General features: G+C 57.6%; 55 protein-coding genes and 1 pseudogene (1 of these 56 only partly in view). 29 read left to right on the top strand and 27 right to left on the bottom strand.

Annotation, left to right across the window (positions count from 1 at the left end):
• Positions 1 to 1,110, top strand: partial view of a Gfo/Idh/MocA family protein gene (locus IM265_RS17405; RefSeq protein WP_193032135.1) — the 3' portion only. The gene continues 33 nt to the left of window position 1, outside the view; the window shows 1,110 of its 1,143 coding nt (coding positions 34-1,143); its start codon lies off the left edge, out of view; it ends in the stop codon at positions 1,108 to 1,110.
• A gap of 75 nt (positions 1,111 to 1,185) precedes the next feature.
• Positions 1,186 to 2,157 (top strand): LacI family DNA-binding transcriptional regulator, encoded by a 972-nt coding sequence (locus IM265_RS17400; protein ID WP_047362669.1) that lies wholly within the window; start codon positions 1,186 to 1,188, stop codon positions 2,155 to 2,157.
• On the opposite strand, the gene IM265_RS17395 is transcribed toward IM265_RS17400, so the two are convergent.
• Entirely contained in the window at positions 2,158 to 3,402 is a 1,245-nt protein-coding gene (locus tag IM265_RS17395; protein WP_193032134.1) for a mechanosensitive ion channel family protein, read from the bottom strand.
• 65 nt (positions 3,403 to 3,467) lie between these two features.
• Positions 3,468 to 4,904, bottom strand: a complete 1,437-nt coding sequence (locus IM265_RS17390) for an MFS transporter (RefSeq protein ID WP_193032132.1) — start codon at positions 4,902 to 4,904, stop codon at positions 3,468 to 3,470.
• A gap of 107 nt (positions 4,905 to 5,011) precedes the next feature.
• Between IM265_RS17390 and IM265_RS17385 the strand changes: the two genes are divergently transcribed.
• The 4 genes from IM265_RS17385 (at position 5,012) to IM265_RS17370 (ending at position 7,299) form a co-directional block, all read left to right on the top strand.
• Positions 5,012 to 5,881, top strand: a complete 870-nt coding sequence (locus IM265_RS17385; RefSeq protein WP_069733226.1) for a helix-turn-helix transcriptional regulator — start codon at positions 5,012 to 5,014, stop codon at positions 5,879 to 5,881.
• 139 nt (positions 5,882 to 6,020) lie between these two features.
• Positions 6,021 to 6,350, top strand: coding sequence for a type II toxin-antitoxin system RelE/ParE family toxin (locus IM265_RS17380; protein WP_088205198.1), 330 nt, complete (start codon positions 6,021 to 6,023; stop codon positions 6,348 to 6,350).
• Positions 6,331 to 6,618, top strand: coding sequence for a helix-turn-helix domain-containing protein (locus tag IM265_RS17375; protein WP_028012247.1), 288 nt, complete (start codon positions 6,331 to 6,333; stop codon positions 6,616 to 6,618). Before IM265_RS17380 ends, IM265_RS17375 begins: the two co-directional genes overlap by 20 nt.
• Before the next feature lie 78 nt (positions 6,619 to 6,696).
• Positions 6,697 to 7,299 carry a hypothetical protein gene (locus tag IM265_RS17370; protein WP_193032130.1) on the top strand — a complete coding sequence of 201 codons (603 nt, stop codon included), beginning with the start codon at positions 6,697 to 6,699 and terminating at the stop codon, positions 7,297 to 7,299.
• 27 nt (positions 7,300 to 7,326) lie between these two features.
• Here IM265_RS17370 and nfsB read toward each other — a convergent pair whose 3' ends face one another.
• The 3 genes from nfsB to IM265_RS17355 form a co-directional block, all read right to left on the bottom strand.
• Complete coding sequence (gene nfsB, locus IM265_RS17365; protein ID WP_047367650.1) at positions 7,327 to 7,980, bottom strand: oxygen-insensitive NAD(P)H nitroreductase; 654 nt, start codon at positions 7,978 to 7,980, stop codon at positions 7,327 to 7,329.
• Between the two features lie 120 nt (positions 7,981 to 8,100).
• Positions 8,101 to 8,469, bottom strand: coding sequence for an MmcQ/YjbR family DNA-binding protein (locus tag IM265_RS17360; RefSeq protein WP_028012250.1), 369 nt, complete (start codon positions 8,467 to 8,469; stop codon positions 8,101 to 8,103).
• The gene (locus IM265_RS17355; RefSeq protein WP_028012251.1) at positions 8,459 to 9,049 is read right to left on the bottom strand and encodes a TetR/AcrR family transcriptional regulator; all 591 of its coding nucleotides are present in this window, start codon (positions 9,047 to 9,049) and stop codon (positions 8,459 to 8,461) included. The genes IM265_RS17360 and IM265_RS17355 overlap by 11 nt, the downstream gene beginning before the upstream one ends.
• 190 nt (positions 9,050 to 9,239) lie before the next feature.
• Between IM265_RS17355 and IM265_RS17350 the strand changes: the two genes are divergently transcribed.
• Entirely contained in the window at positions 9,240 to 10,343 is a 1,104-nt protein-coding gene (locus IM265_RS17350; protein ID WP_047362673.1) for a RomA family MBL fold metallo-hydrolase, read from the top strand.
• A 32-nt stretch (positions 10,344 to 10,375) separates the two neighbouring features.
• On the top strand, positions 10,376 to 10,717 hold the full coding sequence (locus IM265_RS17345) for a RamA family antibiotic efflux transcriptional regulator (RefSeq protein WP_028012253.1): 342 nt from the start codon (positions 10,376 to 10,378) through the stop codon (positions 10,715 to 10,717).
• Positions 10,718 to 10,773: 56 nt separating this feature from the next.
• Here the strand turns inward: IM265_RS17345 and IM265_RS17340 are convergent, their stop codons facing one another.
• A complete protein-coding gene (locus IM265_RS17340) occupies positions 10,774 to 11,022 on the bottom strand; it encodes a DUF1158 domain-containing protein (RefSeq protein ID WP_041910998.1) in 249 nt (82 codons plus the stop codon).
• A gap of 488 nt (positions 11,023 to 11,510) precedes the next feature.
• Between IM265_RS17340 and IM265_RS17335 the strand changes: the two genes are divergently transcribed.
• From IM265_RS17335 to IM265_RS17325, 3 genes are all read left to right on the top strand, one after another.
• Positions 11,511 to 14,219, top strand: coding sequence for a cation-transporting P-type ATPase (locus tag IM265_RS17335; RefSeq protein ID WP_193032145.1), 2,709 nt, complete (start codon positions 11,511 to 11,513; stop codon positions 14,217 to 14,219).
• An 83-nt stretch (positions 14,220 to 14,302) separates the two neighbouring features.
• Positions 14,303 to 15,367, top strand: a complete 1,065-nt coding sequence (locus tag IM265_RS17330; RefSeq protein ID WP_193032128.1) for an efflux RND transporter periplasmic adaptor subunit — start codon at positions 14,303 to 14,305, stop codon at positions 15,365 to 15,367.
• A 9-nt stretch (positions 15,368 to 15,376) separates the two neighbouring features.
• Positions 15,377 to 18,511, top strand: a complete 3,135-nt coding sequence (locus IM265_RS17325; protein ID WP_193032126.1) for an efflux RND transporter permease subunit — start codon at positions 15,377 to 15,379, stop codon at positions 18,509 to 18,511.
• Here the strand turns inward: IM265_RS17325 and IM265_RS17320 are convergent.
• Positions 18,462 to 19,583 carry a YbdK family carboxylate-amine ligase gene (locus IM265_RS17320; protein WP_192971444.1) on the bottom strand — a complete coding sequence of 374 codons (1,122 nt, stop codon included), beginning with the start codon at positions 19,581 to 19,583 and terminating at the stop codon, positions 18,462 to 18,464. The two genes, IM265_RS17325 and IM265_RS17320, sit on opposite strands and share 50 nt — an antisense overlap.
• A gap of 105 nt (positions 19,584 to 19,688) precedes the next feature.
• On the opposite strand from IM265_RS17320, the gene IM265_RS17315 reads away from it, so the two are divergent.
• Positions 19,689 to 20,579 carry an oxidoreductase gene (locus tag IM265_RS17315; RefSeq protein ID WP_193032124.1) on the top strand — a complete coding sequence of 297 codons (891 nt, stop codon included), beginning with the start codon at positions 19,689 to 19,691 and terminating at the stop codon, positions 20,577 to 20,579.
• Positions 20,580 to 20,632: 53 nt separating this feature from the next.
• Here IM265_RS17315 and IM265_RS17310 read toward each other — a convergent pair whose 3' ends face one another.
• The 3 genes from IM265_RS17310 to IM265_RS17300 are packed head-to-tail and all read right to left on the bottom strand — an operon-like array spanning position 20,633 to position 21,922.
• Positions 20,633 to 21,067 (bottom strand): hypothetical protein, encoded by a 435-nt coding sequence (locus IM265_RS17310; RefSeq protein ID WP_193032122.1) that lies wholly within the window; start codon positions 21,065 to 21,067, stop codon positions 20,633 to 20,635.
• Positions 21,064 to 21,420 carry a tlde1 domain-containing protein gene (locus IM265_RS17305; protein WP_063154757.1) on the bottom strand — a complete coding sequence of 119 codons (357 nt, stop codon included), beginning with the start codon at positions 21,418 to 21,420 and terminating at the stop codon, positions 21,064 to 21,066. Before IM265_RS17305 ends, IM265_RS17310 begins: the two co-directional genes overlap by 4 nt.
• Before the next feature lie 10 nt (positions 21,421 to 21,430).
• Positions 21,431 to 21,922, bottom strand: a complete 492-nt coding sequence (locus tag IM265_RS17300) for an Hcp family type VI secretion system effector (RefSeq protein WP_063154756.1) — start codon at positions 21,920 to 21,922, stop codon at positions 21,431 to 21,433.
• Positions 21,923 to 22,370: 448 nt separating this feature from the next.
• Between IM265_RS17300 and IM265_RS17295 the strand changes: the two are divergent.
• Positions 22,371 to 22,523: pseudogene (locus tag IM265_RS17295) on the top strand (ketopantoate reductase C-terminal domain-containing protein); the annotation flags it as partial.
• Positions 22,524 to 22,730: 207 nt separating this feature from the next.
• Here the strand turns inward: IM265_RS17295 and IM265_RS17290 are convergent.
• A complete protein-coding gene (locus IM265_RS17290) occupies positions 22,731 to 23,615 on the bottom strand; it encodes a LysR family transcriptional regulator (protein ID WP_126818348.1) in 885 nt (294 codons plus the stop codon).
• 173 nt (positions 23,616 to 23,788) lie between these two features.
• Between IM265_RS17290 and IM265_RS17285 the strand changes: the two genes are divergently transcribed.
• The 4 genes from IM265_RS17285 to IM265_RS17270 all read left to right on the top strand — a co-directional run bounded on the left by IM265_RS17285 (position 23,789) and on the right by IM265_RS17270 (position 28,416).
• A complete protein-coding gene (locus IM265_RS17285) occupies positions 23,789 to 24,925 on the top strand; it encodes an alpha/beta hydrolase (protein ID WP_193032120.1) in 1,137 nt (378 codons plus the stop codon).
• A 177-nt stretch (positions 24,926 to 25,102) separates the two neighbouring features.
• Complete coding sequence (locus IM265_RS17280) at positions 25,103 to 26,296, top strand: MFS transporter (RefSeq protein WP_193032118.1); 1,194 nt, start codon at positions 25,103 to 25,105, stop codon at positions 26,294 to 26,296.
• 203 nt (positions 26,297 to 26,499) lie between these two features.
• Complete coding sequence (locus IM265_RS17275; protein ID WP_193032116.1) at positions 26,500 to 27,204, top strand: hypothetical protein; 705 nt, start codon at positions 26,500 to 26,502, stop codon at positions 27,202 to 27,204.
• 309 nt (positions 27,205 to 27,513) lie between these two features.
• On the top strand, positions 27,514 to 28,416 hold the full coding sequence (locus IM265_RS17270) for an ImmA/IrrE family metallo-endopeptidase (RefSeq protein ID WP_193032114.1): 903 nt from the start codon (positions 27,514 to 27,516) through the stop codon (positions 28,414 to 28,416).
• Positions 28,417 to 28,790: 374 nt separating this feature from the next.
• On the opposite strand, the gene IM265_RS17265 is transcribed toward IM265_RS17270, so the two are convergent.
• Both IM265_RS17265 and IM265_RS17260 read right to left on the bottom strand, forming a co-directional pair.
• Positions 28,791 to 29,246, bottom strand: coding sequence for a hypothetical protein (locus tag IM265_RS17265; RefSeq protein WP_193032112.1), 456 nt, complete (start codon positions 29,244 to 29,246; stop codon positions 28,791 to 28,793).
• 192 nt (positions 29,247 to 29,438) lie between these two features.
• Positions 29,439 to 30,320 (bottom strand): LysR family transcriptional regulator, encoded by an 882-nt coding sequence (locus IM265_RS17260; protein WP_048998942.1) that lies wholly within the window; start codon positions 30,318 to 30,320, stop codon positions 29,439 to 29,441.
• Between the two features lie 105 nt (positions 30,321 to 30,425).
• Between IM265_RS17260 and budA the strand changes: the two genes are divergently transcribed.
• The 4 genes from budA (at position 30,426) to IM265_RS17240 (ending at position 34,294) form a co-directional block, all read left to right on the top strand.
• Entirely contained in the window at positions 30,426 to 31,205 is a 780-nt protein-coding gene (gene budA / locus IM265_RS17255) for an acetolactate decarboxylase (RefSeq protein WP_028012263.1), read from the top strand.
• Between the two features lie 13 nt (positions 31,206 to 31,218).
• A complete protein-coding gene (gene alsS / locus IM265_RS17250) occupies positions 31,219 to 32,898 on the top strand; it encodes an acetolactate synthase AlsS (RefSeq protein WP_028012264.1) in 1,680 nt (559 codons plus the stop codon).
• Positions 32,899 to 32,918: 20 nt separating this feature from the next.
• The gene (locus IM265_RS17245; protein WP_045631532.1) at positions 32,919 to 33,689 is read left to right on the top strand and encodes a (S)-acetoin forming diacetyl reductase; all 771 of its coding nucleotides are present in this window, start codon (positions 32,919 to 32,921) and stop codon (positions 33,687 to 33,689) included.
• A 131-nt stretch (positions 33,690 to 33,820) separates the two neighbouring features.
• A complete protein-coding gene (locus IM265_RS17240; RefSeq protein ID WP_193032110.1) occupies positions 33,821 to 34,294 on the top strand; it encodes a cold-shock protein in 474 nt (157 codons plus the stop codon).
• A 43-nt stretch (positions 34,295 to 34,337) separates the two neighbouring features.
• On the opposite strand, the gene IM265_RS17235 is transcribed toward IM265_RS17240, so the two are convergent.
• The 5 genes from IM265_RS17235 to IM265_RS17215 form a co-directional block, all read right to left on the bottom strand.
• The gene (locus IM265_RS17235) at positions 34,338 to 35,042 is read right to left on the bottom strand and encodes an ABC transporter ATP-binding protein (protein ID WP_193032108.1); all 705 of its coding nucleotides are present in this window, start codon (positions 35,040 to 35,042) and stop codon (positions 34,338 to 34,340) included.
• Positions 35,029 to 35,865 carry an ABC transporter ATP-binding protein gene (locus IM265_RS17230; protein WP_049138757.1) on the bottom strand — a complete coding sequence of 279 codons (837 nt, stop codon included), beginning with the start codon at positions 35,863 to 35,865 and terminating at the stop codon, positions 35,029 to 35,031. The genes IM265_RS17235 and IM265_RS17230 overlap by 14 nt, the downstream gene beginning before the upstream one ends.
• A complete protein-coding gene (locus tag IM265_RS17225; protein ID WP_193032106.1) occupies positions 35,858 to 36,691 on the bottom strand; it encodes an ABC transporter permease in 834 nt (277 codons plus the stop codon). The genes IM265_RS17230 and IM265_RS17225 overlap by 8 nt, the downstream gene beginning before the upstream one ends.
• Complete coding sequence (locus IM265_RS17220) at positions 36,691 to 37,704, bottom strand: ABC transporter permease (protein ID WP_048961395.1); 1,014 nt, start codon at positions 37,702 to 37,704, stop codon at positions 36,691 to 36,693. Before IM265_RS17220 ends, IM265_RS17225 begins: the two co-directional genes overlap by 1 nt.
• A 69-nt stretch (positions 37,705 to 37,773) precedes the next feature.
• Positions 37,774 to 39,342: an ABC transporter substrate-binding protein gene (locus IM265_RS17215; protein WP_193032105.1), complete on the bottom strand. Its 1,569-nt coding sequence runs from the start codon at positions 39,340 to 39,342 to the stop codon at positions 37,774 to 37,776.
• Positions 39,343 to 39,542: 200 nt separating this feature from the next.
• On the opposite strand from IM265_RS17215, the gene IM265_RS17210 reads away from it, so the two are divergent.
• Positions 39,543 to 40,241: a GNAT family N-acetyltransferase gene (locus tag IM265_RS17210; RefSeq protein ID WP_048998934.1), complete on the top strand. Its 699-nt coding sequence runs from the start codon at positions 39,543 to 39,545 to the stop codon at positions 40,239 to 40,241.
• A gap of 32 nt (positions 40,242 to 40,273) precedes the next feature.
• Here IM265_RS17210 and IM265_RS17205 read toward each other — a convergent pair whose 3' ends face one another.
• From IM265_RS17205 to betI, 8 genes are all read right to left on the bottom strand, one after another.
• Positions 40,274 to 41,968 carry a thiamine pyrophosphate-binding protein gene (locus tag IM265_RS17205; RefSeq protein WP_193032103.1) on the bottom strand — a complete coding sequence of 565 codons (1,695 nt, stop codon included), beginning with the start codon at positions 41,966 to 41,968 and terminating at the stop codon, positions 40,274 to 40,276.
• Between the two features lie 33 nt (positions 41,969 to 42,001).
• Positions 42,002 to 42,742, bottom strand: a complete 741-nt coding sequence (locus IM265_RS17200) for an SDR family oxidoreductase (protein WP_047367684.1) — start codon at positions 42,740 to 42,742, stop codon at positions 42,002 to 42,004.
• A gap of 271 nt (positions 42,743 to 43,013) precedes the next feature.
• Positions 43,014 to 43,661 carry an anti-sigma factor domain-containing protein gene (locus IM265_RS17195; protein ID WP_028012274.1) on the bottom strand — a complete coding sequence of 216 codons (648 nt, stop codon included), beginning with the start codon at positions 43,659 to 43,661 and terminating at the stop codon, positions 43,014 to 43,016.
• Positions 43,658 to 44,212 (bottom strand): RNA polymerase sigma factor, encoded by a 555-nt coding sequence (locus IM265_RS17190; RefSeq protein ID WP_059357470.1) that lies wholly within the window; start codon positions 44,210 to 44,212, stop codon positions 43,658 to 43,660. Before IM265_RS17190 ends, IM265_RS17195 begins: the two co-directional genes overlap by 4 nt.
• Positions 44,213 to 44,255: 43 nt before the next feature.
• Positions 44,256 to 44,819 carry a fasciclin domain-containing protein gene (locus IM265_RS17185; RefSeq protein WP_028012276.1) on the bottom strand — a complete coding sequence of 188 codons (564 nt, stop codon included), beginning with the start codon at positions 44,817 to 44,819 and terminating at the stop codon, positions 44,256 to 44,258.
• Between the two features lie 148 nt (positions 44,820 to 44,967).
• Entirely contained in the window at positions 44,968 to 46,632 is a 1,665-nt protein-coding gene (betA, locus tag IM265_RS17180) for a choline dehydrogenase (RefSeq protein ID WP_193032101.1), read from the bottom strand.
• 13 nt (positions 46,633 to 46,645) lie between these two features.
• Positions 46,646 to 48,118: a betaine-aldehyde dehydrogenase gene (betB, locus tag IM265_RS17175; protein ID WP_193032099.1), complete on the bottom strand. Its 1,473-nt coding sequence runs from the start codon at positions 48,116 to 48,118 to the stop codon at positions 46,646 to 46,648.
• Positions 48,119 to 48,131: 13 nt separating this feature from the next.
• Entirely contained in the window at positions 48,132 to 48,719 is a 588-nt protein-coding gene (betI, locus tag IM265_RS17170; protein WP_193032143.1) for a transcriptional regulator BetI, read from the bottom strand.
• 128 nt (positions 48,720 to 48,847) lie between these two features.
• Here betI and betT point away from each other — a divergent pair, with 128 nt between their 5' ends.
• From betT to sitD, 7 genes are all read left to right on the top strand, one after another.
• Positions 48,848 to 50,881 carry a choline BCCT transporter BetT gene (gene betT, locus IM265_RS17165; protein ID WP_063154743.1) on the top strand — a complete coding sequence of 678 codons (2,034 nt, stop codon included), beginning with the start codon at positions 48,848 to 48,850 and terminating at the stop codon, positions 50,879 to 50,881.
• Positions 50,882 to 51,019: 138 nt separating this feature from the next.
• On the top strand, positions 51,020 to 51,406 hold the full coding sequence (locus IM265_RS17160) for a type II toxin-antitoxin system RelE/ParE family toxin (protein WP_041912044.1): 387 nt from the start codon (positions 51,020 to 51,022) through the stop codon (positions 51,404 to 51,406).
• 2 nt (positions 51,407 to 51,408) lie between these two features.
• The gene (nadS, locus tag IM265_RS17155; protein WP_041910964.1) at positions 51,409 to 51,693 is read left to right on the top strand and encodes a NadS family protein; all 285 of its coding nucleotides are present in this window, start codon (positions 51,409 to 51,411) and stop codon (positions 51,691 to 51,693) included.
• A gap of 203 nt (positions 51,694 to 51,896) precedes the next feature.
• Positions 51,897 to 52,808: a metal ABC transporter substrate-binding protein gene (locus IM265_RS17150; protein WP_047362700.1), complete on the top strand. Its 912-nt coding sequence runs from the start codon at positions 51,897 to 51,899 to the stop codon at positions 52,806 to 52,808.
• Positions 52,809 to 52,810: 2 nt separating this feature from the next.
• Positions 52,811 to 53,617, top strand: coding sequence for a manganese/iron ABC transporter ATP-binding protein (locus IM265_RS17145; protein ID WP_028012282.1), 807 nt, complete (start codon positions 52,811 to 52,813; stop codon positions 53,615 to 53,617).
• Positions 53,614 to 54,462, top strand: a complete 849-nt coding sequence (sitC, locus tag IM265_RS17140; protein WP_048998924.1) for an iron/manganese ABC transporter permease subunit SitC — start codon at positions 53,614 to 53,616, stop codon at positions 54,460 to 54,462. Before IM265_RS17145 ends, sitC begins: the two co-directional genes overlap by 4 nt.
• A complete protein-coding gene (gene sitD / locus IM265_RS17135) occupies positions 54,459 to 55,298 on the top strand; it encodes an iron/manganese ABC transporter permease subunit SitD (RefSeq protein ID WP_193032097.1) in 840 nt (279 codons plus the stop codon). Before sitC ends, sitD begins: the two co-directional genes overlap by 4 nt.
• On the opposite strand, the gene entD is transcribed toward sitD, so the two are convergent.
• On the bottom strand, positions 55,234 to 55,923 hold the full coding sequence (gene entD / locus IM265_RS17130) for an enterobactin synthase subunit EntD (RefSeq protein ID WP_193032095.1): 690 nt from the start codon (positions 55,921 to 55,923) through the stop codon (positions 55,234 to 55,236). The two genes, sitD and entD, sit on opposite strands and share 65 nt — an antisense overlap.
• Positions 55,924 to 55,986 lie beyond the last annotated feature (63 nt).

The following is a 55,986-nucleotide window of genomic DNA, read 5'->3' as shown; positions in this document are numbered from 1 at the left end:
ATTGGCCCGGCACATATCGAGGCGCTCAGGCGCCTCGGGTTTGTTCAGATGGTCGCGCTGTGCGACGGCTCGCTCGTTAAGGCGCAGGAAAAGGCGCGCCTGCTAAACGTACCGCACGCGTACGGCAGCGTTGAGGAGCTGCTCGCGCACCCTAATTTGCACGTGGTGCACAACTGCACGCCGAACCACCTGCACGCACAGATTAACCGCCAGATCCTGCGCGCGGGCAAGCACGTGTTTTCCGAAAAGCCGTTGTGCATGACGTCTGAGGAGGCGCGCGAGCTGGTGGCGCTGGCGGAGCAGGCGGGCGTGGTGCATGGCGTGAGCTTCGTCTATCGCCAGTTTGCGATGGTGCGTCAGGCGGCGAGCATGCTGCGCGCAAGCAGCCTCGGGCGGATTTTTGCCTCACACGGCAGCTACCTACAGGACTGGATGCTGCTGGAAACCGACTACAACTGGCGGGTGGATGCCGCGCTCGGCGGCGCATCGCGCGCGGTGGCGGATATCGGCTCCCACTGGTGCGACACGGTGCAGTTCGTCACCGGGCGGCGCATTACCGAGGTGATGGCGGATCTCTCCATCGTCTGGCCGACGCGCAGGGCCAGCAAGGGCGGGAATCAAACCTTCTCCCATGACGAACAGGCGGAGTATGAAGACAAACCGGTCACGACCGAAGACTTCGGCTCGGTGCTGTTCCGCTTTGACGACGGCAGCAAGGGCTGCTTTAGCGTCTCGCAGGTGAGCGCCGGGCGTAAAAACCGCCTGACGTTTGAGATAAACGGCAGCGAGCGCTCGCTGGCGTGGGACCAGGAGGTGCCGCAGCAGCTGTGGATCGGCCATCGTGCGCAGGCCAACCAGACACTCACCGACGATCCAGGCCTGATGAACCCTGACGTAGCCGACAGCGCCCACTTCCCTGGCGGGCATATTGAAGGCTGGCCGGATGCCTTCAAAAATATGATGGCGCAGTTCTACCGCGCCGTGCAGGCGGGCGCAATGCCGGAGACGCCGCAGTTTGCGACGTTTCACGATGGCGCAAACGTGATGTATATCATTGATGCCATTGTGAAAAGCCATCAGCAGCAGCGCTGGGTGCGCGTGGAATGCTGACGCATTGCCCGGTTCGCCGGGCAACAAATTTATGGTAGCCTGCACAAAACGCTAACCGCAGGATGTATCGTCGCTATGTCAATTCAGAAAATCGCTCAGCTGGCCGGGGTTTCCGTGGCAACGGTCTCTCGCGTGCTGAATAACAGCGACACCGTGAAGGCGAAAAACCGCGAGCGCGTTCTGCAGGCGATTCAGGAGAGCAACTACCAGCCAAACCTGCTCGCCCGTCAGCTGCGCACCGCCCGCAGCTATATGATCCTGGTGATGGTGTCCAACATCGCCAACCCGTTCTGCGCCGAAGTGGTGAAGGGCATCGAAGCCGAGGCGGAGAAAAACGGCTACCGCATTCTGCTGTGCAACTCCGGCTCGGACATCGAGCGCTCCCGCTCGGGCTTGAGCCTGCTCTCCGGCAAAATCGTCGACGGCATTATCACCATGGACGCCTTCTCGAAGCTGCCGGAACTTGCCGCGCTGATTGGTTCTGCACCGTGGGTGCAGTGCGCCGAATACGCCGATGCAGGCGCGGTCTCCTGCGTCGGCATCAATGATGTGGACGCTTCACAGCATGCCGTCAGCCAGCTGGCCGACGGCGGCCGCAAGCGTATCGCGATGATCAACCACGATCTCAGCTACAAATATGCCCGCCTGCGCGAACGCGGCTACAAGAGTGTGATCCACCTGCGGGATCTGGACTATCAGGCGGTGGAGTATGCCAGCGATCTCAGCTCCGGGGCGGGCATGGCGGCGATGCAAAACCTGTTAAAAGATAATCCGCCGGATGCGGTATTTGCCGTTTCCGATACGCTGGCGGCGGGCGCGTTGCGCGCCATTCAGCAGGCAGGTCTGCGGGTGCCAGAGGATATTGCCGTGGTCGGCTTTGACGGTACGGAGCTGGCGGACATGATTTCACTTACCACCATCGAACAGCCGTCACGGGATATCGGGCGCAAGGCGGTCAATCTTCTCTTAAACAAAATCGACAACCCGGATGCGCCCACGGAAAGGGTGATGATGGACTGGCGCTTTATTTCCCGCGCCAGCACCTGATTATCTGACAATAACGCCTGCCAGGGAGCGAATATCGTTCCCGGTCGGCGACTGGTGAATACGCAGGCCAAACTCATCCACTACCGCGAAAATATGGTCGAAGATATCGGCCTGAATATCTTCGTATTCCGCCCAGATTACCGTATTGGTAAAGGCATATATTTCAATCGGCAGCCCGTTGGCATCCGGTGCCAGCTGGCGCACCATCAGCGTCATATCTTTACGAATACGCGGATGGTTACGCAGATATTCATTCAGGTAGGCGCGGAAGGTGCCGATATTGGTCATCTTGCGCAGGTTTAATACCGATTCCCCTTCGCCGTTCTGCTGATTCCACAGGCTAATTTCCTCATGGCGCGCGGCCAGATAAGGCTTCAGCAGTTTCGCCTGAATCAGCTTCTGCTGCTCCTGCTCGTCGAGAAAATGAATGCTGGTGGTATCGATATTCAGGCTGCGCTTGATGCGTCGCCCGCCGGAGGCGGACATCCCGCTCCAGTTGATAAAGGCGTCGGAGACCAGCGCCCACGTCGGAATGGTGGTGATGGTGTTATCGAAGTTGCGTACTTTAACGGTCGTCAGGCCGATGTCCGTCACCGTACCATTAGCGCCGTACTTTGGCATCTCCAGCCAGTCGCCGAGCTTGAGCATGTCGTTGGCGGAAAGCTGAATACCCGCCACAAGGCCGAGTATCGGGTCTTTAAACACCAGCATCAGGACGGCGGCCATCGCACCCAGACCGCTGATCAGAATCGCCGGGGACTGGCCGATCAGCAGGGAGATAATCAATATCCCCACCAGGATAGCGCTCACCAGCTTGATGCCCTGGAAGATCCCCTTCAGCGGCAGCTGCGAGGCGGTCGCCATCTTTTGCGACAGATTAAATATCACGTCCAGCAGCGAGAAGAAGGAGAGCAGGGCATACACCATCACCCACAGCTTCGCGCAGGTGGTGAGTATTTCCGCCGCTTCGCTGCCTTTTTGCAGCCACAGTACCGCCTGAACGTTGACGATTATCCCCTGCAGGGTAAAGGCCAGACGGTGAAATAATTTATTCTGGGTAATGATTTGCAGCCATAAATGGCTACTGGCCTGCGCGCGTTTCTCGAATGCGCGCAGCACCAGTTTGTGCAAAATAAAATGAACAATGATGGCGGTGAGAAAAATAATACCAAAGATAATCACTAAAGAGGTGGTGTGATTAATTTCAATCCCTAACTCTTCAACCTGAGCAATTAATTCCTGCATAACGTCTCCTGTATTGATGCAGCCCCATAATGGCGGCTGCGGATCTATTATGCAAATTCACAGGATTATTTGGCGGCCTCACAGACCTTCACTACCGGCAGGCAGAGACGATGACGCATGCGCAGCGTCGCCAGCGCCAGGATAACCATCAGGCCGGTTTCTACCGCCAGGAAAAGGTTAATCGCCTGCGCGTAATCCCCGTGGTAATTCTGCAGCCCGTGCAGCAAAATCGCCCCGAAAATGGCCGGGCCCAGACCCAGCGCGGCCTGCTGCAGCGTGCTGAGAATGGCGCTTGCGGCCCCTGCGTCGTCAGGCTGGATGTCGCGCATCCCGATGCGGTAGAAGCTGTTTACAATCAGCGCCTGACCGTAGCCCACCAGCCCGGTGGCAGGGGCCAGCGTCAGCGCGGTGTTGTTTACGCCCCAAAGCCGGAACGTCGCGATGAGCGCCAGCAGGCCGATTATCTGAATTGCCAGACCCGTCAGCAGAATCGTGCTGGTACTGTAGCGGGCAATCAACCGCGGCGCGAACCAGGCAGAGATAAAATAGGTCACGCCCAGGGCGATAAAGCTGTTCCCGGACTGCCACGGCGCCATCCCCAGACCGGTCTGCATGGTCAGCGCCATACAGAACATAAACCCGGACCAGACGCTGAAAAAGAGCAGCGCAATCACGATGCCAAAGCGAACGCTGCGAAGCTGAAGCAGGCGTGGCGGGATCAGCGGATGGGCATTCTCTCTCTCCTTTTTACGCGCGTTCAGCGCCATCAGCCAGGCTAGCGGAATAATGGCAAGAAGCATAACCTTCAGCGACCACGGCCAGTGCCACTGCGGACCGAGCGCCATCGGGAACAGCAGGCAGCAAAGAATGAGGGCCAGCAGCACGGTGCCTGTCCAGTCGATGCGCGACGGCGTTTCACGACGGGTTTCCGGCACGTAGCGGCGGCTTAACGCCAGCACCACCAGACAAATCGGCACGTTGATAAAGAAGGCGTTACGCCAGCCCAGCCCGGCGATATCCGCCGACACCAGCCAGCCGCCGCCCATCTGCCCGACGATAAACGCAATCCCGCCAATGCCGCCAAACAGGCTAATGGCTTTCGCGTGGGCGCTACCTTTTAGCGTGACGTGCAGCGTGGCGAGGATCTGCGGCATGATGAGCGCTGCCCCCGCGCCCTGAACGATGCGTGCGGCCAGCAGTTGTTCAATATTTCCCGCCATCCCGCACAGCAGCGAGGCCAGCCCAAAAACTGCCACGCCCCACATAAACAGGCGACGGCGGCCACGGTTATCCCCCAGCTTGCTGCCGAGCGCAAGGCAGACGGCAAAGGCCACGCCGTAGAGAGCGACAATGAGCTCCAGCTCGGTGGCGGTGGCGTGCAGCGAGTGGGTGATGGCGTCCAGCGCCACGTTGGTGATTGAGGTATCAATCATCGGCAGCATCTGGCCGGTTAACAGCAATATCAGGCCTGCGCGACCCGGTGAAACAACTGACGTATTCATGGTAACTCCATTGCGTCATTCATCAGATGGTCGTAGCATCAACCATCTGATAAACGGGTACCAGTTCTTGCTTATACTGGTACTGGCACTACCATGCAGGGGGATTTATGGCCTTGATGTCTGAACCCGTCACCTCACTTCAGGATGACACCCGAAAACAGCTGGGGGCATTTTTACGTGCCCGACGGGAAAGCCTCGATCCCCAGCGTCTCGGCCTGCCGCGCAGCGGTCGGCGGCGCACGCCGGGCCTGCGCCGGGAAGAGGTGGCGATGCTCGCTGACGTGGGCGTGACCTGGTACACCTGGCTTGAGCAGGGCAGGGACGTCAACCCCTCCAGCGCAGTGATGGCCGCCATCGCAAAAGCGCTGCAGTGTACCCCGACCGAGGCCCGGCATCTTTTCGTGCTCGCCGGCTTGCCGCCGGGTGAAGCCCCGCAGGCGGTCTGCTGCGAGGGCATCAGCGAAGGCACGCGCCGCCTGCTCGATACCCTGATGCCTAAACCCGCCAGCATTCAGAAGCCCAACTTCGACATCGTCGCGTGGAATGACAGCTTCGGGCACCTGATGGGCGTTGATTTCAATGATATCCCGCCGGAAGACCGCAACTGTATTTACCTGTTCCTTACCCATCCGGCGTGGCGCGCGCGTCTCGGCAGACGCGACGACGTGCTGCCGATTTTCGTCTCCTATTTCCGCGCGGCGATGGCCGAGCACCGGGGCGACCCGCTGTGGGAAGCCAAACTGGCGCGCTTCTTCGCGGTGTCCGAAGAGTTCAAAACCCTGTGGCACCAGCGCAACGACGTGCGCGGCGTGGAGAACCAGCTCAAGCTGTTTACCCATCCAGAACTGGGAGATTTTACGCTGCAGCAGATGTACTGGTACTCCGCGCCGCGAAACGGATCGCGGCTGCTGGTGTATCTCCCGGTGGATGAGGCGGGGGAAAGGGCGATGGAATGGCTGGCGGCGCAGGGGAAGTAAGTTTTTTGCGAGGCGCTTTCAGGTAATCAAAGCGGCTCCGGTTCTTCCTGTTAAAAATGGGTAAGGTGGGACACGAAAAGCTAAATTAGCCTTTAATGCAAATTGCCTTATATGCTAATATCATCAGGGATGAAATATCGTGTTCAGACTTATCGTTCATGAGGCGGTAAGGGAAGAGATTCTCTTACTACCTGCTGGGGTGAAGGCGAAGCTGATTCGCCAGCTTGATAAATTGCGTTTAAACCCGACGGCTCTTCGGGAACCTGACAGCAAACCATTGCCGCATGGCCTGTTTGAAATAAGGACCGTTGGGCTGATCCATACCCGAGGTATCTATGTTTACCCGCGGGAAAAGACGATTTTTCTTTTGCGCGTGTTTGTTAAGAAGACGCAAAAAACGCCCTCTGCTGAACTTCGTCTGGCACTGAAGCGACAACAGGAGATGTTGGATGAGCAAGAAGATTATTGACTGGGATGAACTCAGGGCTGAACTGTTAAGCGATTCAGAGGTTCAGGCTTCCTTTGATGCAGAAGAGCGCAAGGAGCGTTTGCGGGAGATGCTGGCGCAATGGCGCAATCATGCTGGCCTGACGCGCGCCCAGGTGGCGGAGCGGATGGGCGTCAGCGCACCAACGGTATCAAGAATGGAAGCGAATATTACCCGGGCGAGTCTCGATACATTAACGCGTTATGCGCTGGTGTGCGGGATAAAGCATCCGCAGATTACGCTCTATTGACGCTTAATCAACTTGCTGAATTTACGCGATTTCTATTGGAAGTTAAGTTGACTATACTTATGCGATGAGAAACAACTAATGTCGCCACTAATGATTGATTCCGCAGAGTTCAGCCAAAAACTCGGGCTTATCTCCCGAAACGTCGAACATACCGAAGCATTTCTGGCGCGGGGTACTGCGGATTTTCATCTGCCGGGGTTCTTGCTGCCTGTCGGATACCGGTTTTTAAAATCGCGTTATGGTGATGAATATCGTCTCGTGACTACCGATGACGGTAAGCCTTATACGGCGTATGCCGTGAAGCTTACATTTCATAAAGAAATTACCTTTCCCCACGGAGCCGCCACGCAGGTGATGGTATGGCGCACCCCGCGCGCCGTCCACCAGCGCGTAATAAGCGGATTACCGCAATTATTTTTCCAGTGGGTGCTCAGCGAATACGACATCGTAGTCTCCGACAGCGAGCAAACGGGGGACGGGCAACGGTTCTGGCTGCGCATGATCGACTGGGCGTTCACCATGAACTATCGCATTAGCGTGGCAGACGGTACAGTGGGAGAAGAATGGACGTTAACGCCCGTAAACTCTTACGCCGAGCTGGAAGAGCGCTGGATTGCCTTTGCCTGGAGAAGCGATCGCGATGTGCATCCACACCGCAGGCTGGTCATCAGTAAAACGTAACGGGCCGCGTGCAGCGACCCGTTTGAATCAGCACTCGGTCACAATCGTGCTCAGCGGCAGACGAGACTTCGGCAGCGTGGCGTTAAAATCTTCCACGCTGTGATGCCCAACCGGCACCACCACCAGGCTGGTGAAGCCTTTCTCTTTCAGACCAAACTCTTCATCCAGAATCGCCGCGTCAAAGCCTTCAATCGGCACCGCGTCCAGACCCATCGCGCCCACGCCCAGCAGGAAGTTACCGACGTTCAGGTAAACCTGTTTCGCCATCCACTGGTCGTCATCTTTCAGATCCACGCGGTGCATATCGGCGAAGTAGGTGCGGCCCTTATGGTTCGCGGCTTTAGCTTCCGGCGTGTTGAAACGGCCATCGGCCTCTTCCTGGTCGACAACGCGCTCAAGCCAGGCATCGTCCATCGCGGTTTTCGCGCAGAAAACCACCACGTGAGAGGCGTCCAGCATTTTGCGTTCGTTGAACACGTAAGTGCCCGCGGCGGATTTCGCCACGCGGGCTTTTCCTTCCTCGGTGCTGGCCACAATGAAGTGCCACGGCTGGGAGTTGGTGCTGGACGGGCTGTACTGCAGCAGGGTTTTGATTTTCTCTGCTTCTTCAGCGGTCAGTTTTTTGGTTGGGTCGAACGCCTTGGTAGAGTGGCGTTTCAGGGCGACAGAAATGATATCCATGACTACTCCTGGTAATGAAATTCGCCCGTGCGCGGGCGCGAAAGGAGAGCAGATTACCGCGCGAAGCGGCAAAAGATAAGTGCGATTCGAGCGGTTATACTGTTCGGCACAGACGAACAATCAGGCAGGGCGTATCCATTTCTGGTCTTTTTTCGGCAGCTTATCGACGACCAGGTTCCACGAATCCTCGATCAGGTCGGCGACCAGTTCTGGCGTGATGTCCTCGGTGCCGTAGAGCGAAATCCAGTGTTTTTTATTGAGGTGGTAGCCCGGCTCAACGCCACGGTAAATCTGCTGATTTAACAGGGATTTTTCCGGGTCGGATTTCAGGCTAACGTGGGGGCGTCCGTGCGCGGTGGCCATCAGCATAAAAATTTTCCCGCCCACCTTAAACACGTCGTACTCGGGGCCAAACGGCCAGCAGTGTTCGGTGAAAGGCATCTCCAGTGCGACGCGTTTTGCGTGCGCCTGCAGGGATTTACTGTCCATCGTTATCCTCCTGAGCCAGCCCGCGCCACATGGCTTCGAAACCCAGCGCTTTAAAATCGGTGGCGCGGGACGGATCGCGGGTGGCAAACTCCATGGTGGTTTCCGCCAGCGATAAGAAAAGCGCATCGCCAAACGTTTTGAATTCATCGGACATAAACACCGGGCGCACCGAACGGCGGCATAGCTCGTGAAGTTCCGGGAACATCTCTTTCACCGCCTGTTCCGTTTCAGCGCTTAGCTTTTCACTCACGCCAATCTGGCGGATCGCCGCATGCGCAACGGGGTTACGAATCCCCCAGTCCACGTAGCTGTTCCAGATATTGCGGGTATGCTCTTTAGGAAGCGTGAGGGTGCGATCGAGGTTCGCCAGCATGGTCTGGCAGAGGTCCTGCTTGAGGTGCAGGTAAAGGGCATTCAGCAGATCGTCTTTAGTAGCAAAGTAGCGAAACAGCGTGCCTTCAGCGACGCCCGCATTACGGGCAATTAACGCCGTTGAGGCGGCAATACCTGACTGTGCAAATGCCACCGTCGCGGCTTCCAGTAAGGCCTGTTTTTTATCTTCACTCTTCGGACGTGCCACTAAATTTTTCCCCCTTTCAATTATAAAAACCCTGATTGAAACACGTGCTTTGACACGCTGCAACGCGGAATGTCAAAGATCGAAAACGTCTTGACGACTTTATCATCATATCTATAATGAGTGCTTACTCACTCATAATCAAGTTTCCCTCGCGTAAACCATCGGATGGCGCGTGTTTTCGGGTCAGGATATGAAAAAGCCTCTCTTCATCTGCGTGGTGTTCCTCATGATTATTGCTTCGGCTGCGAGTTTACCGTTTGTTCTGAATGCCGGATTTGGCCAGCCGCCGCAGGGTGCGCAGCTCACGGAAGTGGAGGCTTCTCCGCACTATCGCGACGGGAAGTTTCACAACGCGCTCCCGACGCCTGGCTTTACCGGGCAGCAAAACATGCTGGTGGCGTGGTGGCAGTTCCTGACCCGTAAAACCGAAAACGCTCGTCCGGCGCAGCCGCTGCCGCTGGTGAAAACCGATCTGGCGAGCCTGCCTCTGGAGCAGGATACGCTGGTGTGGCTCGGCCACTCCTCGTGGTATATGCAGCTGGCGGGAAAACGCATTCTGATCGACCCGGTCCTCGGCAACTACGCCGCGCCGTTCTCGTTCCTCAATAAAGCGTTTGCGGGAGAGTATCCGTGGCGCGCGGAGAGCATGCCGGAAATCGACCTGCTGATTATCTCGCACGATCACTACGACCATCTGGACTACGCCACCATCCGGGCGCTGCTGCCGAAGGTGAAGCGCGTCGTCACGCCGCTCGGCGTGGGATCCCACCTGCGCTACTGGGGAATGAAGCCTGAGATTATCGACGAACGGGACTGGAACCAGTCGGTGCACATCAGCGATGCGCTGACGGTTCACGTCCTGCCCGCGCGCCACTTCTCGGGGCGCGGCATTAAGCGTGACCAGACCCTGTGGGGCAGCTTCATGTTTGTCACGCGAGAGCAGAAGGTCTACTACAGCGGCGATTCCGGTTATGGCCCGCACTTTAAGGCCATCGGCGAACAGTTTGGTGAAGTGGATTTAGCCATCATGGAAAACGGCCAGTACGACCAGGACTGGAAGTACATCCACATGCTGCCGGATGAAACGGCGCAGGCCTCGGCGGACCTCAATGCGAAAGCGGTGGTGCCGGGGCATAACGGACGTTTCGTGCTGGCGAAACACACCTGGAACGATCCGCTGATCCAGCTGGCGCGGGCCAGCAAGGACAAAAATTATCGGCTGCTGACGCCGGAGCTGGGTGAGCCGGTCCGGGTTAGCGATAGCACGCAACAATTTCGTGAGTGGTGGGAATAATGTTGAACCAAGAAACAGAGGGGGAGAGCAGCATGACGATTTCCGCTCAGGTCATTGATACCATTGTCGAATGGATCGATGACAACCTACACCAGCCGCTACGCATCGAAGAGATCGCCCGCCACGCGGGTTACTCCAAGTGGCATTTACAGCGGCTGTTTATGCAGTACAAAGGCGAAAGCCTGGGGCGCTACATCCGCGAGCGCAAGCTGCTGCTGGCGGCGCGGGATCTGCGTGAATCTGACGAGCGCGTGTACGAAATCTGCCTGCGCTACGGCTTTGAATCGCAGCAGACCTTTACGCGCATCTTTACCCGCACCTTCCATCAGCCGCCCGGGGCTTACCGAAAAGAGAACCATAGTCGGGCGCATTGAAATTGACGAAACAAAGGCCGGGTAAGGCATCGCTGCTACCCGGCTTTTTTATTGGCCTACGACGCCAGTGAAAACCAGCGGCGCCAGACGAAACGCAGGATGAAGAATTCGATAGCGCCGAGCAGTAAAAACCACACGCAGAACAAAATGGTGTAAAGCTGGTTCAGATCGACCATATGAAAGGTTTGAACCAGCTTCTGCGCCAGCACCAGACCCAGTGATGGCGCGGGTAGCAGTAAGCAAGAGATCAGGGCCATCAATAAAATGCCCCCCGCAGTCAGCAGCGATTCCAACGGGTGTTTCATCGTAATGTTAATCGTCAGTTAAAAATGTCATTGTCCGGCATCCTTTAACGTTAAGCAATATCAACCCGTCGGCCCTTTTTTAATTAAATAATTCCTTCCCCCGAAGAATAATGCGCGGAAGGAGAATAATTTAATCCGGATGATTAAATTAATATCGCGCTATGTAAATAAATGTCTACATCACGAAAATAATTTTACAAACATATAGGTGCTATATCCAATTAACGTCGCAATAACAATGGCTGCGACAATGTATAACGCCAGGCGCCGTCCGCGATAAATACCAAACATGGTTCCCCCTCGTTTAGGATTGGTTTAGAAATATTTTGTAAAAATCAGCTCGTCGAAATAATTTTAATCAATTTTGAATAACCCAGTGGTAAATATATTGCGGTAGATCAATTTTACCCGCAAGACTTTAAAATCAATTTATTTAAGCCAGAAAGGAATTCAGGCTTCTGTTCACCGGAAATTGAAGGAAAAATATGATGACTGAAAAAAAATACTCCCCAAACGTGCCGCCTTCCGGCGGGCTGGCATACCAGCAGACCGCAGAGCAGGTGCTTACCCACGTGCAGAGCCAGGCCAGCGGTCTGGATCGTGCAGAGGCGCAGGCGCGTCTGCAAAAAACAGGGCCGAACGCGCTGCCGGAGAAAAAAGGTAAACCCGCCTGGCTGCGTTTTTTGGCCCATTTTAACGATGTGCTGATTTACGTTCTGCTGGCCGCCGCGGCATTAACGGCGGTAATGGGTCACTGGGTCGATACGCTGGTAATTTTGGGTGTGGCGGTCATCAATGCCCTAATTGGCCACATTCAGGAAAGCAACGCGGAAAAATCGCTGAAGAGTATTCGCAATATGCTTTCCAGCGAGGCGCGCGTTATTCGCAACGGCAACCATGAAACCATACCAACGACGGAAATAGTTCCGGGCGATATTATTGTATTGCGCGCGGGGGATCGTATTCCGGCGGATATGCGTTTAATCGAGGCGCATAATTTACGCGTGGAGGAGGCGATTCTCACCGGTGAGTCCACCGTGGTGGATAAACACACGAATTCGCTGAGCGGCGAATTACCGCTGGGCGACCGCACCAATATGGTTTTTTCCGGGACGACCGTGAGCGCAGGCGGCGGCGTCGGCGTGGTCACCGCGACCGGTAAGGATACGGAACTCGGCCACATCAACCAGATGATGGCGGGCATTGAAAAGCACCGTACCCCGCTGCTGGTGCAGATGGACAAGCTCGGTAAAGCCATCTTCGTCATTATTCTGGCGATGATGGCCGCGCTGTTCGTCTTCAGCCTGATGTTCCGCGAGATCCCGATGGGCGAGCTGCTGCTCTCCCTGATCAGCCTGGCGGTTGCCTCCGTACCGGAAGGTCTGCCGGCGATTATCTCCATCATCCTCTCCCTGGGCGTGCAGGCGATGGCGCGCAAACGGGCGATTATCCGCAAGCTGCCGACGGTTGAAACCCTGGGCGCGATGACCGTGGTCTGCTCGGATAAAACCGGGACCCTGACCATGAACGAGATGACGGTAAAAGCCATCATCACCGCCGACGTCTGCTACCGCGTGGACGGCAACAGCTACGAGCCGGTAGGCAATATCTACCTGGAAGGCAGCGACGAGCCGGTCCACATCCAGCCGGGCACCGTCCTGGAGCAGTACCTGCGCACCGTTGACCTGTGCAACGACAGCCAGCTGATTCAGGACGAGCGCGGCCTGTGGGGCATCACCGGCGGGCCAACCGAGGGCGCGCTGAAGGTGCTGGCGGCCAAGGCCCACCTCGAGCCGGTCGTGACCACGCTGGTTAACAAGATCCCGTTCGATTCTCAGTACAAGTACATGAGCACCCACTACCAGATTGGCGGTGAGGAGCAGATTTTGATTACCGGCGCGCCGGACGTCATTTTCGCCCTGTGCAACCAGCAGCAGACGCGTAACGGTGCGCAAGCGTTCAACCGTGCGTACTGGGAAACGGAGATGGAGCGCTATGCGCGTCAGGGGCTGCGCATGGTCGCCGCGGCGTTCAAGCCGGCGAACGGCGAGCAGGCATTAACGCACGACGACCTGAGCCACGGCCTGATTTTCCTCGGCATTGCCGGAATGATGGATCCGCCGCGCCCGGAAGCGATTGATGCGATTAACGCCTGCCAGCAGGCGGGGATCCGCGTCAAGATGATCACCGGCGATCACCCGCAGACGGCGATGAGCATCGGCCAGATGCTGGGGATCAGCAACAGCGAGCAGGCGGTCACCGGCTATCAGCTGGAGAAAATGGACGACGCCGAGCTGGCGGAAGCGGCGGTGAAATATGACATTTTCGCCCGTACCAGCCCGGAGCATAAGCTGCGCCTGGTGAAAGCGTTGCAGGATAAAGGCGAGATCGTCGGCATGACCGGCGACGGCGTAAACGATGCCCCGGCGCTGCGCCAGGCAGACGTCGGCATCGCGATGGGCATTAAGGGCACGGAAGTCACCAAAGAGGCGGCGGACATGGTCCTGACGGACGATAACTTCGCCACCATCGCCAGCGCGGTGAAAGAGGGGCGTCGCGTTTACGACAACCTGAAGAAAACCATCCTGTTCATCATGCCGACCAACCTGGCGCAGGGGCTGCTGATTGTGATTGCGCTGCTGGCGGGGAACATCATTCCGCTAACGCCAGTGCTGATTTTGTGGATGAACATGGCGACCTCCGCCACGCTCTCCTTCGGCCTGGCCTTTGAGGCCGCCGAGCGCAACATCATGCGCCGCCCGCCGCGCCAGACCGGGCAGCACGTAATGGACGCCTACGCCGTGTGGCGCGTGGCCTTCGTCGGCACCATGATTGCCATCGCCGCCTTTGCGCTTGAAGCCTGGCTGGCCCCGCGCGGGCACAGCGCGGAGTTCATCCGCACCGTGCTGCTGCAGATGCTGGTCTGCGCCCAGTGGGTGTACATGATTAACTGCCGCAACACCGAAGGGTTCTCCCTGAACCGCGGCCTGCTGGCGAACAAAGGGATCTGGCTGGTGACGGGCGTACTGTTCCTGCTCCAGGCGGCCATTATCTACCTGCCGTTTATGCAGATGCTGTTCGGCACCGAAGCGCTGCCGCTGCGCTACTGGTTCGTGACGCTGGCGGTGGCTGGGTTGATGTTCTTCGTCGTCGAAATCGAGAAGCGACTGACCCGCAGGTTCCGTAAGGCTGCATAACGAAAATCTTACCCCTCACCCTAACCCTCGCCCCTTTGGGGAGAGGGCCGGGGTGAGGGGAGAAACAACGCTGAGGTACTCCCATGAAACTTCCACTCCTGTTCGCACTTCTTGTCAGTACCCTGCAACCCGTCTTCGCCGCCGCGGTCCCCGTTCGCGTCGCCACCGTGGAGCAGACCGCCCACGCCGCCGAGCGCCAGATCCCGGGTCGCATCGAAGCCATTCACACCGTTGAACTGCGCGCACGCACGGAAGGCGTGATAACGAAAATCAACTTCCGCGACGGGCAGTACGTGAAAAAAGGCGACGTGCTGTTCGAGCTGGACGACGCCGAGCCGCGCGCTGCACTGCGTCTGGCGCAGGCTGAAGTGAGAAGCGCTGAAGCCACGCTGCGTCAGGCGCAGCAGCAGCTTTCCCGCTTCGAAAGCCTGGGCAACAGCAACGCCATCAGCCGTCACGACGTGGACAACGCCCGCATGCAGCGCGACGTGGCGAGCGCCGCGCTGGAGCAGGCGAAAGCCCGGCTCGACACCCGCAGCGTCACCCTGAACTACACCCGCATCACCTCGCCGATTGACGGTCGCGTGGGCCACAGCCAGTTCCACGTGGGCAGCCTGGTGAATCCTGCCAGCGGCGTGCTGGTGGAGGTGGTGCAGCTCGATCCCATCCGCATCGCCTTTGCGCTGGAGGAGGGGGCGTTTGCCACCAAAGCCGGACAGCACGCGGATATCAGCGCCATGAAGCAGGCCTGGCAGGCGCTGATCGACAGCAACGGCCAGCGCGTCGGCGGGGAACTCACCTCCGTGGACAACCGCATCGATCCGCGCACCGCCAGCGTGATGCTGCGCGCAGAGTTTGCCAACCCGCGCCACCAGCTGCTTCCCGGCGGCAACGTGAATGTTTATCTGCGTCCAGCGAGCGAGCAGCCGGTGCTGACGCTGCCTGCCGCCGCGGTCCAGCAGAACGGCGACGGGTTCTTCGCCTGGGTGGTTAACGCCGACGGCAACGCCGAAAGGCGCCCGCTGAATGTGGCCGGCCAGATCGGCCAGCAGTTTCAGATTGCCTCCGGCGTGAAGCCCGGTGAGCGAGCGATTACCGACGGCGCGCAGCGCGTGCAGCCCGGCGCTGCCGTCCAGATACTCAATTAAGGAGCCATCATGCTGACGTTTTTCATCAAACGCCCGCGCTTCGCGATGGTGATTGCGCTGGTCATCACCCTGCTGGGGGCCATCGCGCTGAGGATTATTCCGGTAGAGCAGTATCCGCAGATCACCCCGCCGGTGGTGAATGTCTCTGCCAGCTGGCCGGGCGCCAGCTCGGCTGACGTGGCGGAGGCCATCGCCACGCCGCTGGAGACGCAGCTTAACGGGGTGGATCACATGCTCTATATGGAGTCCACCAGCTCGGATGAAGGCACCTACAGCCTGAACATCACTTTTGCGGCGGGGACCGATCCGGACCTCGCCGCCATCGACGTGCAAAACCGCGTGGCGCAGGCCGTGGCGCAGCTGCCGACCGAGGCACAGCAAAACGGGGTACAGGTGCGCAAGCGCGCCACCAACCTGATGATGGGAGTAAGCCTTTACTCACCGAACAACACCCACACGCCGCTGTTTGTCAGCAACTATGCCAGCACCCAGGTGCGCGAGGCGCTGTCGCGTCTGCCGGGCGTGGGACAGGTGCAGATGTTTGGCGCTCGGGACTACAGCATGCGCATCTGGCTGCGTCCGGACCGCATGAACGGCCTGAACGTGACCACCGATGACGTGGCGCAGGCGCTGCGCGAGCAGAACGTGCAGGGGGCGGCGGGCCAGATCGGTACGCCACCGGTATTCAACGGCCAGCAGCAGACGCTGACCATCAACGGTCTGGGGCGCTTAAGCCAGGCCGAAGACTTTGCCGACATCATTATTCGCGCCGGGGAGATGGGCCAGCTGGTGCGCATGAAGGACGTCGCCACCATCGAGCTCGGCTCGCGCAGCTACAGCTCGGGCGCCCAGCTGAACGGGCATGACTCCGCCTATCTCGGTATCTACCCAACGCCGTCCGCCAACGCCCTGCGCGTGGCCGACGCGGTGCGCGCGGAGCTGGATCGTCTCTCGACGCGCTTCCCGGACGACCTGGTCTACGAGGTAAAATTCGACACCACCACCTTCGTTGCCGCCACCATTAAAGAGATTGGCGTCTCGCTGGCGCTGACCATGCTGGCGGTTGTGGTGGTCGTTTCCCTGTTCCTGCAAAGCTGGCGCGCGACGCTGATTGTCGCCCTCGCCATTCCGGTGTCGCTGGTGGGCACCTTTGCGGTGCTCTACGCGCTCGGCTACTCCGCCAACACGCTGAGCCTGTTCGCCATTATTCTGGCGCTGACCATGGTGGTGGATGATGCCATCGTGGTGGTTGAGAGCGTCGAAACCCTGATGGCGGAAGGGCAGAGCCGCACGGCGGCGACCGCGCTGGCGCTGCGCCAGATTGCCGGGCCGGTGATTGCCACCACGCTGGTGCTGCTGGCGGTGTTTGTGCCGGTGGCGCTCCTGCCGGGAATTGTGGGCGAGCTGTACCGCCAGTTCGCGGTGACGCTCTCGACCGCCGTCACGCTCTCAAGCCTGGTGGCGCTGACCCTGACGCCCGCGCTCTGCGCGATGCTACTGCGCCCGCGTCCGGCGAAGCCTGCCGCCATTTTCCGTGGGTTCAACCGTGGGCTGGACGCCACGTGCACGCTTTACACCCGGATAGTGAGCGTGTTCAACCGACGTCCGTGGCTGGCGCTGCTGGCCACCGCAGGCGCGGCGGCGGTAGTGGCGTTCAGCTTTATGTCGATGCCAAAGGGCTTCCTGCCCCAGGAAGATCAGGGCTACTTCTTCGCCAGCGTCCAGCTGCCGGAGGCGGCCTCGCTGGAGCGCACCGAAGCGGTGATGGCTACCGCGCGCGAGCTGATTGCTAAAAACCCGGCGGTGGAAGACGTCATTCAGGTCTCCGGGTTTAACATCCTCAACGGTACCAGCGCCTCCAACGGCGGGTTTATCTCCATCATGCTGAAGGACTGGAGCGAGCGCCCGCCGCTGGACGAGGTGATGGGCACCCTTCAGCGCCAGCTGCTGGCCCTGCCGGAAGCGACCATCATGACCTTCGCGCCGCCGACGCTGCCGGGGCTGGGCAACGCCTCTGGCTTCGACCTGCGCATTCAGGCGCAGGCGGGGCAGAGCCCGGCGGAGCTGGAGCGCGTCACGCGTGAGGTGCTGGCAAAAGCCAACCAGCATCCGCAGCTGAGCCGCGTGTTCACCACCTGGAGCAGCAACGTGCCGCAGCTGACGCTGACCGTTGACCGCGAGCGTGCGGCCCGGCTCGACGTGCCGGTGTCGCGCATCTTCAGCAGCCTGCAAACCGCCTTCGGCGGCACCCGCGCCGGGGATTTCAGCGTCAACAACCGCGTCTACCACGTGGTGATGCAGAACGAGATGCAGTGGCGCGAGCGCGCGGAGCAAATCAGCGAGCTGTTCGTGCGCAGCAACAGCGGCGAGCGGGTGCGTCTGAGCAACCTCGTCACCATCACGCCGACCGTCGGCGCGCCATTTATTCAGCAGTACAACCAGTTCCCGTCGGTATCGGTAAGCGGTTCGGCAGCGGAAGGGGTAAGCAGCAGCACCGCGATGGCGGCGATGGGCGAAATTCTGGCGCAGAGCCTGCCTGCCGGGTACGACTACGCCTGGAGCGGCATGTCGTATCAGGAGCAGCAGACCGGCAACCAGGCGGTATGGATTGTGCTGGCGGCGGTGGTGATGGCGTGGCTGTTCCTCGTCGCCCAGTACGAGAGCTGGACGCTCCCGGCGAGCGTGATGCTCTCGGTGCTGTTCGCCATCGGCGGGGCGCTGGTGTGGCTATGGCTGGCGGGCTACGCCAACGACGTGTACGTGCAGATCGGTCTGGTCTTGCTGATCGCGTTAGCGGCGAAAAACGCGATTCTTATCGTGGAGTTCGCCCGCGCGCGGCGGATGGACGGGATGGCGATTGTCGATGCCGCGCGGGAAGGGGCATCGCGCCGCTTCCGCGCGGTGATGATGACCGCCGTGTCGTTCATCATCGGCGTCCTGCCAATGATGCTGGCGACCGGGGCGGGTGCCCAGAGCCGCCGCATCATTGGCACCACGGTGTTCAGCGGCATGCTGGTGGCAACCGTGGTAGGGATTGTGTTTATCCCCGCGCTGTTCGTGCTGTTTCAGCGCCTGCGCGAGTGGGGCCACGGCCTTACGGACTCGTCGCCCACAGCTCGCAGTGCTTCTGAACCAGAGAAATAAGCGAGCCGCCGTCGGCGATGAAGTCCCGCATGCGCTGCGCCTCGCTCTTGCCCTGCTTTAACAGCAGGGCAATTTCATTAATTGCGCTCGTTGCGCCGAGCTTCTCGGCCGACGGCGCAACCTGCTCCAGCAGCCAGGCGATATCCTCCGCCACGGTTTTGTGCTCGCCGGTATGCACGTCCGTCAGAACCCCCTCCAGCCCGTAGCGACACGCCTGAAAACGGTTAAAGCGGTACAGCAGAAAATCCCGCTCCTGATGCTTATAGGGCCGCGTGGTCAGCAGCCAGTGGGACGTGGCCTGGATCAGCCCGGCGATATTAATCGCGTGGCCGAGCGTCAGCGGGGTATCCATCACCCGTACCTCAACGGTGCCAAAATGCGGGCTGGGGCGGATGTCCCAGTGCAGATCTTTAATGCTGTCGATCATGCTGGTAGCGCTCAGGCGGCGGAACAGCCCTTCGAACTCCTGCCAGCTGTTAACCCACGGCATCTGGCCGTTATCCGGGAACCCGGAGAAGATGTTGAGCCGCGACGAGGAGAACTTCGTGTCTGTGCCCTGCATGTACGGCGAGGCGGCCGCCAGGGCGATAAAGTGCGGCACGAAGCGCGACAGGCCGTGCAGGAGATAAATGGCGTCATCCCCGGTCCGGCAACCGACGTGCACGTGCTGTCCGAACACCGTTGCCTGCAAAATCAGGTAGCCAAAGCGCTCCAGCGTGACGTTATAGCGCTCGTCGTCGCACACCTCCTGACGCTGCCACTTCTGGAACGGGTGCGTCCCGCCGCCGCAGATCTGGATGTGCTGCTCCGCCGCCGCGCGCAGGATGCTCTGCTGCATCACCGAGAACTGCGCCGCCGCCTGGTCAATGGTCTGGCACACGCCGGTGGCGATTTCGAGCATGCTTTCGGTGATGTCGTGTTTGACTTCACCGCCTTTGATGTCGTCTTTGACGGCGGCGATAAGCGCGGAGGAGTCCTGGCTCAGATCGTAGCCCGGCGGGTTAACCACCTGCAGTTCGAGTTCGATGCCGAGGGTGAACGGTTCAGAGGATTTGAAATCAGGTAAAGGCATGGCGCACTCCGTTGTCTGTTGTGTGTTGAGTATAGACAACGACGTGGCGCTCACTTTTCAGGGTGGTATAACTGTTAGCAGGCTTAGCGAAAAGAGGGGTTAACCATGTCTGAGAATCCAGTGATTGCGCTGATTGGTCCTGGTGCGATTGGCACCACCATTGCCGCAGTGTTGCATGACGCGGGCCGCACGCCGCTGCTGTGCGGACGCACCGCGCATCCGGAATTACGCCTGCGTTACGACGAGGGGGAAACGGTTGTGCCCGGTCCGGTATTCACCGATCCGTCCGTCATTACTCGCCCCGCAGATCTTGTTTTTGTGGCGGTAAAAACGACGCAAAATTCCGACAGCGCCGGGTGGCTGCGCGCGCTGTGCGATGAAAATACCGTGGTCTGCGCCCTGCAAAACGGCGTAGAGCAGAAGGCGCAGCTTGAGCCTTTGGTCAGTGGCGCAACGGTGCTGCCGTCGGTGGTCTGGTTCCCGGCGCAGCGCGAGCCGGATGCCTCCGTCTGGCTGCGCGCCAAACCGCGCCTGACGCTGCCGGACGTGCACCAGGCGCAGCGGGTGGTCGAAGCGCTTCGTGATACGCGCTGCGCGGTTGATCTCTCGGAAGATTTCGCCACCGTCGCCTGGCGCAAGCTGCTGCAAAACGCGGTCGCCGGGCTGATGGTGCTGGCCAACCGCCGCGCCGGGATGTTCAGGCGCGAGGATGTCAGCGAGCTGGCGCTGGCCTACCTGCGCGAAGGGCTGACCGTCGCCCGCGCTGAGGGGGCGAAGCTGAACGATGACGTGGCGCAGGAGATCCTGGCGAACTTCCAACGCGCGCCCGTGGATTTGGGTACGTCGATTCTCGCTGACCGCCAGGCGGATCGCCCGATGGAGTGGGATATCCGTAACGGCGTCATCCAGCGCTACGGCCGCAAACACGGCATTGTGGTGCCCATCAGTGATGTAGTGGTGCCGCTGCTGGCGGCGGGGAGCGAGGGGCCGGGGTGAGCCTGGGTCTGGAGTGAAGGAAAGACCCGGCCGTTGTGCGCCGGGTAGCGTCTCTACTTAGCCTGACGGGCTTTCTCTGCTTTCAACTCTTCCATGGTTGCCTCCAGAATCCAGAGGCACTGAGCACCGTCAAACGTTTCCAGCAGCGCCTGGCGGGTACGCTGATAGAACGCGTCGATTTCTTCGGGGGATTTCTCTAAAGGCGGCGTGCAGACAATATCGCTGCCTACCATGTGCGGCCACTTTCCGGCGTCAATGGCGCGGAGCGCTTTCAGCGTTGCGTTCGTGTTTGTTATGAGCGCTGCGGCTAAGGCGTCCTCCAGCTGTTGCGCCTGCTTGACGTCAGCCGTAGCAGACAGGGTAGGAGCTTGCTCAATCCAGTGTGCATCACCAGAGGCGATTCCATTAAGTGCTGATGACCAGTCAGTGCTGGCTGCAATGGCTGGGACGGCGAGCGCACATAGCAGGAGTACGGTAGGGTATTTCATCGCACGACCTCAAGGTCACCGCCGTCACGAAGGATTTTACGTCGCGTTGACAGTGAGAGAATGATGCACCCCTCTGATGCAAACCCGGCTGGACCATACTTGTGGTCACCATGAATGCGGAATTCTGAGCGACCAAAACTCTCTCCGGAGGTTTGCTCAAGGATGATTGTAATTGGTCCTTTTGAATTCGAATGACCCGCGATTTTATATGTCCCGCGAGGCAGTGGCCCCAGTCCCTTTACATGCTGACGGTCCGGGTTGTTTTTATTCGTAAGAGCACCGGAATATCCGGTCTCAATTAATTTACCGTCTTTATACATCCTGCCGGTAGACTGCTCATACTTCCATCCCATAACGTTCTCCTTATGCCGTTTTGCGATCATTCCAGCTATCAGAATGCATGATGTTACCGTCGACATAGCGCCAGGTAATTTTTTCATACAGCAGTTCTACCAGCTCAAGATGTTTATGTTTCTCATAGTCAGGATCTTTGACGTCAAGCATCATTGGACAGACGCTGAGGATCGTCACTCCCTCCATAATTGTGGAAAAATATTCCACTTCCTGGCCGGCATCGTTGATACGGTAAAACTTTACCTCTGCGGATTTTAGCTTCTGGCCTGTACTGACTGCCTTGTACAAATAGGGGCTGGAGGCGTCGATCTCTTTATCGAAAGAATAAGGGGAATGGACGCGAAGACTTGTTGCTTTGCCGTTATGCTTGTCCGTGGGTTGCATTACGCCGTGGTTCAGTGCGATTAACTCAATACTTCCTTCACGACCATGTATATCGACAGAGCCTTTGATGTCGGCACCACCGTCGTCTTTGAGCCATAAATAAGCGGGAATAGCCATTTGTTTAAAACTCCATTTAAGAAAATCCTGAAAAAGCCTTTTGGTTAAGTTAGTTAGGTAACCATGGTGACGCTAGCGCTTATAAAGTGGGTCGTCAATTTTTGTACGATTTAGATATTAAATGATCTGCATTTTCTTTGATATAAATTAAGAAAATGTGGGATCTTACGGTTTGAAACTGGAAAATTTATTAATGTTTAATGCCGTGGTTTTACTTAAGTATTAATTAAGTGAATATTGATTGAAAGTCTAATAAATATTTGGGCTGTTATTAGGTTTATATCTATTTAACGATTTATTAATTGGTTAAAAGCTCATAACGGTTCGTCAGAATACCCGCAAATCCCTAGCGACATGCCTGAAACGGTTAAAGAGGTTAAGCAGAAAATCCTACTTCCGATGCTTATATAGCCGTCTGGTTAGCTGCCAGTGCAGATCTTTTATGCTGTCATTCCTGGCCGACCGTCAGGCGGATCGCCCGATGGAGTGGGATATCCGCAACGGCGTCATCCAGCGCTACGGCCGCAAACACGGCATTGCGGTGCCCATCAGCGACGTGGTGGTGCCGCTGCTGGCGGCGGGGAGCGAGGGGCCGGGCTAACGGCCGCTGTTTTTCCATTCGGCAAAGTAATGGGCGGCCGTGCTGCCCATCGCTTTTCTAAACAAAATGATAAACGCATTCATACCTGAGAGTGGAGGCGGGCCGATAGAGAGGAAGGGAGATGAATATGAATGTCCGCTCTGTGCCAGGAGCGGACGTTGTTTTTCAACTATTACCCAGGCCTGCGAACCACCTCATCTTTATCCCTTAAATTCTCAATGTATCGATAACCGCTCTTAGAGCGGGTGACACATTGCGGTGCGGATAATAGAGATATGAACCTTCCAGGCGCTGACTGTAGCATTGCAAAACTCTGATCAGCGCCCCCTGTTCTATATCATCAGAAACTAATTCCTCCGGAACATAAGCCAGTCCCAGGCCTAGCCGGGCGGCTTTGGCTTCCATATAGCTGTCAGCAAAGGCCCATTGTCCCTGAGGTTGATGGGTTATCTTTTTACCGTCTTGATTGAGTTCCCATGCATACAGGCTGCCGTCTCCAAACTGGTAAGCGATGCAGGGATGAATAACTAAATCGGAGGGAGTTTGCGGAAATCCGTAGCGACGAAAGTGCTCGGGCGTGCCGACAACGGCCATCTCCATATCGGGCGAAATGCGCACAGCGACCATACCGCTACCTACTTCCGAGCCCAGACGTATACCGGCATCGAAGCGCTCAGCAATAATATCGACAAACCGGCTTTCGCTGATGAGCTCCAGCCGAATATCTGGGTAGCGTTGTTTAAACACCGCCAGCTTCGGCAGCAGCACTTTATCAATGGCGTGCTGACTGGCATTAATACGGACCGTACCCGATGGGGTATGGCGATAATGGGCCAGCGTGGCAAGCCCCATATCTAAAGCGTCAAATCCAGATTCGACGGTTCGATAGAGCAACTCGCCGGCATGGGTGAGCGATAACTTGCGCGTGGTACGCACCAGAAGCTGCACGCCCAGTCGTTCTTCCAGCTCGCGCACTGCACGACTAATTCCTGACTGCGCCAGGCCAAGCCTCTGCGCGGCGGCAGTAAAACTCCCTTCTCGCACGACCTGCATAAACAGATAGAGATCGTTATAGTTTTCCCGTTTCGCCATCATCCTTCCCCTGCTGCCGCATCACAATTCAGAACAATATGTTATCAATCTTAGCATTTTTCATCCTCTAATCAGTACTATTTCTGCTAACTATAATGTGCGCATTGCAACAAAGCACAGCAGCGTTGTCCGTAGGAAACCTGTTTCTGGCACGTTTTATGAAGGGGATTTTGATGACTGCTTTCACCCAAAAATTGACAACTGCGATACCCGCCCTGTTGTTATGCGCATCATTAAGTGGAGTCACAAATATGAGTTACGCTGATACAGCCAATCCGAACGCGCCCGTTTCGCTGGTCGAGAAATGGGATAAAACTTTTGCTGAGAGCACGAAAGTTGATCACCGTAAGGTGACCTTTCCGAACCGGTACGGGATCACCTTAGTCGGGGATCTCTACATCCCGAAGGATCGTGGTGAACGCAAGCTGGCAGCTATTGCAGTTAGCGGCCCCTTCGGGGCGGTGAAAGAGCAATCCAGCGGCCTGTATGCGCAGACGCTGGCTGAACAGGGATTTGTCACTCTGGCTTTCGACCCTTCATACACGGGCGAAAGCGGCGGCTACCCGCGCAACGTCGCATCTCCGGATATCAACACCGAGGATTTCAGCGCGGCGGTTGATTTCTTAGGTCTGCAAAAAGAGGTGGATCGCAACCGCATCGGGCTGCTCGGTATCTGCGGATGGGGCGGCATGGCCTTAAACGACGCCGCGATGGATACGCGTGTCAAGGTGGTGGCGACCAGCGTGATGTATGACATGAGCCGTGCGATGGGGCATGGCGTGGGCGATGGCAAAGACCGCTATACCACTGCCGATCGTCGTGCCGTATTGCAGTATCTGAACACGCAGCGCTGGAAGGATGCGGAAAATGGCGCTTTCGCGCCAGGCGGGCATGACATTTATGTTGATGAGAAGGGCAACGTCACCGCTTCCGATCGTATTCTGCCGGAAACTCTGCCCGCGAATCCTAACCCAGTATTGAAAGAGTTCTTTGATTATTACCGCATGCCGCGTGGTTTCCATGAGCGTTCGGTCAACTCAACCGGTGCCTGGAATGCAACCATGCCGCTGTCATTTATGAATATGCCGCTGCTGAGTTACGCTAATGAAGTTACTATCCCTACACTCATCGTGACCGGCGAAAAAGCCCATTCACGCTATTTTGCTGAAGATGCCTTTAAGGCAATCGGCAGCAAAGAGAAAGAGTTAGTGATTGTCCCTGGGGCAAACCATGTTGATCTGTACGACAACGTTGCGGGTAAGATCCCATTTGCCAAATTTGAGCAATTTTTCAAAGCAAACTTAAGGTAACCCGAAAGGTTTACCAGGCCACCTGTCATAAACGGGTGGCTTTTACCTGCCTGGTGTGACGCAGAATATGTCACATCGCCCCATATTCTCACCCACCTATTATGTCGTTATTCCCTGAATAACTTCTGACCCGACTGCGCCTGAATCTGGCTGGTTCGATATTAAGGGATGCTAATAATGTCCACTGTAAGTCTAAAACCATCATACGAAAAAAAGCATGCATACTGGAGCGGCGTATTTGCCATGACGCTTTGCGTGTTTGTGCTGATCGCTTCTGAGTTTATGCCAGTCAGCCTGCTTACGCTCATTGCCCGCGATTTGCACGTTACCGAAGGGTTGGCAGGGCAAGGAATTGCCGTCTCTGGCGCACTGGCAGTGCTGACCAGTCTGACTATCTCCCATATTGCCGGGGATCTAAATCGTAAATATCTTCTGCTGGGGCTGACGGTCTTAATGGCCATATCGGGAATAGTTATCACCATAGCGCCTGACTATCCGGTTTATATGCTGGGGAGGGCTCTGATTGGCGTAGTTATCGGAGGGTTCTGGTCAATGTCGGCTGCAACCGCCATTCGGCTCGTGCCGCAGCACCAGGTTCCCCGCGCACTGGCAATTTTTAATGGCGGCAACGCGCTGGCCACCGTTGTTGCTGCGCCGCTTGGTAGCTACCTGGGGACAATCGTCGGTTGGCGTGGGGCCTTTTTATGTCTCGTCCCCCTTGCGATAGCTGCGTTCATCTGGCAATGGGTCAGCCTGCCTTCGATGGAAAGCGATAAAACACAAAAACCACAGGGATCTGTGCTTCGTCTGTTCAGCGTCGCCATCGTACCAACGGGACTGCTGGCCTGTGGGTTGTTCTTTATGGGGCAGTTTGCTTTATTTACCTACGTGCGCCCCTTTCTGGAGAGCGTCACCAGGGTGGGACCTTCTGACCTTTCTCTGATTTTGCTCGCAATAGGCGTAGCAGGTTTTGTCGGCACAACGATCGTCTCAACATTCCTGAACGCCAGGTTTTATCAGACCTTAATCATTATCCCGTTGCTTATGGCAGCGATTGCCGGTGCATTACTGCTGGTCGGACACCATATCTGGACTGTTGCCGTTTTACTCAGCCTGTGGGGGCTACTTGCGACGGCTGCGCCAACAGGGTGGTGGACATGGATAGCACGGGCGTTACCCGAAGATGCAGAGACGGGTGGTGGCCTCATGGTTGCGGTGATCCAGCTATCGATTGCACTTGGTTCAACGGCTGGAGGTCTGGCATTCGACAGTCTGGGATGGAGAAGTGCATTTGGTTTAAGTGGTTTGTTACTACTGGGGGCGGTAGTGATGACATATGCAACATCCCGTAAAAATAGGAAGGCGCACTAGCGCAATCCTTTTATTTCTGGCGTGTGCTCTTTAAGGGCATACGCCAGAGGGGGGAATGCCCGCTTTTCGCTCACAGCGGACCTTCAGCTAAATTACCTAGTCCGCTTAGTGCCAAAAGCGGACATTACTATATTCAAATAATTCATAGTTAGGTAAAGTATACGAAGGTGCTTAACTTACCCCTTGATAAGAAAGGAATGAAGATGGGTTTTACTGATGAATTTTTTTTTGCACTCTCAAATTGGCAGAATGGATGGAGAGAAGATCAGAATAAACGTGACTTACTGGCTAAGGATTTATTGGATACAACCCAGTGTTTGGATAAAAAATTCAAAAGTGTCACCTCACCTTGCTATAGAAAGCGTTTTCTTCACCAAGGTGAACTTATAGAAATCGTTTTGGTAGACCAAAAACATGAAGGAGTAGTGAGTTGGACTTTAGATAAAAAATATGCTGAGATATTCAAAGGTCTTTTTAAAGTAGATGCTGTTTCTGCGGCGATTTTTGAGCACACACCTACAGAAAGTGAAGTTGTTGTAAATCTATGTGAATTATGGAAGAACTCTGACTTTATTGAAGCAGCCACACTTTTTCAGAAGAGATATCCTGAGGATGCAAAACCTCTTTTTCATTTCAAAGATAGTCAAAGTGAAGTGATACTTACATCACCACTGAAAGGCTCGGAAATCATCGCTCTCACCGGAGTATCTAGTCCGTTTGATGCTTTATGTGATCAAGCTGGAATCCCGGATGATTCATCCAGAAATAACTTGTTTTCAGAATTAGTTGAAAACGGAAACTATCCGGGTGAATTAAGATACACAAGTAAAGAAAGTGCACAACGAATTATAGCTAATGTAATTCTAAAAGTGGAAAATAGAATTAAAGAATTTAAGCAGAATAGTTAATATAAATAGGCAGCGCAAACGTCTGCTCCTCGCTCGCAGCGGAAATTAGCTAAGCTAGTTTATCCGCTTTGTGCTGTGATGAGCGGTGAGCCAGATAATCAATGTGGTATCTGAGGGGATACAGCAATGGCAGACGGTTTTCCATATCCATCAGGAACTATTGCGCTATAGTATTTTAAAGCTAAGAGAAAGTAACAGGTGTTTGGATAGATAAAGATTCTGAGAGCAATCATTTTGAGTAGGTGTTATTGTCAACGGTACCATTTGGCCGCGAATAATAAAATTTAATTTTTACTAACGGATTGAAATATGGCTATTTATTACTACGAGGATGTATTCAGAAAAGCAATAGCAGATCTTGAGTCATTTTATAAAGAGGAATATGGGTTTTCTGTCAAAGTGAATTATTCTGATAATTTGTGGCAACATGCTTCTATTGTTGGGAAAAATGAAAATTCAACCATTAGGTTCTCTCAAGATTGTTGTGCTCGGAAAGTAACTGACTCAACAGAGCTATTTGTGGCATTATTAATTGTATGCCATGAACTTGCCCATTATTTAAATCATCATAATTATTACAGATCAACTAGCGATGAAGATGATCGAATCATAGAAGCATGGGCAGATAATTTTGGTTCTAAACTTTTCATGGTACTTATAACCTATGGCAGTAACATTATACGTATGTGTGAAATATTTTCTGTGCCGATCGATACTGGTGATAAAGTTAACTTAATTGGATCTGCATTTAAAAATGTCTGCAATATGTTTTATAGAAATGAAAGCAAAAAGTATCATTATCGAATTGAAAGAATGATGCATATCTGTTCGGGAATTAGCAGTTTTCTTCAGTTTTATTGGGGGAGATTAGACCTTCAGTTAACCTTCGATATTTATCTAAGGCTTTACGCTCATTCAGGGATGTACGATATAATCGAGGCTGATTATAATTCCTTTCCAGTAAGCAATGATGATTTCAATAAGGTTGTTGACATACATCAACCTCTTCAAAAAGGTAATGCTGCGATCACTTTGGGTCTTAAGAAAAAATATAGGAAATATATTGACACATCATTCGTTGAAGATATTTCCTTTGCCAATCTATACAGGGATGCATTCTCTTTTAGTGCTCAGGCTCAACTGGAAAATGGGGAATATCCCGAGGATTTCAAAAAAATGATGCTGGATAAGCTGGAGAGGAAAAATTCGTGAACTTAATCTATTTAAAGAGCTAAGATAATCAAATTATCAGCTCTATCAGCTCTATCATCACTAAGAGCTTGGTAACTCAGAATTAAGTCAGTGAACATACGGAAACAGTTGAAGATGTTAAAAAGTATTTGGGATCAATTTATTAGCACTTCCGTACTGGCTTATACAATCGAGAACACATGCCATGGCGATAAGATGTAAGTCATGGCCTGCGCCCCATCGATTAAGACATCTTAATGTTGGTCATGTTGTTGTTGGAGTTGCGAACTTCCGCTCCTCGCTCTTAACGGACATTCAACAAACAACGCTATTCTTTTATTAAGGCCAAAGTCCTGCTTTTTACCCAGCAGGACCCCGGCCTTCCATCACCCGCCTCAGTGCGCCGTGATATAAGGCTCTTTCACAAACTCCGCCAGCAGCCAGACCATATCATGCAGCAGCCCGGTGAGCTCTTTCGCCACGCTCGCAGGCAACGTCCCGCCCATCACCGCCAGCGTTAACGCCACGGCATAATCCACCTGTAGCGCCGTTTCTTGCCAGCATTCCGGCACGCAGGAGGCGATCTTTTCCCCGGCAATGAGCCGTTCCACCAGATACGGTGGAAGTTCTGAGTCACAGCACTCGCGCAGCCGTTTCAGCGCAGCCAGCAGTCGCTCGCATAGCGTGGCAAATGTCACTGCGTCGTAAGTTTCCACCAGTACGCTTACGTAAGCGGCGCAGGCATCGGCCAGTTCGAAGAGATCCGCAGAATCGGAAATTGGGTGGTTGATGAGCTGGTGAACAACGCTTTCCTCAGAAAGCGCGTAGGAAAATTCAGGGGTAGTCGCCATTTAGCATCCTCTTTGTCTAAAAAATGTCATGTTATGCTAACGGGTTCCTACGCCCGGTTACGGTTGTGCCGCAACGCAGGCACTTTACGACCATAAACAAGGGATGAAAAGCGATAACCCTGAATTACATAAGGTTGCTTGCAGGTTTGCGAGGCGGCTTCCAGAACGGCATTTCCGGGCACCGCCGCACCATTAATCCTCGCTCATCATCGCCAGAAACCGCTTCACCGTCCGCGAACGTTCGAAGCGCCGCCAGCAGAGTGCGATATCGGTATAAAGCTCCGGCGAGCGCAGCGCGTGGTAGGTCACATTCGGCGGTGAAATGGCCGCCATGGATTTCGGCACCAGCGCGAACCCGCCGCCGGCGGAGACCATGCTCAGGGAAGAGGAAAGCTGCGACGACTGCAGCGCGCGCTGCACGTTTATTCCGGCCCGCTCACAGCAGCCGTAAACCCGGTCATACAGACCCGGCGCGACCTCCTGCGGGAACAACACCACCGGCGTATCCCGAAGTTCCTCCAGCGCCAGATCGCCGCACGTCGCCAGGGGATGATCGCGATGCAGCGCCACCACCATTGGCTCCCGGTCGAGGATTTTTAATTCGAATACCTTGCTGCTTTCGCACGGCAGGCGCACAAAGGCGATATCCAGCTCACCCTCCGCCAGCATCGTGGTCAGCGACGACATGTTGGCTTCCACCTGGTGAACCTGCACTGCCATGTTCTGCACCTGAAACTGGCGGATCAGGGCGAAGATTTTGGGATGAAAGGCATCCGAACTGGTAATGCCAATCGACAGGCTGCCGTTCAGCCCGCGCGCGATGCCCCGGGCTTTCTCCAGCGCGGCGTCGCTCAGCGCCAGGATCTTACAGGCGTCCTCATAGAAGGCTTCTCCCGCCTCGGTCAGCTCCACGCCCCGCGTCAGGCGCCTGAACAGCGGCGTGCCCACTTCCTCCTCAAGCCTTTTGATCTGCTGGCTCAGAGGAGGTTGTGAAATACCCAGCGCGTTGGCCGCCCTGGTGAAGTGTCGCTCGCGTGCTACCGCGACAAAATAGCGCAGATAACGAAGTTCCATATCAAAAACGTCTCAAACCAGCATGGATTCTATATTGGAACTCTCTGCTGAATCGGGTCAACATTTATTTAACCTTTATAAATAAAGTTGAAGAGGACGAGCATGATGATGCATTCATCTGCATGCGACTGTGAGGCGAGTTTATGCGAGACCCTGCGCGGGTTCTCGGCTCAACATCCTGACAGCGTGATCTATCAGACATCGCTAATGAGCGCCCTGCTAAGCGGCGTCTACGAAGGGGAGACCACCATCGCCGACCTGCTGGCACACGGCGATTTTGGCCTCGGCACCTTTAACGAGCTGGACGGCGAAATGATTGCCTTCAGCAGCCAGGTGTACCAGCTGCGCGCCGACGGCAGCGCCCGCGCCGCGAAGCCGGAGCAAAAAACGCCGTTCGCGGTGATGACCTGGTTCCAGCCGCAGTACCGCAAAACCTTCGACGGGCCGGTCAGCCGACAGCAGATCCACGACGTGATCGACCAGCAGATCCCCTCCGACAACCTGTTCTGCGCGCTGCGCATCGACGGCAACTTCCGCCACGCGCACACCCGCACCGTACCGCGCCAGACGCCACCGTACCGGGCGATGACCGACGTGCTGGACGACCAGCCGGTGTTCCGCTTTAACCAGCGCGAGGGCGTGCTGGTGGGGTTCCGCACGCCGCAGCATATGCAGGGCATCAACGTGGCGGGCTATCACGAACACTTCATCACCGACGACCGACAGGGCGGCGGCCATCTGCTCGACTACCAGTTGGAGAGCGGCGTGCTCACCTTCGGTGAAATTCACAAGCTGATGATCGACCTGCCCGCCGACAGCGCGTTTTTACAGGCCAACCTGCACCCCAGCAACCTTGATGCGGCTATCCGCGCCGTTGAAAACTAACAGGAGAACTACCGTGAACAGTGAGAAACAGTCACGTCAGTGGGCGCACGGCGCCGATATGGTTGTCGGCCAGCTGGAAGCGCAGGGCGTGAAGCAGGTGTTCGGGATCCCGGGCGCAAAAATCGACAAGGTCTTTGACTCCCTGCTGGACTCCTCCATCGAGATCATTCCCGTACGCCACGAGGCCAACGCGGCGTTTATGGCGGCGGCAGTGGGGCGTCTGACCGGCAAAGCCGGGGTGGCGCTGGTCACCTCCGGACCGGGCTGTTCGAACCTGATCACCGGTATTGCCACCGCCAACAGCGAAGGCGACCCGGTGGTAGCGCTGGGCGGGGCGGTGAAGCGGGCAGACAAAGCGAAGCTGGTGCATCAGAGCATGGACACCGTCGCGATGTTCAGCCCGGTGACGAAATACGCCGTGGAAGTGAACTCCCCGGACGCGATTGCCGAGGTGGTGTCCAACGCGTTTCGCGCCGCCGAGCACGGCAGGCCGGGCGGGGCGTTTGTCAGCCTGCCGCAGGATATTGTCGACCAGCCCACCACGGGGGCGATTTTGCCCGCCAGCGGTCCCGCGCTGATGGGGCCGGCACCGGAATCCGCCATTAACGATGTGGCGAAGCTTATTGAAAAGGCCAAAAACCCGGTCATCTTACTCGGCCTGATGGCCAGCCAGCCCGCCAACAGCGCCGCGCTGCGCAAGCTGCTGGAGAAAAGCCGTATCCCGGTCACCAGCACCTACCAGGCCGCCGGGGCGGTCAATCAGGAGCACTTCACCCGCTTCGCCGGACGCGTCGGCCTGTTTAACAACCAGGCGGGCGACCGGCTGCTGCATCTGGCGGATCTGATTATCTGCATCGGCTACAGCCCGGTGGAATACGAGCCGTCCATGTGGAACAGCGGCGACGCTACGCTGGTGCACATTGACGTGCTGCCCGCCTATGAGGAGCGCAAGTATGTTCCCGATCTGGAGCTGGTGGGGGATATCGCCGCCACGCTGAATCTGCTCGCCAGCCGCATTGAGCACAAGCTTGAACTGAGCCAGCGCGCCTCGGAAATTCTGGTCGATCGCCAGCATCAGCGGGACCTCCTCGACCGCCGCGGCGCATCGCTTAACCAGTTTGCCCTGCATCCGCTGCGCATCGTGCGCGCCATGCAGGACATCGTGAATAACGACGTGACGCTGACCGTCGATATGGGCAGCTTCCACATCTGGATCGCCCGCTACCTCTACAGCTTCCGCGCGCGTCAGGTGATGATCTCCAACGGTCAGCAGACCATGGGCGTGGCGCTGCCGTGGGCGATTGGCGCGTGGCTGGTCAACCCGGGGCGCAAGGTGGTGTCGGTTTCCGGGGACGGCGGCTTTTTGCAGTCGAGCATGGAGCTGGAAACCGCCGTACGCCTCAACGCCAACGTGCTGCACATCATCTGGGTGGATAACGCCTACAACATGGTTGCCATTCAGGAAGAGAAAAAATACCAGCGTCTTTCCGGCGTCGAGTTCGGCCCGGTCGACTTCAAAGCCTATGCCGACGCATTCGGCGCAAAAGGTTTTGCCGTCGAGAGCGCCGACGCGCTCGAACCGACGCTGCGTGCCGCAATGGATGTCGATGGCCCGGCCGTGGTGGCCATTCCCGTCGACTACAGCGATAACCCGCTGCTGATGGGCCAGCTCCATCTCAGCCAGATTTTGTGAATCAACATAAGGACAGAGAAATGCAAAAAGTGGCTCTCGTAACCGGCTCAGGCCAGGGGATTGGCAAAGCGATCGCGCTTCGTCTGGTGAAGGATGGTTTTGCCGTCGCTATCGCCGATTACAACGAAGAGACGGCGAAAGCGGTTGCCGATGAAATCACCCGCAGCGGCGGGAAGGCTGTCGCCGTGAAGGTGGACGTCTCTGACCGCGAGCAGGTGTTTGCGGCCGTGGAGAAAGCCCGCACCGAACTGGGCGGCTTCAACGTTATCGTCAACAACGCCGGGGTGGCGCCGTCCACGCCGATCGAATCCATCACGCCGGAGATTGTCGACAAGGTCTACAACATCAACGTGAAAGGGGTGATCTGGGGCATTCAGGCAGCGATTGACGCGTTCCGCAAAGAGGGGCACGGCGGCAAAATCATCAACGCCTGCTCCCAGGCGGGCCACACCGGCAACCCGGAGCTGGCCGTCTACAGTTCCAGTAAATTTGCGGTGCGCGGCTTAACCCAGACCGCCGCACGGGATCTTGCTCCGCTGGGGATCACCGTTAACGCCTACTGCCCGGGCATCGTTAAAACGCCGATGTGGGCGGAGATCGACCGTCAGGTCTCCGAGGCGGCGGGTAAACCGCTCGGCTACGGGACCGAGACCTTTGCCAAACGCATTACGCTTGGCCGCCTGTCCGAACCGGAAGATGTTGCCGCCTGCGTTTCATATCTTGCCGGGCCAGACTCTGACTATATGACCGGCCAGTCTCTGCTCATCGATGGTGGGATGGTGTTCAACTAAATTCTAATAAGCTCTGACATGAGTTTTCCCCTGCCTCCGAGCAGGGGCTTTTTTTTGTCTCCTCCGCCATTGTGCATTACACTGCGCGCTGCAAAACTTTAGTCATTACGATCTGACAGGCGGTAACAGCGATGAACGGTACAATCACAACGTGGTTTAAAGATAAAGGCTTTGGATTTATCAAAGATGAAAACGGCGACAACCGCTATTTTCATGTGATTAAGGTCGCGAACCCCGATCTGATTAAAAAAGACGCTGCGGTGACCTTCGAGCCAACCACCAACACCAAAGGCCTTTCCGCGTATGCGGTGAAGGTGATCCCGGAGAGCAAGCATCTCTATATCGCGGGCGAGCGCGTGAAGCTCACCTCGATCAAATCCTTCGTGGTATTCAGCGAAGAAGAGCCCGTTAAGACCAAAATCGACAAAGAGAACGCGGTGCTGTCGGTGGGTCTGCTGATGAACAGCATCAAACCAAAATCCGACAAGAAGCCGGGCGAAATGCGCACGGTGAAGAAGCTGGCGATCACCACCTTCCAGAACACGACGATGATCTTTACCGAAGATGAAATCGACATTGATGCCACGGTGAAGCTGCTGAAGTGATGGTTTGCCGGGTGGCGGCGATGCCTTACCCGGCCTGCAAAACTTAACCCATTCTGTGCTCGCCCCGTAACATCGCCTCACGGTCAAACACCTTCTGAATCGCCCCGTGCGCCATAAACGCTGCCCGGTCGGACATATGGGCAATCACGTCCGCGTCGTGGCTCACCAGCAGATAGGTCATCTCATGCTCGGCCTTCAGGCGGTTAAGCAGGTTCAGGATTTCCGCCTGCACCGACATATCCAGCGCCGAGGTCGGTTCATCCAGCAGCAGAAGCTGCGGGCGCAGCAGCAGCGCCCGGGCAATGGCAACGCGCTGGCGCTGGCCGCCGGAAAGCTGGTGCGGGTAGCGCCTGCCCGCGTCGGCGGAAAGTCCCACCTGCTGCAGCGCATCCGCCACCTTTTCCGCAACCTGCGTTTCACCGTGGAGGCTTAACGGCTCCGACAGGGTGCGCGCAATGGTGTGGTTTGGATGCAGCGACGCCCACGGATCCTGAAACACCATCTGCACGTTGCGGCGAAGATTGCCTTCAAAGCGGCGCCCTGGCGTTAACGTTTCTCCCAGCAGCGCAATACTGCCGCGCCACTCGCGCTGTAGCCCTGCCAGCACGCGCAGAAGGGTTGATTTGCCGCAGCCGGATTCGCCAATCAGGCTGAACGTCTCGCCTCTCTCTATGCTAAAGCTGGCGGCAGAGACCGCCGTTTTTTCCCCGAAGGTGACCTGCACCTGGTTAACCTCAACGAGCGCCATCGCTGGCCTCCTTCCACGGCTGCGAACGATCGAGCGTCGGCAGCATCTGTCCATAAGTATGGGCGTCTGGACGACAGGTCCACAGGGTGCGCGTGTACGGATGCGTCGCCTGCGGGAGCCGGTTCGCCGCCATCTCATCGACCTTTTCACCCTGATACATCACCAGCACGCGGTCGCAGTGCTCCGCCACCAGCGGCAGATCGTGGCTGATTAACAGCATCGCCATCTGGCGTTCTTCGCACTGCTGTACCAGCAGCTCGAGGATCTGGTTGCGCAGGCGGGCGTCCAGCGCGGAGGTCGGTTCGTCGGCAATCAGCACCTGCGGATTGTTGATCAGCGCAATCGCAATCATCACCCGCTGGCCCATGCCCCCGGAAAGCTCGCCGGGATAGCGTGACAGCACGTTCTCGTTCAGCCCGACGGCGCGGATGATGTCGTGAATGCGCGCCGCACGCTCCGGGCGCGTCAGGCGCTGATGCAGCGTGAGCGCCTCATCAAGCTGGGCGGCGACGCTTTTCACGGGGTTTAGGGCGTAGCGCGGGTCCTGCAGGACCATCGCAATCCCGTTGCCGCGCAGCGCCTGCCAGCGGCGGGCGTTCAGGGTCAGCAGATCGTTGCCAAGCACGTTAAGCCGGTTCGCGCTCACGATACCGGGTTTACGCACCAGACCCATCAGGGCGCGGGCGGACATCGACTTACCGGAGCCGGATTCTCCCACCAGCGCCACCCGCTCGTTGCCAAGCCGAAAGCTCAGGTTGTTGACCACGCGCGCGGCGGGGTAGTCGATATTCAGCGCATCGACGATAACGCGGTGTTCAGTCATGCTGTGGCTCCAGTACGTCGCGCAGGCCATCGCCCAGCAGGTTAAACGCCAGGCTGGCAAACAGGATGGCGCCGCCCGGAATGGCGGCAATCCACCACTGGTCGAAAATCACCTGCATGCCGTCGGAAATCATCGCCCCCCATTCGGCCATGGGCGGACGCGCGCCAAGGCCGAGGAAGCCGAGACCGGCGGCGGCCAGAATAATCCCCGCCAGATCCAGCGCCAGCCGCACAATCGCGGACGGCAGGCACAGGGGCAGAATATGGCCGACCAGCAGGCGCAGGCCGCGGATCCCCATCATCTCCGCGGCGGCCAGATAATCGCTGTGGCGCAGACGCTGAATCTCGCTCCGCGCCTGACGCGCGTAGGCGGGCCAGGTGGTTAAGGCCAGCGCCAGCGCGCCGTTGACCAGCCCCGGGCCAAGCATCGCCACAAACGCGAAGGCGAGGATCAGGCGCGGCATCGACATCACCACGTCGGTAAAGCGCATCAGGATACGCTCCACCCAGCCGCCGTAGTAGCCGGACAAAATGCCCACCAGCAGCCCGGCGGGCAGGGTAATGACCGTCACCAGGGCCACCAGCCCGAGCGCCGGACGGGTGCCGTAAATCAGGCGCGAGAGCAGATCGCGCCCGTAGCTGTCGGTGCCCAGCCAGTGCCGGGCGCCAGGCGCCTCCAGGCGCGCGGCAGCGTCCTGCCAGTTCGGATCAACCGGCGCCAGCCAGGGCGCGAACAGGGCAATAAACACCAGCAGCACGAGGCCAGTCAGTCCGCAAACGGCGGCAGGGGAACGGCGCAGGCGGCGTAAGAAGAGATAAAACGGCATCAGCGCACCCTGGGATCGGTCGCCCGCACAAGCAGGTCGGTAAGGTTATTGATCAGCACAAAGCAGACGCCAATCAGCAGCGTACCGCCCATAACCGCGGTCGTGTCTCCGGCGAACAGGGCGGTGGTGAGATAGCGTCCAATGCCCGGCCACGAGAACACGGTTTCGGTTAATACCGCCCCTTCCAGCATGCTGGTATAGGCCAGGGCGATCACCGTCAGCAGGGTGCTGCGAATGTTCGGCAGCACGTGGCGCAGCAGAATGGCCATCTCCCCGGCACCCTTGGCGCGGGCAAGCAGGATGTACTCCTTGTTCATTTCGCTGAGGCAGGCCGAGCGGGTCAGGCGGGTAATGCTTGCCAGCGAGTAATAGGCCAGCAGCAGCACCGGCAGCACCAGGTGGCTGATGGCGTTGCGGAATGCCTCGCGATCGCCGGAAAGCCAGGTGTCTATCAGCGCAAAGCCGGTGCGCGGCTCGACGGTGAACTGCCAGATATCGTCCAGCCTGCCGGGGCCCACGCTCCACTGCAGCTTCGCGTAGAACAGGGCCAGCATCAGCAGGCCAAGCCAGAAAATCGGCACCGAGTTGCCGAGCAGGGTAAGCGTTCTGATCGCGACATCGAGCGGCGAACCGGCGTAGCGGGCGCACAGCACTCCGGCCGTCACGCCGAGCACGGACCCAATGATTAGCGCCAACGTCGCCAGCTCCAGCGTAGCGGGGAAGGCGTGCAGCAGATCCTGCAGCACCGGCTGCCCGGTGGCGCTGGCGGTGCCTAAATCACCGTGGGCGAGATTTTGCAGATAGTGCCAGAACTGCACGGGCAGGGGACGATCCAGCCCGAGCTGGTGGCGAACCTGATCGTACGTTGACTGGCTGGCGTGATCCCCGACGATCTGCAGCACGCGATCGACCGGGGAAAACGCCGAAAGCGCAAACGTGACGAGCAGCAGCCCGAAGAGCGTCAGCAGCAGGGTCAGCAGACCCTGAAGCACGCGGGTGGAAAGATGCGGCATGGGAAATCGTTATCCAGAAAATATGCACGGACGACCCCCTCTCCCACGGGAGAGGGAGAAGGACAAGGGCTACTTCGTGACGCGATCGTACCAGACCATATCCGCGTTCAGCCCCTGCTGATACCCCTTCACGTTATCGCGCACCGCGATCTGGGTTTTGCCCTGATCGACGAACACGTACGGCGAGCTCTGCTGCAGCTGTTCCTGCATCTTCTTGTACAGATCCAGACGCTTCGCCGGATCCGGTTCGGCAACCGCCGCCAGCGTGGCCTTGTTCAGCTCCGGGATTTTCCAGCCGTTCAGACCGGCCACGGTGCTGGACTTCCCGTCGTTCCACGCGAAGGCGCTGGCGTTTGAGTGCGCATCGAAGTAGTCCGGGATCCACAGACGAATCGCCGCCTGATGCTGCTTAGCACGCACGCGGGCATAGACCTGGCTCCCGGCGGCAGGCAGCAGATCCACCTTCACGCCACCCTGAGCAAAGCTCGCCTGCATCGACTGGGCAATAGTGATAAACGGCGGCTTGTTCTCCACGTCCAGCGTGAAGTGCGCGTCCTTAATGCCCGCTTTGGCGAGGATTGCCTTCGCTTTTGCCGGATCAAATTTAAACGGATTGTCTTCCAGCGCGCCCGGCAGGCCGACCGGCAGGAAGCTCTGGTGAACAAAATACTGGCCTTTCAGCAGGTTTTTAGTGATGCCGTCATAGTCGACCAGCCAGCGCGACGCTTCCCAGAACGCCGGGTTGTTCAGCAGCGGATTGGCGCTGTTGCCGGTGTTAAACACCAGGTAATTCTGCTCGGCGGACGGAATGCTCAGCACCTTCACGCCCGGCTTGCCGTCCAGGGCGCTAATCTGGTCTGCACCCAGATCGCGCGCCACGTCCGCATCCCCCTGCTGGATCAGCAGGCGGCGTGAAGCCGGATCGGGAACGTTCTTAATGATGATGCTTTTCAGCTTCGGCGCGCCGCCGGGGGCGGAATCGTTGGCTTCCAGCACGATGGCCTGATGCGGCTGATAGACGCGCATTTTGAACGCGCCGCTGCCCGCCGAGTGCATTTTCAGCCAGGCGTTGCCGAAATCGTTATCCTTGACGTTTGCCGCGACCTGCTTTTCATCGACGATGGAGGCTATCGGCGTGGAGAGAATATTCAGCGCCACCGAGGGGCTAACGTCCGCCGTCCAGTGAAGCTGGAGGGTATGATCGTCCACCTTTTTCAGCTGGCTGGCGATGTTGCTCGCGTCCCAGCCCAGCACGTTGAGGATAAAGGCCGGGGATTTGTTCAGCGTCACGGCGCGGGTATAAGAGAAAATCACGTCTTCCGGGCGCAGCGGGTTGCCGGAGGCGAATTTTGCATCGGGTTTAAGCTTGATGGTCAGGGTTTTTGCTGCCGCATCCGCGTCCCAGCTTTCTGCCAGAACCAGCGTGATTTTTTCCGGATTATCGCGGTCCGGCTGCACCAGACGCTGGTACAGGCTCGGCACGGTCTGGATGCTGGAGAGCTCGTTGGCTTCGGCCGGGTCGAGGCTCACGATGTCATCAAGACCCTGAGCAACTACCAGCGTCGTCGGCGGCGTAGCGGCGTGGGTAGCGCCTGAGAGCGCAGCCAGCATCAGTAACGGCAACAGTTTTTTTGTCATAGCGATCCCTGAGAAGAATATATTGTGATTGTTTTATGCTCCGCTACGTTAGGTCGACTCCACATTTCTTCAAAGTCGAAATTCTGCTTTGCTTATGCCATGCGGATATATCGCATGCGGCCTGGTTATTAAATGCCTCTCTTTTCGCCGCCCTTTTAACCTGCTATAACAAAATCCTTACCTTTCAGGGAGTCACCCCCGTGCCCGAAATCAATCAATATGGTCAAACCGTTAACGATCTCGTCCCGGACTGGAAGTGCGCGCAGGTATTAACCCGCACGGCGCTGACCGGCCAGTATTGCCGTCTTGAGCCGCTGGACGCCGGGCGTCACGCGGCGGATCTCTTTGAGGCCTACGCGCTGGGCGACGACAGCGACTGGACGTGGCTTGCCAGCACCCGGCCTGAAAGCGTGGAAGCCACCGCACACTGGGTGTCCGGAAAGGTGATGGATGATGATCTGGTGCCCTTCGCCGTGATGGATTTACGCACTGAAAAGGCGGTCGGGCTGGTGAGCTATATGGCGATAGAGCGCTTTCAGGGCTCGGTGGAGATCGGCCACGTCACCTGGTCGCGCAGGATGAAAGGCACCCGCATCGGCACCGAGGCGGTGTGGCTGCTGCTGAAAAACGCCTTTGACCACAAATACCGACGGCTGGAGTGGAAGTGCGACTCGATGAATACCGCATCGCGCAGCGCCGCGGAGCGGCTTGGATTCGTCTGGGAAGGGCGCTTACGCCAGCGGCTGGTGCGGAAAGGCCGCAACCGCGACAGCGATATGCTTTCTATTATTGATGGCGAATGGCCGCAAAGAGACGCGGAGCTGCGCGCCTGGCTGGCGGCGGCGAATTTTGACGAGGAAGGACGGCAGATAAAGCGGCTTGAGGCGTTTCGGTTATAAGTTTTTATGTAGGGTACAGCCCAACCACGCGGCTAATCCGCGGAAATAGCGATTTCAATCAGGTTGGTTTTTCCGGACTGCAGGCCGCGCGTTACCGCTTCGGCGATATCCGCTGCCTCGGTCACCCGGCAGCAGTGGACGCCCATGGCGGTGGCCAGCGACTGAAAATCGATATGCGGGTTCACGAGGTCCATCCCGATAAAACGGCCCAGCCGCGTTGAGCTGTAGTCGGCCTGGCTCTTCATAAAGTTTTTCAGGATGTTGTACTCCCTGTTATTCATGACGATAAAGGTGACCGGCAGATTTTCGTGTGCTGCCGTCCAGAGTGCCTGCGGCGAGTACAGGGAGGCCCCGTCGCCGATCAGGCAGACCACCGGCTCCTGTCCGCGTCCCAGCGAATGCCCCACGGAGGCAGGCATCCCCCAGCCCAGTCCGCCGCCGCGCATAAAGTAGTAGCGCTGATGCTGCTGGTCAGAGATGAACCGGCGGACATGCCTGGCGGTCGCTATCGCCTCATCAACGATGGTGGTACCCGCCGGAATGGATCGGATGACCTCCCAGGCTGCGACCATCGGCGAAAGGGCCGGGCGAAGCCGCTCGCCGGCCAGACGTTCTTCCTGCAACTGCCACTCCTTCTCACGTTCGTCGCGGGCCGCCACCAGCAGCTGCTGGTGGGCCAGCGTATTGGCGATCAGGCGCTGCTCAAGCTTCGGCAGCAGTTCGTGCAGGGACAGTTTGATATCCCCCATCAGCGAAAGGCGAGTGGCATAGGTGCGGCCAAGCTCGTGCATATCCGCCGAGAGCTGATACACCGCGCAGGTTGCCGGAATGGCCTCGCCCTCGCTGTACAAAATGGTGATCAGGCTTCTGCCGCCGATGATAAACACGGCGTCATAGGCATTGACGATGCTGGCGATTTCGCTGGCGGTGGTGGGCATATTGCCCCGCCAGAGCGCGTGCTGGGTGGGAAATGGCAAATTCAGCGGCCAGGAGGAGCCGTAGACGTGGGCGCCGAGCGCTTCCGCCAGCTGGACAATTTCCTGCGTCGAGCCGCTGGAGTGCACCTCATCGCCCGCCACAATCATGATCCTGCCCGGCGCTATCTCGCTGAGCGCCTCCGCCAGCTCGTCCAGCGAGCCCGCAACGGTGTGGTAGTTTACTCTCGACGCCGTCTGTATCCCGGCGTCGCTCAGCTCTTCCATCACGTTCATCGGCAGGGAGAGCAGCACCGGGCCGCCAGGAGGATAGCTGGCAGCGTGAAACGCGCGGCGCACCAGCACCGGGAGCTGGTCGGCGCTGGTGACCTCCTGCGCCCACTTCATGATCGGAGAGCCGATGGAAACAATATCATCATACAGAAGCGGGTCGCGGACGTAGTGTCGCGTATCCTGCTGTCCAACGGTCACCACCAGCGGGGTTTTCATAATCCGCGAATTAATGAGATTCCCCATACCGTGCCCAAGGCCGCTGGCGGTATGCAAATTGATAAAGCCCGTTTTGCCGGAGGCTTTCGCATAGCCGTCGGCAATCGCCACCACGGTGCTCTCCTGAAGCGCCAGAATATAGTGAATATTTTCATGGCGAAGCAGGGCATCAATGAGCGGAAGTTCGGTGGTGCCGGGGTTGCCAAAAATATATTCCACGCCTTCACTCTCCAGCACTTCAAGAAGAATATCGGCACCCGTTCGCATATTGAGATCTGATAAGGACGTTAATGATTTAATCATAATGACACCTCATTCAGCATTATTTAACGCAGGCTAAAATTCTTCCTGCGTTGGACGCACAACAATTTCATTAATATCAACGTCGCCAGGCTGTTCTATGGCAAATAAAACCGCGCGGGCAACTGCGTCAGCCGGAATAGCCTGCTTATAAAACTCATGGAGAAATTTTTTGCTGTCTTCGTCAGAGCTGCCGAATTGCAGTTCGCTTTCGACGGCGCCGGGCGAAATTAGCGTCGTGCGGATAGTTTTACCTGCCTCCTGACGTAAGCCTTCGCTCAGCGCGCGGACGGCGAATTTCGTGGCGCTATACACCACGCCGCCAGGAGCCAGCACCTTGATGCCCGCAACGGAGGCAACGTTAATAAAATGCCCGCTGCCCTGACGCTGGAACACCGGGAGCGCGGCAGCGATGCCGTACAGCACGCCCTTCAGATTGGTATCAATCATCTTGTCCCATTCGTCGGTTTTCAGCTCGCTGAGGGGGGCGATAGCCATAAAGCCCGCGTTATTGATCACCACATCCACGCGCTGGTATGCGGCAACGGCAGCGTCAATGGCGCGCTGCACCTCTTCCTGACGGGTCACGTCGGCCTTTACGGCAATCGCCTTGCCGCCCTGCTGAATAATCTGATCCACCAGGGCATTAATTCTGTCCAGACGGCGCGCCACCAGCACCAGCGAAAACGCGTTATTCGCTAAATGGAGGGCAATGGCCTGACCAATACCGCTGCTGGCACCGGTGATGACAACCACCTTGTTTGCACTAATATTCATGATCTTATCTCGCTATTGAGTGATGCAAAAAATAAAAGGCAGAGAAGCGTTAATGAATAATGACAAATTCATTAATGCGGTTTTTGATATATTCTGTATCGGGAATAAAATGATGTTCGTTTAAAACTTAATGGAGTACGGAAGCGTCTGTCAATGTCGTTTTTTAATAATTAAATTAATTGCAGGCCTAATATTTAATTCTTATAGGTAACCGAGAATATTATATAAATAAAAAGGGGACGATGACGGCCCTGCAAACAGGGCCTGAGGATTACAGTTTGCCACTGTAAAGCACCGGGCCTGTGGGGAGGCCGGTGGGCGATCCGCCCTCTGGTTCAAGGCTTATGGCTATCGTGGCGTCAGCAGGGAGCGTTGCGTTCCTGAGGGTGACGCGTGTGGGGATGTCGTTATGCAGCAGCCCCATGGATACCGGCGCCTGCCCGCCTGGGATCAGCCAAAGCTGCAGGCTGTGTTGCGCGGCGACAGCTGTCGGTCGAAGCGGGGCAATGCTCAGGTGCTGGCGGCTGGCGTCCGCGCTGACGACCCACTGCCCGTGCTGTTGGGCATCGTTGAGTACCATCAGCGGAGCGAGTTCCGGGGCTCGGGTGGCATACCAGGCAACGACCGTCAGGGCGGCGAGTGAGGCCGCAACCATCCAGCCGAGATAAGGCCGACTTTGGCGTAAAGGCTTTTTGGGCGGCAGGTCGAGGGCGATTCTTTTCCACACCGTCTCGGGTGGAGGGACGGGCACAAGATGACTATCCAGCGTGCTGAACATGTCCTGCCAGTACGCCACGCGGGCGGCCAGAGCCGGTTCACGGAGAACCCTTTTCTGGAACTGAAGCCGTGCTCCTCCCCGCAGCGTGCCGAGGGCATACTCTGCTGCCAGCATGTCGTCGCGTTTTTCTGCGTCATTCATAGCCCCACGCACTCCCGAAGATGATCCATTGCCCGACGTATCCAGCTTTTCACCGAGCCTACAGGCTGCTGGAGCCAGTCGGCAATGTCGCTGTGAGACATTCCCTGATAGTAGGCGAGCGTAATGCTCTGGCGCTGCTCGCTGCTCAAATGTTCGAGACAATGCCTGAGACGCTCTGCCTGCGCATCGTCGTGCCAGTTATTCTGCTCATCGTTCTCGCCGGGCAAAAGCGCTTCGTTATACGGCGACTCGCGTTCGGCAGCGCGGGTTTGCCCGCTGCGCAGCCAGTCAATACAGCGATTGCGAACAATATGCGTAAGCCAGGTCATTGGGGAGCTCAGTGCAGCGTTGTAGGTTTCGGCTTTACTCCAGACGGTGATAAAACAGTCGTGAAGGATCTCTTCTGCCCACGCGCGGTCGCGCAGCATGCGCAGCGCGACGGCAAACAGGTGTGGCGATGTGAGTCGATAGAGTTGTTCAAATGCGCGGCGATCGCCGTTTGCGACCGCCTGCATTAATTTCTGCTGCTGTTCTGCCAGCGCGTTATCCATGTTTTTCCCGGAAGGTAACGTCACACTTCCGAAGTATAGACAACTACTTAGGCATCAGGACGGTATCAATCACATCGATCACGCCGTTTTTTTGATGAACGTCATAGGTGCTAATGTTCGCCACATTGCCTTTACCATCCTTAAGCTGAATGTTGTGCGGGCCGTTGCTCATGATCCACAGTGGCTGACCGTTAACGGTCTTCAACTCCGCGTGTCCGCCGCCCTGTTTAATTTTCTGCTCCAGCGCCTTCATATCGTAATTACCGGCAACCACGTGATAGGTGAGGATGCTGGTGAGCGTGGCTTTGTTTTCGGGTTTGACCAGGTTCTCGACCGTGCCGGCAGGCAATTTCGCAAACGCCGCATTGGTCGGCGCAAATACGGTGAATGGCCCTTTGCTCTGAAGCGTCTCCACCAGTCCAGCCGCTTTGACGGCGGCCACCAGCGTGGTGTGATCTTTCGAGTTCACGGCGTTTTCAACGATATTTTTGCTCGGGAACATTTCGGCTCCGCCTACCATCACGGAGCCTGACGTCATGGCGGCTGATGTGCCTGCACAGAAGAGTAAAGCGCTGGTGACGAGTGCAACACGGGTTAGCTTTTTCATCATCTTTCCTCGGTTTAGGGAGCAAAGGGATTGCTCACATATGCATATACGAGGGGAGGGGGTGAACTGGATGCAGGAAAATAAAAATAAATTTTGGGTGGGAAGCCCTCTCCCGTATGGAAGAGGGCCAGGGGGAGGGGAAATATCCTCAGCGCCTGACCGGCGCCCCGTTGGCCACATAATACGCGGCCGTACTTTTTGCCAGCGGCTCGCGTCCGCGAATCGCATCAGCAATTTTCTCACCGATCATAATCGTGGTGGCGTTCAGGTTGCCGGTAATAATCTGCGGCATGATTGACGCATCCACCACGCGTAATCCTTCCAGCCCGTGAACGCGGCCTTCACCGTCAACCACCGCCATCTCGTCATAACCCATTTTGCAGGTGCCGCACGGATGGAACGCGGTTTCGGCATGGTTACGCACGAACTCGTCCAGCTGTTCGTCGGTCTGGCATTCGACGCCCGGGCTGATTTCACGACCGCGGTATTTGTCCAGCGCCGGCTGGTGCATGATCTCGCGGGTGATGCGGATCGCGTCGCGAAACTCCTGCCAGTCCTGCTCGTGGGACATATAGTTGAACAGGATCGCCGGATGCTGGTGCGGATCGCGCGACTGAATGCGCACGTGTCCACGGCTCGGGGAGCGCATGGAGCCGACGTGGCACTGGAAGCCGTGTTCCTTCACCGCGTTTGAGCCGTTGTAGTTAATCGCTACCGGCAGGAAGTGGTACTGAATGTTCGGCCACTCGAACTCCTCGCGGCTGCGGATAAATCCGCCCGCTTCGAAGTGGTTGCTCGCACCCACGCCGGTGCCGCCAAACAGCCACTCGGCGCCAATCTTCGGCTGGTTCCACCACTGCAGGGCAGGGTAGAGGGAAACCGGCTCCTTACATTCATACTGGAGGTACATCTCCAGATGATCCTGCAGGTTTTCTCCCACGCCGGGTAAATCATGCACCAGCGGGATATCGAACTGCTTCAGCAGCTCAGCGTTGCCCACGCCGGAACGCTGGAGGATCTGCGGTGACGCTATGGCGCCTGCGCACAGGAGGACTTCTTTATTCGCCGTCGCTTTTGACGGAATGGTGCTCTCGCCTTCCAGCCACTCAACGCCCACCGCGCGCTTGCCGTCAAAAATAATGCGATCGGTCATGGCGTGGGTGCGGATAGTCAGGTTTGGGCGCGGTTTCGCCTGATCCAGATAGCCGCGCGCGGTGCTGGCGCGTCGGCCCTGCGGCGTGACCGTGCGGTCCATCGGGCCGAAGCCTTCCTGCTGGTAGCCGTTGAGATCGTCGGTGCGCGGATAGCCCGCCTGCACGCCTGCTTCCACCATTGCTTCAAACAGCGGGTTTACGCCCGGCTTAGAGGTGGTAACGCTCACCGGACCGTCGCCGCCGTGGTAGTCGTTCGGCCCCACGTCGCGGGTCTCTGCCTTGCGGTAGTAGGGCAGGCAGTTGAGGTAGCTCCAGTGCTCCAGGCCCGGCTCTTTCGCCCAGTGGTCGAGGTCCATCGCGTTACCGCGGATGTAGCACATGCCGTTGATCAATGACGAGCCGCCCAGCCCTTTGCCGCGTCCGCACTCCATGCGGCGGTTGTTCATGAAGGGTTCTGGCTCGGTTTCGTACGCCCAGTTGTAGCGCTTGCCCTGCAGCGGGAAGGCCAGCGCGGCGGGCATCTGGGTGCGGAAATCAAAGCGGTAGTCCGGCCCGCCCGCCTCAAGCAGCAGGACGGTGGTGTTCGGATCTTCAGTCAGTCGTGTAGCCAGTACGTTGCCGGCAGAGCCGGCCCCGATAATGATGTAGTCAAATTGCAAATAAACCTCCCGGTTAAAATATGGACTGGAATTTACCCATCTCAACCTGGATGGACTTCACCTGGGTGTAGCTCTGCAGCGTCATCACGCCGTTCTCGCGGCCAATGCCGGAGTGCTTGTAGCCGCCAACCGGCATCTCCGCGGCGGATTCACCCCAGGTGTTGATCCAGCAGATGCCCGCTTCAAGCTGATGAATGGCGCCGTGGGCGCGGTTCAGATCGGCGGTGACGATGCCCGCCGCCAGACCGTAGTCGGTGTCGTTGGCGCGGCGAATGGCTTCTTCATCGCTTTCATAGGTGAGGATGGACATCACCGGGCCGAAGATCTCTTCGCGCACGATGGTCATCTCGTCGGTGCAGTCGGTGAACACGGTCGGGGCCACCCACGCGCCGTTATCAAATCCGTCGCCCTTCAGCACGTCGCCGCCGCACAGCACGCGCGCGCCTTCTTCTTTGCCTTTGGCGATGTAGCGCATCACGCTGTCGCGATGCGGGAAGCTGACCATCGGGCCAAAGTTGGTGTTTTCATCGAACAGATCGCCTGCGCGGATGCGGCCTACGCGCTCGACGATTTTCTGCTCAAACGCGGCCTTATATTTTGCAGGCACGAACACGCGGGTGCCGTTGGTGCACACCTGGCCGGAGCTGAAGAAGTTGGCCATCATGGCGATGTCTGCGGCGAGATCCAGATCCGCATCGTCAAACACAATCAGCGGCGATTTGCCGCCCAGCTCCATCGTCACCTCTTTCAGAGACGAGGCCGCTGCGTTCGCCATCACCTTTTTGCCGCTGGCGACGCCGCCGGTGAAGGAGACTTTGGCAATGCCCGGATGCTCGGTCAGGTACTGGCCGGTTTCCGCGCCCACGCCCGGCAGGACGTTAAACACGCCGTCCGGCAGGCCCGCCTCGGTGTAGATTTCTGCCAGCTTCAGGGCGGTGAGCGGGGTCACTTCGCTCGGCTTGAAGATCATCGCGTTGCCCGCTGCCAGCGCCGGGGCGGATTTCCACAGGGCGATCTGGATCGGGTAGTTCCACGCGCCGATGCCCGCCACCACGCCCAGCGGCTCGCGGCGCGTGTACACGAATGAGGTGTCGCGCAGCGGGATCTGGCTGCCTTCCAGCGCCGGGATCAGCCCCGCGTAGTACTCCAGCACGTCCGCGCCGGTGACGATGTCGACGGTCGAGGTTTCAGAAAACGCCTTGCCGGTGTCGAGGGTTTCCAGCTTTGCCAGCTCGTCGTTGCGCTCGCGCAGGATATCGACAGCGCGACGCAGGATGCGCGAGCGCTCCATGGCAGTCATCGCCGCCCAGATTTTTTGCCCGCGCTTTGCGCTCTCTACGGCGCGGTCCACGTCTTCGCGCCCGGCGGCCTGCACGCTCGCCAGAACTTCACCGTTGGCCGGGTTGATGGTCTCGAAGGTGCGACCGCTGGTGGCGGATGTATAACCACCATTGATATAAAGCTGCTGTTCTGCCATTCGGGACATGCTTCCTCCTCGGTTATTCGGTCGGTAAATGCTGGCTGATAAAGTGGCTGGTGAGCGATTGCGCGAGGGTTTTGTCCAGCGGTTTGCCGCTGAGCGCGGCGCGCAGCCACAGCCCGTCGATCAGCGCCGCCAGCCCGTAGCCCGCCTCTTCAGCCTGTTCACGCGGCAGCTCGCGGCGGAACTCGTATACCAGGTTTGAGAGCAACCGGCGGCTGCTGACCTGCTGCAAACGGTAGAGCATCGGCTGATGCATGCTGCTCGCCCAGAAGGCCAGCCAGGCCTTCATCGCCGCGCCGCTGACCTGGGTTTCATCAAAATTGCCGCCGACAATCGCCTCCAAACGCTGCTCCGCGCTGCCGTTCGGCAGGGCGCGTAAGCGGCTTAACACCGCATCGCGCAGCTGGCCGGTGATGTCGCGCATGGTCGCTTCGAGCAGGCCGTTTTTATCTTTGAAATAGTGGCTGATGATCCCCGTGGAGACGCCCGCCCGACGGGCGATCTGCGCGATGGTTGCGTCATGCATTCCCACTTCATTAATTGCTTCCAGCGTGGCGTCGATAAGCTGCCTGCGCCGGATCGGCTGCATCCCCACTTTGGGCATTTTTGCCACTCCATTCATCAGCGTTGGTAATCTATTAAAGCGGTTTTTGATTGGACGTTCAATATAAAATGTGTCTTAATTGTTGCGATTTTGGATTTCAATAGTTACAAAAACAGTGGGGATACTGGATGACAGACCTTTCACAAGACAGAGAAAAAGACAAAATCAACCCGGTCGTTTTTTATACGTCCGCCGGGCTGATTTTGTTGTTTTCCCTGACGACCATTTTCTTTAACGATTTTTCTGCCGAGTGGATTGGCCGCACCCTGAACTGGGTGTCGAAGACCTTCGGCTGGTACTACCTGCTGGCGGCGACGCTCTATATCGTCTTCGTGGTCTGCATTGCCTGCTCGCGCTTCGGCTCGGTGAAGCTCGGGCCAGAGCAGTCCAAGCCCGAGTTCAGCCTGCTGAGCTGGGCGGCGATGCTATTTGCCGCGGGCATCGGCATCGATCTGATGTTCTTCTCGGTAGCTGAGCCGGTCACGCAGTATATGCAGCCGCCGGAAGGGGCGGGGCAGACGATGGAGGCCGCGCGTCAGGCGATGGTCTGGACGCTGTTCCACTACGGCCTGACGGGCTGGTCGATGTACGCCCTGATGGGCATGGCGCTCGGATACTTTAGCTATCGTTATAATTTGCCTCTCACCATCCGCTCCGCGCTGTACCCGATTTTCGGGAAAAGAATTAACGGCCCGATTGGCCACAGCGTCGATATTGCGGCGGTAATTGGCACCATCTTCGGCATCGCGACGACGCTCGGCATTGGCGTGGTCCAGCTCAACTACGGGCTGAGCGTGCTGTTTGATATCCCGGATTCGATGGCGGCGAAAGCGGCGCTGATTGCGCTCTCGGTGATTATCGCCACCATTTCGGTGACCTCCGGCGTGGATAAGGGCATCCGCGTGCTCTCTGAGCTGAACGTGGCGCTGGCGCTGGGCCTGATCCTGTTCGTGCTGTTTATGGGCGACACGTCGTTCCTGCTCAACGCCCTGGTGCTGAACGTGGGCGACTACGTGAACCGCTTCATGGGCATGACGCTGAACAGCTTCGCCTTTGACCGCCCGGTGGAGTGGATGAACAACTGGACTCTGTTCTTCTGGGCGTGGTGGGTCGCGTGGTCGCCGTTTGTCGGCCTGTTCCTGGCGCGCATTTCGCGCGGGCGCACCATTCGTCAGTTTGTGATGGGCACCCTGATCATCCCGTTCACCTTTACCCTGCTGTGGCTGTCGATTTTCGGCAACAGCGCGCTGCACGAGATCATCCACGGCAACGCAACCTTTGCCCAGGAAGCGATGGCGCACCCGGAGCGCGGCTTCTACAGCCTGCTGGCGCAGTATCCGGCGTTCACCTTTAGCGCCTCCGTGGCGACCATCACCGGCCTGCTGTTTTACGTCACTTCAGCGGATTCCGGCGCGCTGGTGCTGGGGAACTTCACCTCAAAGCTGAAGGACATCAACAGCGACGCGCCGAACTGGCTGCGTATCTTCTGGTCCGTCGCCATCGGCCTGCTGACGCTCGGCATGCTGATGACCAACGGCATTTCGGCGCTGCAGAACACCACGGTGATCATGGGCCTGCCGTTCAGCTTTGTGATCTTCTTCGTGATGGCCGGGCTGTATAAATCGCTCAAGGTGGAAGACTATCGGCGCGTCAGCGCCAGCCGCGACACCGCGCCGCGGCCAATGGGCGCTCAGGACAGGCTGAGCTGGAAGAAACGCCTGTCGCGCCTGATGAACTACCCGGGCACGCGCTACACCAAACAGATGATGGAGACGGTCTGCTACCCGGCGATGGAAGAGGTGGCGCAGGAGCTGAAGCTGCGTGGTGCGTACGTGGAGCTGAAAAACCTGCCGCCGGAGGAGGGCGAAACCCTGGGGCATCTGGATCTGCTGGTGCACATGGGCGACGAGCAGAACTTTGTCTATCAGATCTGGCCGCAGCAGTACTCGGTACCCGGCTTTACCTACCGGGCGCGCAGCGGGAAATCAACCTACTACCGGCTGGAAACCTTCTTACTGGAGGGTAGCCAGGGGAATGATTTGATGGACTACAGCAAGGAGCAGGTGATTACGGATATTCTGGACCAGTATGAACGGCACCTGAACTTTATCCACCTGCACCGGGAAGCGCCGGGGAATAGCGTGATGTTCCCGGATGTCTAAACGGATTCTTAAAATACCTTTAAGCTGTATATAAATACAGTTATTTGGCGCAGCATTACTCAAGGAAGAGTAACCATGCAGCATGAGCCTGGTGTTGAAGCATTCGGGCTTTTGCTGCGTTTAGGGAAGGAACTATGGATGAGTCATGCGATAGAGTTTATCGAAACATCACTCTTTACCCGACAGATTAAAAGCATTGCTACGGATGATGAATTAAAGGATCTGCAAAAGGAACTTATTGCGTGGCCTGATAAAGGTGACCTGATCCAGCAGACGGGTGGTTTACGTAAAATAAGGATGGCGGCAGCCTCAAAGGGAAAGAGAGGGGGTATCAGAGTGATTTACTTTCTGGCCACGGAGGAGGTGATCTATTTCATTATGGCCTATCCAAAATGCATAAAGGACAGCCTGACAGAGGCAGAGAAAGCAGAACTTAAAAAGCTGACTTCCATTCTGAAAAATACTGCTTCCAGTGCCGTAAATGAGAGGTGTACTATGTACCCTAATCAGGCAGGTGGAGGCTAATAATGAGTATTTTTAATGAATTAAAATCTTCGCTTGAAGAGGCCGTTGAGATCCATAACGGAAGAAAAGCCGCTTCCCGAGTAACCCGCTATGAAGTTGCTGATGTGCGTGCCATCAGAGAGCAGCTCAATATCACGCAAAGCGAAATGGCGAAGGCGCTTGGCACGAGCGTCGATACGATAAAGAGCTGGGAGTCCAAACGCCGCAATCCAACCGGGCTGGCGGCGAAGGTACTTAATGTGATTCGGGAGAATCCTGCATTTTACAAGGCACTTGCCGGGCTGTGAGTCGCCCTTATGCCGGGTGGCGCTGCGCTTACCCGGCCTTCAAAACTGCTTTTCCGTAGGCCTGATAAGCGAAGCGTCGTCAGGCCCACCCTTCATTGACACAACTTTAATGATAACTATTTTCATTTAAATATAGCCTGTGCTATACCTTATAGCACGGGCTAATTTTGCTTTGAATTTCACCACCTCAGGAGACTTCTGCGATGCACCCACTGCAAGGATTAAAGCGTCTGTTGCTCGGCGCGCTGCTCACGGCTACGACCAGCACGGGCGCGCTGGCGGCTGAAAAGTTCCAGGTCATCACCACCTTTACCGTCATCGCGGATATGGCGAAAAACGTGGCGGGGGATGCCGCAGAAGTCACCTCCATCACCAAACCGGGCGCTGAAATCCACGAGTACCAGCCGACGCCGGGCGATATCAAGCGCGCGCAAAAGGCGCAGCTGATCCTTGCGAACGGCATGAACCTGGAGCTGTGGTTCCAGCGTTTTTATCAGCACCTGAACGGCGTGCCGGAGGTGATTGTCACCCAGGGCATCACCCCGATGGGCATCAGCGAGGGGCCGTACGACGGCAAGCCTAACCCGCACGCGTGGATGTCGCCGGACAACGCGCTGATTTACGTTGATAACATCCGCGACGCGCTGGTGAAGTACGACCCGGCCAACGCGCAGGTCTACCAACGCAACGCTGAGGCCTACAAGCAGAAGATCGTCGCGACCCTCGAACCGCTGCGCAAGCAGGTGGCGGAGATCCCGGAAGACAAACGCTGGATGGTGACCAGCGAGGGCGCCTTCTCCTATCTTGCGCGGGATCTGGGCATGAAGGAACTTTACCTGTGGCCGATCAACGCCGATCGGCAGGGGACGCCGCAGCAGGTGCGCAAGGTGATCGATCTGGTGAAGAAACACCGCATCCCGGCGGTATTCAGCGAAAGCACGGTCTCCGATAAGCCGGCGCGTCAGGTGGCGCGGGAAACCGGCGCCCACTACGGCGGCGTGCTGTACGTTGACTCCCTGAGCGCGGAAAACGGCCCGGTGCCGACCTATATCGACCTGCTGAACGTCACCACCCGCACGCTGGTGCAGGGCATTCGCGACGGCATGAAGGAGTGACCATGCAGAAGGGGATTGTCGTCACGGACGTGACCGTGACCTACCGCAACGGCCACACGGCGCTGCGCAATGCGTCGTTCAGCGTGCCCGGCGGATCGATTGCCGCGCTGGTGGGGGTGAACGGCTCCGGCAAGTCCACGCTGTTTAAGGCGGTGATGGGCTTTGTGCGGGCGGCGAGCGGCACTATCACCCTCCATGGGCTGCCGCCTCACCGGGCGCTGCGCCAGAACCTGGTCGCCTACGTGCCGCAGTCGGAAGAGGTCGACTGGTCGTTTCCGGTGCTGGTCGAGGACGTGGTGATGATGGGGCGCTACGGGCATATGGGGTTTCTGCGGCGGCCTAAAGCGCAGGATCGGCAGATCGTGACCGACGCCCTGAAGCGCGTGGATATGCTTGAGCTGCGCCATCGGCAGATTGGCGAGCTCTCCGGCGGACAAAAGAAGCGCGTCTTTCTGGCGCGGGCGATTGCCCAGCAGGGCGAGGTGATCCTGCTCGACGAGCCGTTTACCGGCGTGGACGTTAAAACCGAAGCCAGAATCATCAGCCTGCTGCGCGAGTTGCGCGACGAGGGCAAAACCATGCTGGTCTCGACCCACAATTTGGGCTCGGTCACGGAGTTTTGCGATTACACGGTGATGGTCAAAGGCACCGTGCTGGCGAGCGGTCCGACGGAAACCACCTTCACCGCCGAAAACCTTGAGCGCGCCTTCAGCGGCGTGCTGCGCCACGTGGTACTCAGCGGCTCGGAAGATCGCATCATTACCGACGATGAGCGACCCTTCGTGACGCACCGGCAGGAGGCTAAATGAACGCGCTTCTCGAACCCTTCAGCTATGAGTACATGCTCAACGCGATGTGGGTCTCGGCGATGGTGGGTGGGCTGTGTGCGTTTCTCTCCTGCTACCTGATGCTCAAAGGCTGGTCGCTAATCGGCGATGCGCTCTCGCACTCCATCGTGCCGGGCGTAGCGGGGGCTTACATGCTCGGGCTGCCGTTCTCGCTGGGGGCGTTTTTATCGGGCGGGCTGGCGGCGGGCAGCATGCTGTTTCTCAACCAGCGCAGCCGCCTGAAGGAGGACGCCATTATCGGGCTGATCTTCTCCTCTTTTTTCGGGCTGGGGCTGTTTATGGTCTCGCTCAACCCAACCTCGGTGAATATTCAGACCATCGTGCTCGGCAATATTCTGGCTATCGCTCCGGAGGATATCGTCCAGCTGGCGATTATCGGCGTGGTGTCGATGGTTATCCTGCTGTTCAAATGGAAAGATCTGATGGTGACCTTTTTTGATGAGAACCACGCCCGCGCGATCGGCCTGCGCCCGGAGCGCCTGAAGATCCTGTTCTTCACGCTGCTGGCGGTCTCCACCGTGGCGGCGCTGCAAACCGTCGGCGCGTTTCTGGTGATTTGCCTGGTGGTTACGCCCGGCGCAACCGCGTGGCTGCTCACCGACCGCTTCCCGCGTCTGCTGATGATTGCCGTCGCCATTGGCAGCCTCACCAGCTTCCTCGGCGCGTGGGCCAGCTATTATCTGGACGGCGCCACCGGCGGCATTATTGTGGTCGCCCAGACGCTGCTGTTCCTGCTGGCGTTCGTCTTTGCGCCGAAGCACGGGCTGCTCGCCAGCCGTCGTCGCGCGAAGGAGGCACACCCATGATGGCGCTGCTCCTTGAACCCTTCCAGTTTGCGTTCATGAACAACGCGCTGCTGATTTCACTTCTGGTAGCCGTGCCCTGCGCGCTGCTGTCGGTTTTTCTGGTGCTCAAAGGCTGGGCGCTGATGGGCGACGCCATGAGCCACGCGGTGTTTCCCGGCGTGGTGCTGGCGTGGGTGATGGGCCTGCCGCTGGCGCTGGGCGCGTTCGTTGCCGGTCTGTTTTGCGCGGTTGCCACCGGCTACCTCAAGGACAACAGCCGGATCAAGCAGGATACGGTGATGGGGATTGTCTTTTCCGGGATGTTCGGCGCGGGGCTGATCCTCTATATCGCCGTCAAACCTGAGGTGCATCTCGACCACATTCTGTTCGGCGATATGCTGGGCATTAACGGGATGGACATTCTGCAAAGCGGTCTCGTCGCGGGGCTGATTGCGCTGGTGATTGGCCTGAAATGGCGCGATTTCCTGCTGTTCTGCTTTGACTATCAGCAGGCGCAGGCGAGCGGCCTGCGCGCCCGCTGGCTGCACTATGGCTTACTGTGCATGGTTTCGCTGACCATCGTGGCGACGCTGAAGGCGGTGGGGATTATTCTGTCGATTTCGCTGCTGATTGCCCCCGGCGCGGTGGCGGTGCTGCTCGCCCGACGCTTTCATATGGCGCTGCTGGTGGCAGTGGCGGTATCAATACTGGTGTCGGTCAGCGGCGTGTATGCCTCGTTTTATCTCGACAGCGCGCCCGCGCCGACCATAGTGGTCCTGTTCGCGGTGGTGTTTATCGTGACGTTTGTGGTGACCAGCGTGAAGGCGCGTCGGCAGGAACGTGTGACAGCAGGGTGATGACCTGTTCGCCGTCGAGTAGCCAGTGAAGTGTGAAGGCTAAACCTTCGTCAAATCCCGTCAGCGGACGAGTCAGCGCCAGCATCAGCGTCTCTTTATCGAGCATTGTGACGCGCGCGCTGTCAAACCCCATGTAAGCCTGCACCTGCGGAAAAAGGGCCTTAAACAGGCTCTCTTTGGCGCTGAAAACCAGCGTCAGGGCGAGGGCGAACGGGTAACCCGAGCGGGAAAGCACTCGCTCTTCATGGGCATCTATAATGCCATCTTTGATTTCCCTTGCTTCATTTTCGGCGAGGATCGCTTCACTATCGATACCGATAAGCGCAGGGTATGGCGCGACGACAGCCATCGCCTCCGTGCCGCTGTGGGTGATGCTGCCGGAAATTCCGTCCGGCCAGAGCGGTTCCCCGCAGGGGCCGATGGCGGGAACGGTGTGGTCAGGCAAGGCGTGCGCGGCCGCGATGCGTCCTGCCAGATGGTCAGCCTTGCGTTTACGTCCGGCGTCAGCGAGCTGGGCGTGATGGGGGAGCCAGAGGAGATCGGCGTCGGTTAAGGTGGCGGGGTCGAAGGTGACGCGGTGGAGGGTGAGGCCGGCGAGAGAAAATGTGCTGTGGGTGGTGTGCATGGTTTTTCCCTCTGAATTGTGCGGACTGATGCCCTCACCCCAACCCTCTCCCACTGTACAGTC

Source organism: Enterobacter cloacae complex sp. P17RS, assembly GCF_014895885.1.
Lineage (GTDB): Bacteria > Pseudomonadota > Gammaproteobacteria > Enterobacterales > Enterobacteriaceae > Enterobacter > Enterobacter bugandensis.
The sequence above is the reverse complement of the archived record's forward strand: the minus strand, read 5'-3'. Positions and strand labels throughout refer to the sequence as shown.

What these genes read in the sequence shown, in the direction of transcription:
- IM265_RS17400 (WP_047362669.1), top strand. Translation starts at nt 1,186, where the DNA reads ATGTCAATTCAGAAAATCGCTCAGCTGGCCGGGGTTTCCGTGGCAACG.
- IM265_RS17395 (WP_193032134.1), bottom strand. Translation starts at nt 3,402, where the DNA reads ATGCAGGAATTAATTGCTCAGGTTGAAGAGTTAGGGATTGAAATTAAT.
- IM265_RS17390 (WP_193032132.1), bottom strand. Translation starts at nt 4,904, where the DNA reads ATGAATACGTCAGTTGTTTCACCGGGTCGCGCAGGCCTGATATTGCTG.
- IM265_RS17385 (WP_069733226.1), top strand. Translation starts at nt 5,012, where the DNA reads ATGGCCTTGATGTCTGAACCCGTCACCTCACTTCAGGATGACACCCGA.
- IM265_RS17375 (WP_028012247.1), top strand. Translation starts at nt 6,331, where the DNA reads ATGAGCAAGAAGATTATTGACTGGGATGAACTCAGGGCTGAACTGTTA.
- IM265_RS17370 (WP_193032130.1), top strand. Translation starts at nt 6,697, where the DNA reads ATGTCGCCACTAATGATTGATTCCGCAGAGTTCAGCCAAAAACTCGGG.
- nfsB (WP_047367650.1), bottom strand. Translation starts at nt 7,980, where the DNA reads ATGGATATCATTTCTGTCGCCCTGAAACGCCACTCTACCAAGGCGTTC.
- IM265_RS17360 (WP_028012250.1), bottom strand. Translation starts at nt 8,469, where the DNA reads ATGGACAGTAAATCCCTGCAGGCGCACGCAAAACGCGTCGCACTGGAG.
- IM265_RS17350 (WP_047362673.1), top strand. Translation starts at nt 9,240, where the DNA reads ATGAAAAAGCCTCTCTTCATCTGCGTGGTGTTCCTCATGATTATTGCT.
- IM265_RS17345 (WP_028012253.1), top strand. Translation starts at nt 10,376, where the DNA reads ATGACGATTTCCGCTCAGGTCATTGATACCATTGTCGAATGGATCGAT.
- IM265_RS17340 (WP_041910998.1), bottom strand. Translation starts at nt 11,022, where the DNA reads ATGAAACACCCGTTGGAATCGCTGCTGACTGCGGGGGGCATTTTATTG.
- IM265_RS17335 (WP_193032145.1), top strand. Translation starts at nt 11,511, where the DNA reads ATGACTGAAAAAAAATACTCCCCAAACGTGCCGCCTTCCGGCGGGCTG.
- IM265_RS17330 (WP_193032128.1), top strand. Translation starts at nt 14,303, where the DNA reads ATGAAACTTCCACTCCTGTTCGCACTTCTTGTCAGTACCCTGCAACCC.
- IM265_RS17325 (WP_193032126.1), top strand. Translation starts at nt 15,377, where the DNA reads ATGCTGACGTTTTTCATCAAACGCCCGCGCTTCGCGATGGTGATTGCG.
- IM265_RS17320 (WP_192971444.1), bottom strand. Translation starts at nt 19,583, where the DNA reads ATGCCTTTACCTGATTTCAAATCCTCTGAACCGTTCACCCTCGGCATC.
- IM265_RS17315 (WP_193032124.1), top strand. Translation starts at nt 19,689, where the DNA reads ATGTCTGAGAATCCAGTGATTGCGCTGATTGGTCCTGGTGCGATTGGC.
- IM265_RS17310 (WP_193032122.1), bottom strand. Translation starts at nt 21,067, where the DNA reads ATGAAATACCCTACCGTACTCCTGCTATGTGCGCTCGCCGTCCCAGCC.
- IM265_RS17305 (WP_063154757.1), bottom strand. Translation starts at nt 21,420, where the DNA reads ATGGGATGGAAGTATGAGCAGTCTACCGGCAGGATGTATAAAGACGGT.
- IM265_RS17300 (WP_063154756.1), bottom strand. Translation starts at nt 21,922, where the DNA reads ATGGCTATTCCCGCTTATTTATGGCTCAAAGACGACGGTGGTGCCGAC.
- IM265_RS17290 (WP_126818348.1), bottom strand. Translation starts at nt 23,615, where the DNA reads ATGGCGAAACGGGAAAACTATAACGATCTCTATCTGTTTATGCAGGTC.
- IM265_RS17285 (WP_193032120.1), top strand. Translation starts at nt 23,789, where the DNA reads ATGACTGCTTTCACCCAAAAATTGACAACTGCGATACCCGCCCTGTTG.
- IM265_RS17280 (WP_193032118.1), top strand. Translation starts at nt 25,103, where the DNA reads ATGTCCACTGTAAGTCTAAAACCATCATACGAAAAAAAGCATGCATAC.
- IM265_RS17275 (WP_193032116.1), top strand. Translation starts at nt 26,500, where the DNA reads ATGGGTTTTACTGATGAATTTTTTTTTGCACTCTCAAATTGGCAGAAT.
- IM265_RS17270 (WP_193032114.1), top strand. Translation starts at nt 27,514, where the DNA reads ATGGCTATTTATTACTACGAGGATGTATTCAGAAAAGCAATAGCAGAT.
- IM265_RS17265 (WP_193032112.1), bottom strand. Translation starts at nt 29,246, where the DNA reads ATGGCGACTACCCCTGAATTTTCCTACGCGCTTTCTGAGGAAAGCGTT.
- IM265_RS17260 (WP_048998942.1), bottom strand. Translation starts at nt 30,320, where the DNA reads ATGGAACTTCGTTATCTGCGCTATTTTGTCGCGGTAGCACGCGAGCGA.
- budA (WP_028012263.1), top strand. Translation starts at nt 30,426, where the DNA reads ATGATGCATTCATCTGCATGCGACTGTGAGGCGAGTTTATGCGAGACC.
- IM265_RS17245 (WP_045631532.1), top strand. Translation starts at nt 32,919, where the DNA reads ATGCAAAAAGTGGCTCTCGTAACCGGCTCAGGCCAGGGGATTGGCAAA.
- IM265_RS17240 (WP_193032110.1), top strand. Translation starts at nt 33,821, where the DNA reads ATGAACGGTACAATCACAACGTGGTTTAAAGATAAAGGCTTTGGATTT.
- IM265_RS17235 (WP_193032108.1), bottom strand. Translation starts at nt 35,042, where the DNA reads ATGGCGCTCGTTGAGGTTAACCAGGTGCAGGTCACCTTCGGGGAAAAA.
- IM265_RS17230 (WP_049138757.1), bottom strand. Translation starts at nt 35,865, where the DNA reads ATGACTGAACACCGCGTTATCGTCGATGCGCTGAATATCGACTACCCC.
- IM265_RS17225 (WP_193032106.1), bottom strand. Translation starts at nt 36,691, where the DNA reads ATGCCGTTTTATCTCTTCTTACGCCGCCTGCGCCGTTCCCCTGCCGCC.
- IM265_RS17220 (WP_048961395.1), bottom strand. Translation starts at nt 37,704, where the DNA reads ATGCCGCATCTTTCCACCCGCGTGCTTCAGGGTCTGCTGACCCTGCTG.
- IM265_RS17215 (WP_193032105.1), bottom strand. Translation starts at nt 39,342, where the DNA reads ATGACAAAAAAACTGTTGCCGTTACTGATGCTGGCTGCGCTCTCAGGC.
- IM265_RS17205 (WP_193032103.1), bottom strand. Translation starts at nt 41,968, where the DNA reads ATGATTAAATCATTAACGTCCTTATCAGATCTCAATATGCGAACGGGT.
- IM265_RS17200 (WP_047367684.1), bottom strand. Translation starts at nt 42,742, where the DNA reads ATGAATATTAGTGCAAACAAGGTGGTTGTCATCACCGGTGCCAGCAGC.
- IM265_RS17195 (WP_028012274.1), bottom strand. Translation starts at nt 43,661, where the DNA reads ATGAATGACGCAGAAAAACGCGACGACATGCTGGCAGCAGAGTATGCC.
- IM265_RS17190 (WP_059357470.1), bottom strand. Translation starts at nt 44,212, where the DNA reads ATGGATAACGCGCTGGCAGAACAGCAGCAGAAATTAATGCAGGCGGTC.
- IM265_RS17185 (WP_028012276.1), bottom strand. Translation starts at nt 44,819, where the DNA reads ATGAAAAAGCTAACCCGTGTTGCACTCGTCACCAGCGCTTTACTCTTC.
- betB (WP_193032099.1), bottom strand. Translation starts at nt 48,118, where the DNA reads ATGTCCCGAATGGCAGAACAGCAGCTTTATATCAATGGTGGTTATACA.
- betI (WP_193032143.1), bottom strand. Translation starts at nt 48,719, where the DNA reads ATGCCCAAAGTGGGGATGCAGCCGATCCGGCGCAGGCAGCTTATCGAC.
- betT (WP_063154743.1), top strand. Translation starts at nt 48,848, where the DNA reads ATGACAGACCTTTCACAAGACAGAGAAAAAGACAAAATCAACCCGGTC.
- IM265_RS17160 (WP_041912044.1), top strand. Translation starts at nt 51,020, where the DNA reads ATGAGTCATGCGATAGAGTTTATCGAAACATCACTCTTTACCCGACAG.
- nadS (WP_041910964.1), top strand. Translation starts at nt 51,409, where the DNA reads ATGAGTATTTTTAATGAATTAAAATCTTCGCTTGAAGAGGCCGTTGAG.
- IM265_RS17150 (WP_047362700.1), top strand. Translation starts at nt 51,897, where the DNA reads ATGCACCCACTGCAAGGATTAAAGCGTCTGTTGCTCGGCGCGCTGCTC.
- IM265_RS17145 (WP_028012282.1), top strand. Translation starts at nt 52,811, where the DNA reads ATGCAGAAGGGGATTGTCGTCACGGACGTGACCGTGACCTACCGCAAC.
- sitC (WP_048998924.1), top strand. Translation starts at nt 53,614, where the DNA reads ATGAACGCGCTTCTCGAACCCTTCAGCTATGAGTACATGCTCAACGCG.
- sitD (WP_193032097.1), top strand. Translation starts at nt 54,459, where the DNA reads ATGATGGCGCTGCTCCTTGAACCCTTCCAGTTTGCGTTCATGAACAAC.
- entD (WP_193032095.1), bottom strand. Translation starts at nt 55,923, where the DNA reads ATGCACACCACCCACAGCACATTTTCTCTCGCCGGCCTCACCCTCCAC.